A 55,801-nucleotide genomic window follows, 5' to 3' on the forward strand; every position below is an offset into this window, starting at 1 on the left:
TTGTACCCACCAAACGCCGCATGCGCCGGGTACAGGTGATAACAGTTGGTCCACACACGACCGGCTTTGATCGCTCGGCCCATGCGGTACGCGCGGTTGATGTCGCGGGTCCACAAACCGGCGCCCAGGCCGAACTCGCTGTCATTGGCTATCGCCAACGCTTCGGCCTCGTCCTTGAAGGTAGTCACACCGACTACCGGCCCGAAGATTTCCTCCTGGAACACGCGCATCTTGTTGTGCCCCTTGAGCAAGGTCGGCTGGATGTAATAGCCACTGGACAGGTCGCCTTCCAAACGTTCGGCCGCGCCGCCAGCCAGCAGTACCGCACCCTCTTCCTGAGCGATCTTCAGGTAGGAGAGGATCTTGTCGTATTGCTGCTCGGACGCCTGGGCGCCGACCATGGTTTCGGTGTCCAGCGGGTTGCCGCGCTTGATCTTGACGATCTTCTTCATCACCTCGGCCATGAATGCATCGTAGATCGACTCCTGCACCAGCGCCCGCGATGGGCAGGTGCACACTTCGCCCTGGTTGAAGAACGCCAGCACCAGGCCTTCAGCGGCTTTTTCGATAAATTGCGGCTCGGCCTGCATGATGTCTTCAAAGAAGATATTCGGCGACTTGCCGCCCAGCTCTACGGTGGACGGAATAATGTTCTCGGCCGCCGCGTGCATGATGTGCGCGCCCACCGGGGTGGAGCCGGTGAAGGCGATCTTGGCGATGCGCTTGCTGGTGGCCAACGCCTCCCCCGCTTCGCGGCCAAAGCCTTGCACGATGTTGAGCACGCCCGGCGGCAGCAGGTCATTGATCAGCTCGGCAAATACCATGATCGACAGCGGCGTCTGCTCAGCCGGCTTAAGCACAATGCAGTTACCGGCGGCCAACGCCGGCGCAAGTTTCCACGCAGCCATCAGCAGTGGGAAGTTCCACGGGATAATCTGCCCGACCACACCCAGCGGCTCGTGGAAGTGATAGGCGGTGGTCAGTTCGTTGATCTCGGCGGCACCGCCTTCCTGGGCGCGGATGCAACCGGCGAAGTAGCGGAAATGGTCAGCAGCCAGCGGCACGTCGGCGTTGAGGGTTTCGCGCACGGCCTTGCCGTTGTCCCAGGTCTCGGCCACGGCCAGCACTTCGAGGTGCTGCTCGATGCGGTCGGCAATGTTCAGCAACACCCGCGAGCGGTCCTGGGCCGACGTCTTGCCCCAGGCATCAGCGGCGGCGTGGGCGGCGTCGAGGGCCTTGTCGATATCGGCGGCGCTGGAGCGCGGGAATTCGGCGATGACGTCGCCGGTGACCGGCGACGTGTTGGTGAAGTACTCACCGTTGATCGGCGCGACAAACTCACCACCGATGTAATTGCCGTAGCGCGGCTTGAAGCTGACGATGGCGCCGGGCGTGCCAGGTTGTGCGTAGATCATGGTGAGGCCTCTGTCTGTTGTGGGTGTTGTCAGGGGTGCAGGCGTTGCATCTGCTCGCGTTCGTACTGCGGGTACAGGTGGGTCACGCTGCGGATCAGTTCGTAGCGGCTGAGGTTGATCGCCGCGAAACGTTCGGGGATCGGGCTGCGGATCAGCTCAGGCATATCGCGACCTTGGGCGGCGCCGTCGCGCAGGAGCTGGTCGAGCCAGGTGAGGTAGTCGCGCATCTGTTCGAAGGGTTTTGCATCCGCCGCGATCGGGCCGTGGCCGGGCACGATCAGCGTCCAGGGCAAGCCTTGCAGGGTGGCGATATCGGCCAGCCACAGTGCAAGGCCCGGTGAATTGGGAGTGGTGAGCGCGCGCTGGTAGAACACCAGGTCACCGGCAAACAGCACGCCGGTCTTGCGGTCGAATATCGCCAGGTCGGCACCGGTATGGCCGCGCAGGTGCAGCAGTTGCAGGTCGTGGCTGCCGAAGGTTTTTACGCCCGCTTGCAACACTTCACCCGGCAACACCACTTCAGTGCCGCGCATCCAGTCGCCAACCCTGCGGTACAGGTTCTCGGCCATGCTGTCGCCCTGCTCGTGCAGTAACTCGGCGGTGCCGGCCAGGGCGCCGATGGTCACCTCCCTGAACGCTTGGTTGCCGAGCGCATGGTCGGGGTGGTGGTGAGTCAGCAACACCTGGATCACCGGCTTATCGGTGACGCTGGCGATGGCCTGTCGCAGGGCTTCGCCGTAGCGCTTGGACGGCCCGGTGTCGATCACCACCACGCCGGGTTCGGTGACGATGAACCCGACATTGACGATGTTGCCGCCGTTGTCCTTGGCGAAATTATCGGTGCTGCCTTCCAGCAGCCAGGTGTTGTCGGCGATCAGGCGGGGTTTCAGGCCGTAATCCAGCTCGGCCAGCACCGGCTGGCTGAGCATGATCAGCCAGAGCAGAATCCAGCGCCGGGTCATGGGATGACCGCCTCGAATTGACTGCCGCTGGTGTCGCGCAAAGTCAAACGCGTGGGCTCGGCGCCTTCGATATCGAAGGCCAGGTTGGGGTTTTCGCTGACGGCGGGGAACAATTCCAGGCGTGCCAACAGCTCACCGTTGGCACCGTGAAGTTCGGCATTGTTAACGAAAAACTCGGGAATACCACTGACCATGCCGTTATCCATCGGATGGGCAACTTGCAGCTTCACCCGGCTGAACTCGGCGCGCGGGTAGCGCCCGCCGAGCACTTCGCCGAGGTGGTCTTCCCAGCCCGCTTGCGTGCGCACCACGCTGGGCGCCGTGCAACCGCCGCCGGCGGCATCGATCAGTGTCGAACCGACATGCCACATCCCGTCCCGGGTCAACACCGCCGCGCGCAACGGCGTGGCCTGTTCGATACGAATCCGGATCGACAGCCACGCCAGCACGCGCTCCACCGGCTGGAAGTCGACAATCTGTGGCAGCGGGTTGAGTTCGGCCCAGGCAAGGATCTTCACCACCTCGCCCTTGAACGCACGGGCATCAATCTCCAGCGGCACCTGGCGCGCGTCCTCGGCGAACGGCGGCGCCAAGAGCTTCACGCGCTCGTCGAATACGAACGGCGCATTGTCGAGAAAACGTTGGTGGTAGTAGGCCCACATCACCGAGGGCACCGGGTCGACGGGCGCGCCCCAGGCCAGCGCCGGCAAACAGCAGACCCACCACCCGCGCAGACGCATGGCTTACTCCTCGACGTGCACGCTGTCGAGGTAAGTGCGCACCGCCCACAGGGCTTCCTGGCTCAGGTAGTCAGCCATCTTCGGCATGTACACCCGGCCATCGCGCACGGCGCCGTGGCGGACCCGCTCGACAAACCACTCATCCCCGGGGTCGCCGGCATCCAGCATGCGCAGGTCGGGGGCGATCCCGCCGGACTTGGCTTCCAGGCCATGGCACGCCGCGCAGTTCTGGTTGTACGCCGAGGCACCGATTTCGACGGCCTTGTCATGCTCTGGGGAGGTGCGATACGGGTTGGTCGCGGCCCAGCCATCGGCGTCCAGCGGCACGCCGGCATCCTTGACCGGGGTGAGGCCTTTGGTTTCCACGGCAGTTGGGGTCACGTTGCCGTGGGCCCAGGCGGAACCGGCACCTATCGCAGCGGTAAGGAGGCAGGCGGTCAGCAAGGCGTTGCGTTTTGTTTTCATTATTTTTTCCCCTAAGGAGTGCACGCAAAACCTCTTGGCAGAGGCTATGGCAACCATCTTAGGAAGCGCCCGGCGGCACCCGTATGCTGCTTTGGTGGGCGGGTTCTCATCCGTTGGTAGCAGGCCTTGTGGGGCACTGCTAAATCAGAGGCGGTTCGGGAAATTGTCCCGGCAACACCGGGACTTTTTCCGTATTCGCCAACCCGTCCAGGCAGCAACCTGTGCAGGCCAAAACCTCCACTGGGAACTGCAACCATGACAATAAGATCGCTACCCGCCCGCTCACCCCTAAGCCTTGCCGTGCAAGCCTTTCTGCTGGTGGGCAGCCTGTCCCTCAGTGCTGCAAGCTCTGCTGCCGCCGAACCTGCGAAACCCACCCACAACGTCACCTGGGAAGACATCGCCAACGACCACCTGACGACCAAGGACGTGCTGCAATACGGCATGGGCACCAACGCCCAACGCTGGAGCCCCCTGGCCCAGGTCAACGACAAGAACGTGTTCAAGCTCACCCCGGCCTGGTCCTACTCGTTCGGCGACGAGAAGCAACGCGGCCAGGAATCCCAGGCCATCGTCAATGACGGCGTGGTCTACGTCACCGGCTCGTATTCCCGTGTGTTCGCCCTTGATGCAAAGACCGGCAAGCGCCTGTGGACCTACAACCACCGCCTGCCCGACAACATTCGCCCGTGCTGTGACGTGGTCAACCGTGGCGCGGCGATCTTTGGCGACAAGATCTACTTCGGCACCCTCGACGCGCGCCTGATCGCCCTCGACAAAAACACCGGCAAAGTGGTGTGGAACAAAAAATTCGGTGACCACGCCGCCGGCTACACCATGACCGGCGCCCCGGTGCTGGTCAAAGACAAGGTCAGCGGCAAGGTGCTGCTGATCCACGGCAGCTCCGGCGATGAATTCGGCGTGGTCGGCCAGCTGTTTGCGCGCGATCCGGACACCGGCGAAGAGGTCTGGATGCGTCCGTTCGTGGAAGGCCATATGGGCCGCCTGAACGGCAAGGACAGCACCCCGACCGGCGACGTCAAGGCGCCTTCGTGGCCAGATGACCCGACCACCGAAACCGGCAAAGTCGAGGCCTGGAGCCACGGCGGCGGCGCGCCTTGGCAGAGCGCGAGCTTCGATGCCGAGACCAACACCATCATCGTCGGTGCCGGCAACCCTGGCCCATGGAACACCTGGGCGCGCACGTCCAAAGACGGCAACCCCCACGACTTCGACAGCCTCTACACCTCGGGCCAGGTCGGCGTCGACCCAAGCACCGGCGAAGTGAAGTGGTTCTACCAGCACACGCCGAACGATGCCTGGGACTTCTCCGGCAACAACGAACTGGTGCTGTTCGACTACAAGGACAAGGACGGCAAGGTCATCAAGGCCACCGGCCACGCTGACCGCAACGGTTTCTTCTATGTGGTGGACCGCAACAACGGCAAGCTGCAGAACGCCTTCCCGTTCGTCGACAACATCACCTGGGCCAGCCACATCGACCTGAAGACCGGCCGCCCCGTGGAGAACGAAGGCCAGCGTCCGGCCAAGCCATTGCCCGGTGAAACCAAAGGCAAGCCAGTGGAAGTCTCGCCGCCGTTCCTCGGTGGCAAAAACTGGAATCCCATGGCCTACAGCCAGGACACCGGCCTGTTCTACATCCCGGGCAATCAGTGGAAAGAGGAATACTGGACCGAAGAGGTCAACTACAAGAAAGGCTCGGCTTACCTTGGGATGGGCTTTCGCATCAAGCGTATGTATGACGACCACGTTGGCACTCTGCGTGCGATGAACCCGACCACCGGCAAGGTGGTGTGGGAACACAAGGAAGCCATGCCGCTGTGGGCCGGCGTGCTGGCGACCAAGGGCAACCTGGTGTTCACCGGGACCGGCGACGGTTTCTTCAAGGCTTTCGACGCGAAAACCGGCAAGGAACTGTGGAAGTTTCAGACCGGCAGCGGCATCGTCTCGCCGCCGATCACCTGGGAACAGGATGGCGAGCAGTACGTCGGCGTGACAGTCGGCTATGGCGGCGCGGTGCCGCTGTGGGGCGGCGACATGGCCGAGCTGACCAAGCCGGTGGCACAGGGTGGGTCATTCTGGGTGTTCAAGATCCCGAGTTGGGATAACAAAACCACCCAGAAATAACCCCCCATCCCCGTCGTGGCAGCTGTCGAGCCCCAGCGAGGCTGCGTCCGCGGTGTGTCAGGCACGCCGCCAACGCAGCCTCGGCGGGGCTCGACAGCTGCTACGGCCGGGAGCCTGTTTGAAGAGGTCTCGTGATGAACTACCTGCCTTTATTACTGCTGCTGTCACTTCCCTTGGCTCACGCCGCCGACGACGGCGACGACGCCCCCCTGATCATCAACGGCTGCACCATCGCCGAACACAGCCAGTGCCCCGGCGCCAACCTCAAGGGCGCCAACCTGCGCAACCAGAACCTGAGCAAAATGAACCTGGCCGGTGCCGACTTGCGCGATGCGGATCTGCGCCACGCCAACCTGGACCTCGCCAACCTGGAGAAAGCCCAACTGCAAGGCGCCAACCTGACCCGCGCCAGCCTGCAGCAAGCCAATCTGCGCCTGGCCGACTTCACCGGTGCCACGTTGATGGCCGTGCAAGGCTGGGGGATGTTTGCCCAAGGCGCGCAATTCGAAAACGCCAACCTCAGCGCGGCCTACCTGCAATTTGCACGGTTGTCAGGGGCGAAGATGCACAAGGTCAACCTGCGTGCGGCTGACTTGGAAATGACGTGGTTGAGCAAGGCCGACCTGCAAGGGGCGGACCTCAGTGATGCCAATCTGCAAGAAGCCAAGTTCGGTGAAAGCAACCTGGAGAAAGCCACGCTCACGGGGAGTCGTCAGCATTATGCGAACTTTCAGGATGCGAATATGGAAGGTTGCAAAGATTGCCCCACTACGTGGGATCGATGAACCAATGCGGTTCACTGTGGGAGCTGGCTTGCCTGCTCCCACAGGGGGGGATTTGTGCGCATCAGGTTAACCGGCGATGCGCACCACCCCCATATCAATCCCCAAATGCACCAACTCGGCATGGGAACTCACCTGCAACTTGCTCTTGAGCAAGGTCAGGTAATTGGACACGGTCTTGCTGCTGATACTCAGCTGGGCCGCAATCGAGCGGGCCGGGGTACCTCTGGCGAGCATCAGGAAAATCTCCAGTTCGCGCTGGGTCATGCTCTGCAAACGGCGGTCTGTGGGGTGATAGGCCAGCTGGGTCGCCAGGTCCTGTTCGATATAGGTGTGACCGTCGAGGATGCGCTCCACCGCGTCCAGCATCACCGCAGGCGACGCGCTTTTGGTCAGGTAGCCCGATGCACCCGCCTCCAGAGCCTGGCGCACCAGGGGCAACTCGGCGTGCTGGCTGAAAAACAGCACGCGCAACTGCGGCAAGCGCTGGCGCAGGCGGCGGGTGGTTTCCAGGCCGCTGATACCCGGCAGGCCGAAGCCGATGATCACAAGGTTGGGCACCGCCTCATGCACGCGCGCCAGGGCTTCTTCGCCACTGGCCGCTTCACGCACCAACACACCCGGCAGGCCGCTGCGCAACAGCCCGGCATAGCCCAGGCGGACCACGGCGTGATCATCGACCAACAGGATATTCATAATGCCTCCAATGGCAGCGGCTCTCGTCCCATGCTAGAACCCCGCGCCGCGCCGCGACCTACTACTTTGGTACTGGTTTTGCTGTCTATCGTCGCATTCCCAAGGCAGCGGGACTGGCGTGTAATAGGTGCATAACGATAACGACTGGACCCGCCATGCTGCCCGTTCGACTGCCCCTAGCGGCCCTGTTGTGCCTGTTCATCACGCATGTACACGCCGACCCACCCCTGTTTTCCGCCGACGGCTACCGCATCAGCGTGTACCGCAGCCCTACGCCCGATCAACTGCCCGGGGCGACCATCGTCGACACCCCGGCCCTGCGAGCCCTGCTCAACCAGACGCCCGCGCCGGTCCTGATCGACGTGTACCGGCGCCAGTGGCTGCAAGGCCGTTTCATCGAAGACCAGCCTCACGCCAATCTGCCAGGAAGCCACTGGCTGGCCAACACCGGCGACGGTGACCTCTCACCTGAATGGCAAGGCTATCTCGTGCGACACCTGTACACGTTCACCGGCGGCAACCTGGCACGCCCGCTGGTGTTCTACTGCCGCTCCGATTGCTGGCTGAGTTGGAACGCGGTAAAACGAGCCGCCGAGCTGGGCTATACCTCTGTGTACTGGTATCGCGATGGCTTGGATGCATGGGAAGCGGCAAACCTGCCAGTGATGACTGCCACACCCGAACCCTTTGAATAAAAAACCACAACAAGAAGGTGAACGGCCATGTACAAAATTTTGATTGCCGACGATCACCCGCTGTTTCGCGAGGCGATCCATAACGTTATCAGCGACGGCTTTCCCGGCAGCGAGGTGATGGAAACCGCCGACCTGGACAGTGCCCTCGCCCTGACCCAGGAACACGACGACCTCGACCTGATCCTGCTGGATCTGAACATGCCCGGCATGCACGGCCTCAACGGTTTGATCAACCTGCGCAACGAGTCACCGACTATCCCGGTGGTGATTGTCTCGGCCGAACAGGACAAGCAAATCGTGCTGCAAGCCATCACGTATGGCGCCGTGGGGTTTATCACCAAGTCCTCGCCCCGCCTGCAAATGACCGAGGCGATCCAGCAGATTCTCAACGGCAACGTGTACCTGCCGCCGGACATCATCCGTTCCCAGAAAAACACCGGGCAACGGCGCATGAACGACAATCCCGGTTTCGCCCCGGAGCTGTTGCAGGCACTGACGCGCAAGCAATTGCTGGTGTTGGAACGGATGACCAAGGGCGAGTCGAACAAGCAGATTGCGTACACCCTGGAGATTGCCGAGACCACGGTGAAGGCGCATGTGTCGGCGATCTTGCGCAAGTTGAATGTGCATAATCGGGTGCAGGCGATACTCAGTGCCGGGGATATTGATTTCGGCTCCTACCTGCGGCGCTGATCCGCCAGACAGAACACAAGTTCCCACATTTTGATTGCCTTTTGTCAGGGCCGACTGAGCAGATGACTCATCGCAGTCTTCAGCTTCATCGGCCGCACCGGCTTATGCATCAACGTATGCCCCAGCTCACGAATCTGCTGTTTCAACTCATTGCTGTAATTGGCAGTAATCATCATCGCCGGTATCGCACGGCCCCGCCGCGCGTTGATGCGGGCCACTGCGTCAATGCCGTTCTGGTCGTTGTCGAGGTGGTAATCGGCAATCAGCAAGTCCGCCTCGGCATGGTAGTTGTCCACCTGTCGCGCCAAGTCCTGCTCCGACAGCGCGGTGACCACCCGGCAGCCCCAGCCTTCGAGCAACGTGCGCATGCCTGCACAAATCGCCGCGTCGTTATCCAGCACCCACACGCGCGCACCCTGCAAGCGTTCGAGCATCGGCTCGCTCATGCACGGCGCCGGCGAGGACTTGGGCGCGGTGGCGCTCAACGGCACTTCTACCGAAAACATCGAGCCTTTACCCGGCCAGGATTTGACGCTGATGCGATGGCCGAGCATCCCGGCGATCTTTTCCACGATGGCCAGGCCCAGGCCCAACCCGCGATCCTGATCCGGGCGCTGCACATCGCCGCGCTTGAACTCCTGGAAAATCTCCTCCAGACGCTCTTCGGCAATGCCCATGCCGCTGTCCCATACTTGAATCAACACGCGTTGATGCTGGCGCCGGCAACCCAGTACTAAGCGGCCCTTGTAGGTGTAGCGAATCGCATTGCTCAGCAGGTTGCGCAGGATCCGCGCCAGCAGCTGGATATCGCTGCGCACCAGCGCCGAGCAGTCGATAAAGTGCAGCGCCAGCCCCTCGGCGCGGGCCAGTTCGGTGTATTCGACGGCGAGGTTGTCCAGCAACTCACTGAGGGCAAACGGCGCGATATCGGCCTTGATCACCCCGGCATCCAGCTTGGAAATATCCACCAGGGTGCCGAGCAGGTTTTCCACGTCTTCCAGGGAATTGCTGACGTTGCGCACCAGGGTTTCACTGGGGCGTTCGAGCAATGCGCTGGTAAATAGGCGCGCGGCGTTCAGCGGTTGCAGCAGGTCATGGCTGACAGCGGCGAGGAACTTGGTTTTCGACAGGTTGGCCTGTTCGGCCTCCCGCTTGGCTTCACGCAGGCGGGTTTCCATGCGCCGGCGCTCGTCGATTTCCTTGAGCAACTGGTCGTTGAGCGAGGTGAGTTCCGACGTGCGCTGGGCCACGCGTTGCTCCAGGTGCTGGTAGGCCTGGTGCAAGGCCTCAGCGGTGCGCCGGCGTTCGGTGATGTCGCGGATCAATACGAAGATCCCCACCACTTCGCCACTGGCCAACAGGTTCGGCACATAAGAACGCAGCATGTAGCGCTCCTGATTGTTGATGTTGGTTTCGGCGAATTCAAACGTCACGCTTTCCCCCGCCAGGGCGCGGGCGACGTAGGCATCCAGGCGTTGGCAATGCTGCTCGCTGTGCACTTCGCGCAGGCTCTGGCCGAGCATCATGCCGCGCGGCCAGCAGTACCATTCCTCATAGACTTTATTGGTGAATTCGTAGACCAGCTCAGCATTCAGGTAGCCGATCAGCGCCGGCACGTTGTCGGTGATCAGGCGGATCCAGCGTTCGCTTTCCTGGGCCTTTTGCGCCGCTGCCTGTTCGCCGCGCAGGGCTTCGGCGCGCAGCCGGGCGTTGATCAGCAGGTGGTTGCTGGCCTTGAGTTCAGCCATCGCCTGGTTCAGCGCATCAGTGCGTTCGCGTACTTGCTCGGCCAATACCACCGAATGCTGGAAGGTGGTGTAGGGGTTGTTGCCCTGGGTCATGCCGGACTCGATGCGCTCGATCAGCGCCGCATTGATCCGCGCCAGCTTGTGGTTGTCCTGTTGCAGTCGCGCCACCAGGGCGGGCAGGTCAGCGTCGGCCTCGGGCAATGGCGACACCGGTGAAAGTCTGGTTGATGTGCATGCCATTGAACTGTTCTCCGTAGGTGTTGAAGCCCATCACCCGCTGGTCGCGCAGATAGCTGCCGATCTGCTCGAGGGTGCCGTTGTCTTCCAGTTCCAGGCGCCGCAGGAAACAGTCGCAGCCAATGGTCAGCAGCAGGTCGCCAAGGCGCGACTGCAGGCCGTCGAACAGGGTTTGCAGGTTCGGCAGAATCGGGCCGGGCTTCATCGCGGTCAGGACGATGCCGTTTTCCACCGCGCAGTAGAAACTCAGGCTGAGGTCTTCGTGCACCTGCTGGATCGCGCGCACGTAGTACTGGTCGTGGATGCGCACCGCCAGCGGGTGCGCGGCGAAGGTGCGGTGGTCGAGGTTGGCCACGGCCACACCGATATGCCGCGCGTATTCTTCGGCGGCAGGCTCGGCGTTGAGTTCAAAGACCCGTCGCGACGGGCTGTCTGCGCCGGTGACCACCAGCTTTTCCGAGCGCGGCAGGATGTGGTGGGTGGTGAACACCTCGAAATCCAGCCAGGTATTGACCAGTACCACCACCGCTGCGCCGCTGTGGAACACGCCGTTGAAGTAGACGTGGGTGTGCGTGAGGAAATTGTCGTCACCCGCCGAACCGCCAAAGTGCGGGATATCGCCCAACGCGGCGCTGAGGGCCGCGAGCACCATTTCTTCTCGGCTGGACAGGCCATCGAGCAGGGTCAGGGCGAAGGTGTTGCCCTTGATCGGCGCCAGCGTATTGCTGCGGCAACCGCCGACCAGGCGTTCGACCATGTCCTGGGCGTTGATCAGGCTGAAGTGTTCCACCTGGTCGATCAGCTCAGTGGCGATGGAAAAGTGAGCGTGGTTGAAGCCCACCGCCGTGATGCAGTTGCGGCCATAGCCTTGGGACGTGATCTCGCCGGCGCTGGTACAGCCGACCACGCGCACGCTGCCGAAGCATTGTTGCAGCGCGTGGCCCAGAGCCTGCAAATCATAGGAGGCCGAGCAGAAAAACAGCACGAAACCCAGGTACGGATGCAACAGTTGCCGCGCCAGCTCTTCGGCGGCCTGCCCGGCATCGGTGGCCTGGGACATGGCACTGACTACGCCTTCACTGTTGTGCATCGTTGGCTCCCCCTCTGAGGCACAAGTGTACGAAGGGCCAGGGGGGAGACCTATGCTACTTGGGTACTGGGTGGGGGATGCGATGGGATGAGGTTTCAGGCACGCGCAAATGCCACGGCTTTCTCGAATTGCTCAGGGGTCGGACGCACACCGGTATAGAGCACAAATTGCTCCAACGCCTGGATCGCGATTACTTCCAACCCAGTAATCACCCGTTTGCCTTTGGCACGGCCCCGCACGATCAATGGGGTTTCAGAGGGGATCGCCACCACATCGAACACCGTTTCGGCAGCCTCCACGGCTTCGGCATCAAACGCCAGGGCGTGCGCGTCAGGCCCGCCGGTCATGCCGATAGGTGTCACGTTGATCAGCATCTGTGGGCGCAATTCACCCAAGTCGGGCAACCATTCATAGCCCAGGTTCTGCGCCAAGGCGCGGCCTGCGGCTTGATTACGCGCCACTATTACGCCGCTAGCGTAGCCGCCATCGCGCAAGGCACTGGCCACGGCCTTGGCCATGCCGCCGCTGCCACGCAGGGCGAATGTCGATGACTGCGGCACGGCGTGCTTTTTCAGCAGTTGCTCAATGGCGATGTAATCAGTGTTGTAGGCCTTGAGATGCCCATCGGTGTTGACGATGGTGTTTAGCGAGTCGATGGCTTGAACTGAATCGTCGAGTTCGTCCACTAAGGCAATGGCGGCCTCCTTGAACGGCATGGAAACCCCGCAACCACGGACGTTCAGCGCGCGGATACCACCGATCGCGCCGGGCAAATCCTGGCTGCTGAAGGCTTTATAGTAGAAGTTCAGACCCAACTGTTCGTACAGGTGGTTATGAAAACGCAGGCCAAAATTCCCGGGGCGCGCCGACAGCGACATGCACAGCCGCGTGTCCTTGTTGGGGTGCATCTGCATGGGTAACTCCTTGAGTAAGCGATTCGATACAGACCTTACACAACATTTACCTAGCGGCTGTGCTGTTTTTCAGAAATACGTTGTCTTAAAAGTATCCCCGCGACATTACTTGAGTCCATTGATTGCAGACCACAAGCGCAGGGGCTAACCGAGGAATGACCATGATTCGTACAATCCCCAAGATCGCCTTGCTTGTTGGCGCACTCGCGATGGCAGGCCAAGCCTCCGCCCACGGTGGTGGTTGGGGTGGCCCGGCCGTATTGGGTGCCCTGGTCGGCGCAGCAGTCGTGGGCTCCGTGGTTGCCAGCCAGCCACGTGAGGTCTATGTGCAGCAGCCGGTGTATGTGCAACCGCAACCGGTGTACGCCGCGCCGCCGCCGGTCTATTACGCACCGCCGCCACCGGTGTATGTGCAACAACAGGTCTACTACCGCCCGGCGCCGGTGTATTACGGTCCACCGCGTGGTTATTACGGCCCACCGCGCGGCGGCTACGGCCCCCACCACGGCTACTACGGCCGCGGCTGGTAATCGATCCCGCTGAAACGGGCCTCGCAGGTTGCGAGGCCTTTTTTTGTCTGAAAAGTCCGGATTCATCCTGCAAAGGTCGTTCCGAGGACAATGCCCGCCGCGTATTCGCACATCATCAACACCAATGTCTACTTGCTCGACCGGGCCTCACGCTGTCATGTTTGTGCCACGACACACTGCACTATCGAGCCTGTCCACCCAATAACAACAAGGACGACTGACCATGCCCACGCAAAACCCACACCGCACCGCTGGCCTCTGCACGTCCAGCAAGGTGTACAGCGCCCTCACCGAGCTCAAGCACCTGGAAGGCCACCGCAGCGCCAAATTCCTCGCACTGCTGGCAGAAAACCTGGTGCGCAAGGGTTTGCTCAGTGAGCAGGAAGTGGTGAACATGCTTGATCAGGTCGTGGACTGACGCATCGCGTTGATGTCGACTATCGAGACGGTTGATTTTTCCTACGCCGCCCAGCCCCGTAAGGTGACCTCCATAGCGATTGGAGGTCCTTATGCCTACTGTTCAGATCATGTCCGTCATCGGCAGCGCCGTCCCCGCCCCTCTTCGGGAGCTGGGCTTGCTCGCCTGCTGGTACGTAGTACGCGATGGCGAAGCCATCAGGGGGCCTTTCAGGAGCAGTGGAGAAGCAGTTGCAAGCCTCAAGCTGCAAGCTTGAGGCTAAAAGCTTGAAACTTACAGCTGCCCCTAAGGCAAAGGCAACTTGACCCGCGGCTTGCTTTCCACAAACAACGCCCAACTGGACATGAACAGCGCCGCCACCAGCGGCCCGATCACAAAGCCGTTCAAGCCAAACACCGACAGCCCGCCCAGGGTGGAGATCAGGATCAGGTAGTCCGGCATTTTGGTGTCCTTGCCCACCAGGATCGGACGCAGCACGTTGTCCACCAAACCAATCACAAACACGCCAAACAGCGCCAGCACCACGCCCTGCCAGATCGAGCCGCTCAACAGGAAGTAAGCGGCCACCGGCCCCCACACAATCCCCGCGCCCACCGCCGGCAACAACGACAGAAACGCCATCAATACCGCCCAGAGCAACGCACTCGGGATATCGAGGAACCAGAAGATCAACCCGCCCAGCGCACCCTGGGTCACGGCCACCAGCACATTGCCCTTGACCGTGGCACGCACCACCCGATTGAACTTGAGCTGCAACCGGCGCTTCTGCGGTTCGGCCAGCGGCACCGCCGTGCGCACCTTGCGCACCAGGTCCGGGCCGTCGCGCAGCAGGAAATACAGCAAATACAGCATGGTGAAAAAACTCACCAGGAAATCAAACGTGCCCTGGCCGAAGCTGAACGCCTGGGTCGCAAAGAACTGGCTGCCCTGCATCGCGCTCTTGACGATCTTCTCGCGCAAGCCTTCCAGGTTGCCCATGCCAAAACGGTCGAGCAGGTGCTGGAAATACGGTGGCAGCACGTTTTTGAACTGCTCGATATACGCCGCCACGTCCAACTTACCACTTTCAACATTTTTATAGAGCGTCGCGCCCTCTTGCACCAGCAAGGAGCTGGTGATGATCACCGGCAGGATCGCAACTATCAAGCAGGCACTCAAGGTGGCCAGGGACGTAAGGTTGCGGTTCCAGCCAAAGCGCTGCTGCAGGCGGCGCTGCATCGGGGCAAAGATAATGCCAAGGATCACCGCCCAGAATACCGCGCCGTAAAACGGCAGCAATATCCAGATAAAGGCAATGGTCACCAGGACCAGCAACAACAGCAGGGTTTTGAATTGCAGGTTGGTTTGATTCATATCCGGTCCATGTCAGAAAAGCAGTGGCCTCGTGTAGGCCCTGTTGCTTAGTCCGCAGCGAAACCTGGGAGTGCCCTGGGTTATCGAACAAGCATAGGCCTCACTCAACGGCTTTGGCCTCCTTCAACAGCGCCTGTCGATACACAGCGATACAAAAAGCCCAAACAACGACCTGGATCAATAAACCGTCGTGGCCGCTCGGATACCTTCGCGACCTTTTGCGACCCGTGCCCATGCCTCCCATCCTCGCCCCCGAACTGCTCGCCCCTGCCGGCACCCTGAAAAACATGCGCTACGCCTTCGCCTACGGCGCCGATGCGGTCTACGCCGGCCAGCCGCGCTACAGCCTGCGAGTGCGCAACAACGAGTTCGACCACGCCAACCTGGCCCTCGGCATCAAGGAAGCCCACGCGCTGGGCAAACGTTTCTATGTGGTGGTGAACATCGCGCCGCACAACGCCAAGTTGAAGACCTTCCTCAAGGACCTGGCCCCGGTGATCGCCATGGACCCGGATGCGCTGATCATGTCCGACCCCGGGTTGATCATGCTGGTGCGCCGGCACTTCCCGTCGATGCCGATCCATCTGTCTGTGCAGGCCAACACCGTGAACTGGGCCAGCGTGGAGTTCTGGCAGCAGCAAGGGATCTGCCGGGTGATCCTGTCGCGGGAACTGTCCCTGGAAGAGATCGGCGAGATCCGCCAGCAAGTACCGGCCATGGAACTGGAAGTGTTCGTGCACGGTGCCTTGTGCATGGCCTATTCCGGACGCTGCCTGCTCTCGGGTTATATGAACAAGCGTGATGCTAACCAGGGCTCCTGCACCAACGCGTGCCGCTGGAAATACCAGGCCACGCCAGCAGTGGAAAACGCCACGGGCGATATCGTCCAGGTGTTTCAACCGGAACCGACCCTGGGCATTGGCACACCGACCGACCAGGTGTTCCTGCTGCAAGAGGCCAACCGCCCCGATGAGCAAATGCCCGCCTTTGAAGACGAGCACGGCACCTACATCATGAACGCCAAGGACCTGCGCGCGGTGCAGCACGTGGAGCGCCTGACGCACATGGGCGTGCATTCGCTGAAGATCGAAGGCCGCACCAAATCCCATTTCTACTGCGCGCGCACCACACAGGTGTATCGCCGCGCAATCGATGATGCGGTGGCCGGTCGCGCCTTCGACCGCAGCCTGATGACCGACCTCGAATCCCTGGCCCAGCGCGGCTACACCGAGGGTTTCCTGCGCCGCCATGTGCACGATGAGTACCAGAACTACCAGAGCGGCAGCTCGGTGTCGCAGCGTCAGCAATTCGTCGGAGAGCTGACCGGCGAGCGTCGGGGCGAGTTGGCCGAGGTCAAGGTGAAGAACCGCTTTGCGGTGGGCAATCACCTGGAATTAATGACACCGGCCGGCAATTTTCACTTTGATCTGGAGAGGATGCACAACAGCCGGGGCGAGGCTGTCGAGGTCGCGCCGGGAGATGGGCACACGGTGTATGTACCGGTCCCGGCGGAGATGGATGTGCGCTTTGGCTTGCTGATGCGTGATGTCTTGTAGCCGCTGGATCGCTTCTTAACACCGCCGAGCATGGGTGGTTTCAGCTTGCTATGGCGGCTTCAGATCCTGAACTGACCGACCAATTGCCCCAACCGTTGACCCAGCTCCGCCAGGCTACGTGAGGTCTGCGCGCCCAGCTGGGTCTCGTCGGCCACGCTGTCCACCGCCACGGCAATCTGATGCACGCTGCGGTTGATCTCTTCGGCGACCGCGGTCTGCTCTTCGGCGGCGCTGGCGATCTGGGCGTTCATCGAATTGATGGTGCCGATCAACTGGGCAATGGTGTCCAGCGACGCGCCAGCTTCGTTGGCCTGGGCCGAGGTGCCATCCCCGGCATCGCTGGAACGGCGCATGGCCTCCACGGCGGCTTCGGTGCCTTTTTGCAGACGATCGATCATGCCCTGGATTTCCTGGGTGCTGGTCTGGGTGCGGCTGGCCAGGGCACGCACTTCATCGGCGACCACGGCAAAACCACGCCCGGCCTCCCCTGCCCGCGCCGCTTCGATCGCCGCGTTGAGCGCCAGCAGGTTGGTCTGTTCGGCGATGGAGCGGATCACGCTGAGGACACTGACGATAGAGGACACGTCTTGCTGCAAGCTGTCGAGGGACACACCGCTGCTACGGATGTCATTCACCAGCGCATGGATCTGCGCGATGCTGCCGTCCACCACGCGCTTGGCGGCCTGGCCTTCGGCGTCGGTTTGCTGGGCAGCCACCGAGGCGCCCTGGGCACTGCGCGCCACTTCTTGCGCAGCGGACGACATCTGGTTGATCGCAGTCGCCACCTGGTCGGTCTCGTGGCGCTGGCGCTCCATGGCCTGTTCGGAGCGCTGGGCCTGGTCGGAGACCTGGCTGACCAGGCCAGTGAGTTGGGTGGTCATCTCGGTAATCTGGCGCACCAGGCCGTGGATCTTGTCGACAAAGCGGTTGAACGCGCCGGCAAGATCGCCCAGCTCGTCCTGGCTGGTGATGGCCAGGCGGCGGGTCAAGTCGCCTTCGCCGGCAGCGATATCGTCGAGGTTGGCTTTCATCAAGGTCAGCGGACGCAGGATGGTATTGGCCAGCACCATGCCGACGGCAGCGATCACCAGCAGCACCACCACGGCCACGCCGAGGATGCTCAGCAACACGCCTTCCATGCGTTTCTGCACCTTGGCCTCGACCACCGCGACCTGGGCTTCGATGCCGTCCAAGTTGACGGAGGTACCGATGACCATGTCCCATTTAGGCAGGTATTCGGTGTAGCCCATTTTGGGCACGAGTTCGGTCTGCCCCGGTTGGGTCGAGCTGTATTGCAGGTAGTGGGTGCCGTCCTTGCCGACCTTGACCAGGTCGCGGTTGACGTAGACGCCGTTGGGGTCGCGGTTGTCCTTGAAGCTCTTGCCCACGCCGTCTGGGCTGTTGCCCTTGAACAGGCGGATGGTCTCGGAGTCATAGCCGAAGAAGTAGCCGTCCTTGCCGTAGCTGGTGTTGGACAGCAACTTGACCACCTCTGCGCGCGCGGCGGTATCGCCGGGGGCGGCGGCGTCGTAGAGCGGCTTGACGGTGCTCATGGCCACTTCTACATAACTTTGCAGGGTAGCCTTGGCTTCGTTGAGCAGGCGCTGGCGGGTTTCATCCACCTCGTTGCGCGCCTGTCCTTGCAGGATCCACACGGTGGTCAGGCTGATGACCACCGCAAACAGCAACACCGGCACTACGGCGAGGGACAGAACTTTGGCCTTGAGGCTCAGACGCATGGCTTTTCTCTCTTATTAGTCACGACTTGAGAGGCTATCGGCCAATTGCGCGGATTCTGTAGCGGGCCGTCAGAGGATCATCGCCGCCAGCCAGCCAAACGCCAGCAATGGCAGGTTGTAGTGCAGGAACGTCGGCACCACAGTGTCCCAGATATGGTGGTGCTGGCCGTCGATATTCAGGCCGGAGGTCGGGCCGAGGGTGGAGTCAGAAGCCGGTGAGCCGGCGTCACCCAAGGCACCCGCCGTGCCGACGATGCACACGATGGCGACCGGGCTGAAGCCCAGTTGCACACACAGCGGCACAAAGATCGCGGCCAGGATCGGCACGGTGGAGAACGACGAACCGATGCCCATGGTCACCAGCAGCCCGACCAGCAACATCAGCAATGCCCCCACGCCACGGCTATGGCCGATGAACGCCGCCGACGTCTCCACCAGCGAGCGCACATCGCCGGTGGCTTTGAGCACTTCGGCAAACCCCGACGCGGCAATCATGATGAAGCCGATCATCGCCATCATCTTCATGCCTTCGGTGAACAGGTCATCGGTATCGCGCCAGCGCACGATGCCCGACACCGAGAAGATCAGGAACCCGGCCAGCGCGCCGATGATCATCGAGTCCAGCCACAATTGAATGATGAACGCCGAAGCAATCGCCACCCCGGCCACCAGCAGGGTCAACGGGTTGTACTGCACCGCCACCTGCTCGACGCGCTCGATTTTTTCCAGGTTGTACACACGCTTTTTGCGGTAGCTGATAAACACTGCCACCAGCAGGCCGACCACCATGCCCAGGGCCGGCAAGCTCATGGCGTGGGTGACGCTGACCTGGCTGATGTCCACGCCGCTCTTGGCCACGTTGGCCAGCAGGATCTGGTTGAGGAAGATATTGCCAAAGCCCACCGGCAGGAACATGTAGGGCGTGATCAGGCCGAAGGTCATCACGCAGGCGATCAGGCGGCGGTCCAGTTGCAGCTTGGTCAGCACATACAACAGCGGCGGCACCAGCAACGGGATAAACGCAATGTGGATCGGCAGGATGTTCTGCGAGGCAATCGCCACCCCCCACAGCAGGCCGATCAATAGCCATTTGACGTGACTGCCACCGCTGGCTTCCTGGCGGTCCACCCGCAGCAGCGCCTTGTCGGCCAGGGCATGAGCCAGGCCAGACTTGGCAATCGCCACCGCGAAAGCGCCGAGCAAGGCGTAGGACAAAGCCACGGTGGCACCACCGCCCAAACCGCCATTGAAGGCCGTGAGCGTGGCGTCGATGCCCAGCCCACCGGTAAGGCCGCCCACCAGTGCGCCAACGATGATGGCGATGACCACATGCACGCGGGACAGGCTGAGCACCAGCATGGTGCCGACCGCGGCAATAACTGCGTTAATCATGGTTACCTCAAGCAAAAAACGTAAACAACAGGCATGCCTGCGCCCGGGCGGCCATCGGGCGGCAGCCGACGTACAGGCTTGAAGGAGGTCTTATTAGAGGGCGCGCACTTTGCCGCAGGTGGGCGCGCATGTCAAAAAGCGGCGCCGCTTTCAGGTTTAAATTGATCGTTTGAATTAAGAAAATTTGAACTCGGCCGATAACCGGGCTCATGTGTTTTCAGGTAAGGATGTACCGATGTCGCTTAGGCAGCTCTCCATTCAATGGAAAATCACCCTGCTCGCCGGCCTGTGCCTGCTGGGAATCGTGACCCTGCTGGTGGGTCTGTCGCTGTATCGCATGGAGCAGAGTTCGCAGCAGGTCAAGGCGTCCAGCATGCAGATGCTGGATGAAGCCGCCCAGGCGCGCATCGAAGCCCAAGGCGAAGTGCAGGCGCTGGGTATTCGGCAGCAGTTCATGGACGCCTATCAGTACGGCCATGGTTTTTCTCGTCAGGTGCTGTTCTTGCGCGAACAGGCGGAAAAACGCTTTCTCGACGCCTTCGACACCCGCGAAGACCTGACCCGCCAGGTCAAGGCCGCGTTGCAGGCCAACCCGGACTTGCTCGGTTTGTCCCTGGTGTTCGAAGCCAATGCCCTGGATGGCAAGGATGAGTTGTTCGCAGGCCAAGCCGAACTGGGCAGTAACGACAAAGGCCGCTTCGCCCTGTACTGGTCGCAGCCGACACCCGGCAAGCTGACCTCAATGGCCTTGCCGGAAAGCGACATGTCCGACGCCAGCGTCGGCCCCAGCGGTGAAAAGGCCAACGCCTGGTTCACCTGCCCGCGCACCACCCTCAAGCCGTGCGTGATCGAACCCTACTTTTATGTGATCGACGGGCAAAACGTGCTGATGACCAGCATCGTTTTTCCGTTGATGGTCAATGGCAAAGTCATCGCCTCGTTATCGGTCGACATCAACCTCAACAGCCTGCAGGCCGTGAGCCAACAGGCCAGCCACAAGCTGTATGACGGCCAGACCCACGTCAGCATCCTCAGCCCTACAGGTTTGCTCGCCGGCCACAGCCAGGACGCCAGCAAGCTCAGTCAGCGCCTGGACCAGGTCGACAGCGCCAACGGCGCACAATTGATCAGCGCACTGTCTGGCAGCACCCACATCCGCAGCCTGCGTAGCGACCACCAACTCAAGGTGCTGGCGCCGTTCGCGCCGATCCCGGATGGCAAGCCGTGGGGCGTGTTGCTGGATGTGCCGGAGAAAGTCCTGGTAGGCCCGGCCGAAGCGCTCAAGGCGCAACTGGACGCCGACAACACGCGCGGCACCCTGCTTGAACTGGGCCTGGGCCTGCTGGCGGCAGTGGTCGGCCTGATCCTGGTGTGGCTGATGGCACGCAGCGTGACCCGGCCGATCCTCGGCGTAGCGCAGATGCTCGAAGACATTGCCAGCGGCGAAGGCGACCTGACCCGACGCCTGGCCTACGACAAGCAGGACGAGTTGGGCCAACTGGCCGGCTGGTTCAACCGTTTCCTGGACAAGCTGCAACCGATCATCGCCGAGGTGAAGCGTTCGGTGCAGGACGCCCGTGGCACCGCCGACCAGTCCGCCGCAATTGCCACGCAAACCAGCGCCGGCATGGAACAGCAGTATCGTCAGGTCGACCAAGTGGCCACTGCTTCCCACGAAATGAGCGCCACCGCCCAGGATGTGGCACGCAGCGCTGCGCAGGCGGCTCAAGCTGCACGCGATGCCGACCAGGCGACCCGCGACGGCCTCACAGTAATCGACCGCACGACCCGCAATATCGGGGAGTTGGCGGCGGATATGAGCACGGCCATGAACCAGGTCGAAGGCTTGGCTGCCAATAGCGAAAAAATCGGTTCGGTGCTGGAAGTGATTCGTGGTATTGCCGAACAGACTAACCTGTTGGCGCTCAACGCCGCCATCGAAGCGGCCCGCGCCGGTGAGGCTGGACGTGGCTTTGCGGTGGTGGCTGATGAAGTGCGCAACCTGGCGCGGCGCACCCAGGAGTCCGTCGAGGAAACCCGCCTCGTCATCGAGCAGTTGCAAGGCGGCACAGAAGAGGTCGTCAGCGCCATGGACAACAGCTATCGCCAGGCCCAGGGCAGCGTCGAACAAGTTGGCGAGGCGGTGACCGCCCTTCGCCAGATCGGCGAGGCCGTCACGGTGATCAGCGACATGAACCTGCAAATCGCCAGCGCTGCCGAAGAGCAAAGCGCGGTGGCCGAGGAAATCAACAGCAATGTGGCGACGATTCGCGATGTGACCGAATCGCTGTCGGAACAGGCGAATGAATCGGCGCGGGTGAGCCAGGCGTTGAATAGCCTGGCGAATCAGCAGCAGGGGTTGATGGATCAGTTCCGGGTCTGACGGTGTAATAGATCCAATGTGGGGCTTGCTCGCGAATCCGGTACATCAGTCGACATATTCAGAGACTGACACACTGCATTCGCGAGCAAGTCGAATCGTCGCACCGCCGCTCCCACATTTTGATTGTGGTGTGTCAGGACTAACGCTTGGGCAACTCAATCAGTACTTTCAAACCGCCCAACGCACTTTCCTGCAACTGCAACACCCCGCCCCACACCTCGACGATATCCCGCACGATGCCCAACCCCAGGCCATGCCCATCAATCTGTTCATCCAGCCGTGCGCCGCGGCTGAAGACTTGATCGCGCAGGGTTTCGGGTATACCGGGACCGTCGTCCTCCACCGCCAGCACGTAGCTGTGCACAGTCTCTGTGACGGCCAGGCGCACCTCGGCATCCGCCCATTTGCAGGCGTTATCCAACAGATTGCCCAGCAGCTCCAGCAGGTCTTCACGGTCCCAGGGCAGTTGCAGCCCGGGCGCGGCGTGATAGCTCAGGTCCAGGTGCTCACCGTGGATCATGTTCAAGGTGGCGAGCAGGCCCGGCAATTCTTTGTCACAGTCGAACAACGCTCCCGGCAAGGTTTCACCGGCCAGGCGCGCACGGTTGAGTTCACGGTTGAGGCGTTGCTGCACGTGTTCCAAGTGATCACGCAGCAGCTTGCTCAGTTCAGGGTGATCCTTCAGCGCTTCGCTTGACGCCGCGCTCAAGAGTACCGCCAGCGGGGTCTTGAGGGCGTGTCCGAGGTTGCCCAAGGCATTGCGCGAACGCTTGAGGCTGTCTTCGGTGTGGGCCAGCAAGTGGTTGATCTGCGCCACCAGCGGCTCCAGCTCCAGCGGCACCTGGGTGTCGAGTTGCGAACGCTGGCCCTGTTGCAGTTGAGCAATCTGGTTACGTGCGGTTTCCAAGGGCCTCAAGGCGCGGCGCACGGTGAGCCGTTGCAGGACCAACACCAGCAGCAGCGCCGCCAGCCCCAGCACCAGACCGATCTGACGCATCAGGCGAAAGCTTTCCCGCACCGGCGTGTAGTCCTGGGCCACGCTGATGGAAATCGACTGCCCGAAGCGTTTGTAGTCCTCGCGCAACACCAACAGTTGCTGACCTTCCGGCCCCAGTTGCAGGTTGCCCTTGAGGCCGGCCTCGGACAGTTGCGGCAGCTCCTGGTCCCACAGCGAGCGGGAGCGCCAGTGCGTATCGGCGAAATCAATGCGGAAATAGTGCCCGGAAAACGGTCGTTGGTACGCTGGCGACAAGCGTTTCTCATGCAGTTGCAAGCCATCTGGGCCGCGTACCAGCGCCACCAGCAGGCTCTCACTGTCGTTGCGCAGACCCGCTTCCAGGTAGCGCTGCAAGCCCGTTTCAAACAACCAAAGACTGGTTTGCGCCAACGCAACGCCGACAATCACCATCACGCTGACCAGGCCCAGGCTCAGGCGCCGCTGGATCGACCTCATTCGGCGCTGGCGCCAAACCGGTAACCCTGGCCGCGCCGGGTTTCGATCACGCTGCGCCCCAACTTGCGGCGTAGGTGGTTAACGTGGACTTCCAGCACATTGGAGTCGCGCTCGGTTTCGCCATCATACAAATGCTCGGCCAAGTGGCTTTTCGACAGGATTTGCTCGGGATGCAGCATGAAGTAGCGCAACAGGCGGAATTCGGCGGCGGTCAGCTGGATCTCTGCACCATCGCGCAGCACGCACTGACGCCCTTCATCCAAGTGCAGGCCAGCCGCTTGCAGGGTGGGCTGATTGGCCTGCCCATGGGAGCGGCGCAGCAGCGCCTGGATGCGCAGGTGCAGTTCCTCGGGATGGAACGGTTTACTCAGGTAATCGTCGGCGCCAGCCTTGAGCCCTTCGATGCGCTCGGCCCAGGAGTCACGCGCCGTGAGAATCAGTACCGGGATGGCCAGCGCGGCGGCCCGCCATTGCGCCAGTACTTCAAGCCCAGGCAAACCGGGCAGGCCAAGGTCGAGGATGATCAGGTCATAGGGTTCGCTGCGTCCCTGGTACACCGCATCGCGGCCATCAGCCAGCCAATCGACGGCATAGCCCTGGCGTTGCAAGCCGGCCAACAGTTCATCGGCCAGAGGTACGTTGTCTTCCACCAAAAGCAGGCGCATCAGTCTTCCTCGTCTTTGATCAGCGCACCCGTGGATGCATCCAACTTGATCTCACGCACCACGCCGTCGGCGGTGACCAGTTCCACTTCATAGGCATATTTACCGTGCTTTTTCTCAAGTTCGGCCTCCAGCAGACGCGACCCCGGATGACGCGCCATGGCCTGGTCCAGCAACTGCTCCAGCGACAGGATCACGCCGTTCTGGCGCAGGACCAAGGCCTCGTCCTGATCAAGATCGCGGGCCGCCAGGCTTGAGCAAAAAACCAGGAGCAGCAACGCCATTCGACTGCCGGCGTATAAATTTACCTTCATTACGTTTCCTGATGATTCTTGAGAACCTGCCCGGTGAGCGCGTCCAATTCAACCTCCCACTCGATGCCGTCGGTATCCTCCAGTTCAACTTGGTAAAGATACTTGCCGTACTCCTCGTCCAGGTCGGTATCCAGCAGTGTTGAACCCGGGTGCAAGGCCAGGGCCGTGGCTTCCAACTGATCAAAGGCGATAATTGTAACAGTGGCTGGCACTTTCAGTGGTTTGTCGGGGTCCACGGCTTGGGCCTGGATCGCCGTGAAGGCGATGATACCGGCGGCGACCAGCCCTGTAAGGCGCTTCATGGGGAGTCTCCGTTTCAAGATTTTTCCTGCGTCGGCCACCGTACCTGTAGCAACTTAATTGAAACTGAATTGCCATCATGGCAATTTCCGACATCCCCCTTCCCCAATTATTTGTGCGAGATTTTCTATACAACCCTGCTCACTTCCACAGAGACCGGTATGACAGCGATTCACATCAAGTTTCCAGCCCTGACCCTAAAAGCCGGTAAACGCGCATTCGCGCGCATTCGCGAACAGGGCCTGGCGCCTGCCGACGTCGGCATCCTGCCTGGCGCGGCCGGCGGCCCCAAGGCGCTGGGTATCCAAGGCCTGGACCTGGCGCTGTTTGGCGATTGGTTGCCGCGTGCACCACGGGAACGCGCGCTGATCGGCGCGTCCATCGGCTCCTGGCGGTTTGCCAGTGCGTGCCTGCCGGACCCGGTGCAAGGTCTGCTGGACCTCGGGCGCCTGTATAACGAACAACGCTTTGCCAAAGGCGTGAGCATGGCCACAGTCAGCCAGAGCTGCCAGCGCATGCTCGACGACCTGCTGGCCGGCCGCGATGCGCAGGTGTTGGAAACACCCCACTATCGCCTCAACATCATGGTGGTCAAGAGCCACGGCCTGCTTGCCGATGATCACCGTGGGCGCCTCGGGCTGGGCTTGTCGTCGGTGATTGCCGATAATTTGCGTGGCCGCGCACGGCTGTCGCGGCACTTCGAACGGCTGATCATCCACGACCCGCGCCAGGCGCCGCCGGTGCATCCTTTGAAGGATTTTCCGTCACGCTTCCTCGACCTGGAAGTGGGCAACCTGCGCCAGGCGCTGCTGGCGTCGGGCTCGATCCCCATGGTGATGCAAGGCGTACGCGACCTGCCCGGCGCGGGCGCCGGCACCTACCGCGACGGCGGCCTGCTCGACTACCACCTCGACCTGCCTTATCACGGCGATGACATTGTGCTGTACCCGCACTTTACTGACCGGGTCATTCCCGGCTGGTTCGACAAAGGCCTGCCGTGGCGGCGCGCCAATCCGCAGGGTTTGCAGGATGTATTGCTTCTGGCGCCGTCCAAGGACTACCTCGCCCGCCTGCCCCACGGCAAACTGCCGGACCGCAGCGACTTCAAGCGCTTTATGGGCGACGATCCGAGCCGCAACACATATTGGCAGACCGCGATGAGCGAAAGCCGGCGGTTGGGGGATGAGTTTCTTGAGCTGGCGGATAACGGAAAATTGGGCGAGCACTTACTGGCGCTATGACCAAGCGGTATGCGCGACAAGGGATCAAGCTGTTAAACTCGCCGCCTGCCAGACATCGACCGAGCTGAAAACACTGTGGAAATCTTCAAGGAATTTACATTCGAATCCGCCCACCGCCTGCCCCACGTACCGGAAGGCCATAAATGCGGGCGCCTGCATGGGCATTCGTTCAAGGTGGCGATCCACCTGAGCGGCGACCTGGATCCCCATACCGGCTGGATTCGCGACTTCTCGGAGATCAAGGCGATTTTCAAGCCGCTCTACGAACGCCTCGACCACAACTACCTGAATGACATCCCAGGCCTGGAAAACCCGACCAGCGAAGTGCTCGCCAGGTGGATCTGGAATGAGCTGAAACCCTTGCTGCCTGAGCTCAGTGCGATTCGCATCCACGAGACCTGCACCAGCGGCTGCATTTATCACGGCGAGTAAGCCTGCGATATGAAAAAACCACCCACGCGGTGGTTTTTTTGTGCCTGCCCCCCTTACAGTCGTGGCTACGCTGCCACTAGGAGCACGCGGCTATGATGCGCCCCGCCACTGTCCATGATGTTGTAGCCATCGAGGCCATCGTCCAGGCAGCTTACTCGCCGTATATCGCACGAATCGGCCGTAAACCCGGGCCGATGCTCGAGGATTATCGCCAACGGGTGGAAGCCGGCGGCGTGCACGTGCTGGAAAACGCACGGCGAGTCCAGGGCTTTATTGTCCTGCTGGAGGCCGACGGCGCGCTGTTGCTGGATAACCTGGCCGTCGCCCCTGAGGCACAGGGCCTGGGTTTCGGGCGGTTGCTGTTGGACTTTGCCGAACAGCAGGCGATCGACGCAGGTTTCGCTGTGGTCCGCCTTTATACCAATGAAGCCATGACCGAGAACATCGCGCTCTACCATCGCCGCGGCTATGTTGAAACCCATCGCGCCGAGGAACACGGCCTGCGGCGCATATACATGACCAAGCATCTCCAGGAGTAACCCATGGAAAACATTTGGCTGGCCCAAGCCAAACGCTTACAGGCGCTGGCGTCCACGGGGCTGCACTTTTGCACTGATGATTTCGAGCGCGAGCGCCTGGAAGAAATTGCCGAGATTGCCCACAGCATGCTGGCGCAATTGGGCAATGTCCCGTTGGAACGTATCTGCGGACTGGTCACAGATTTTGCCCAGCGTTATTCGACGCCAATGATTGACGTGCGCGGTGCGGTTATCGAAGGCGACCGGATTTTGTTGGTGCGGGAGTTGACCGATGGTTGCTGGGCGTTGCCGGGTGGGTATGCGGATATCGGCTTGTCGGCAGCCGAAAACATCGTCAAAGAGATTCGCGAGGAAGCGGGGCTTACGGTAACCGCCAGGGCGCTGTACAGCGTGACGCACAAGGCCAAAGGCTTGTATCGACCGGATGTGCGGGACTTCTACAAGCTGTACTTCCTGTGTGAATCGCTGGATCAGTCGGCACCGATGGCCGGATTCGAAACCACTGATGTGGGCTTTTTCCGCCTTGATGCACTACCGCCGCTGTCCCGTGGGCGCACCATCGAAAGTGATCTGGAGGCCGCCTTTGCCTTCCATCGCGGCGACACGACCCAGACGCTGTTTGACTGATACACTTTGTATCACTGCTGCACCGCTTTCGTGCCCGACTGGGCACTGCGACCATTCATTGCTGTGCTTGCCCCCTCTTTCGCTATAAAAACTGTGCGCAGTGCACAGCACCTACCGTGCGCTCGTCACTGTTGCCGGATTGGCACGCACGGTGCAACAGCGCTGCGTCACTCACTCAGGGAGCAAGGCACATGACGCAGCAAGAACCGGGCAACGACTACCCCCTCAGCGAAGTCCCCATGCATGCTCGCAAGGGCCTGGCATCGACCGCCATGGTGCTGCTGGGCTTTACCCTTTTTACCGCAACCATGTTTGCCGGCGGCAAGCTGGGGGTGGCGTTCAGTTTCGTCGACATGCTCGGCGTGGTGGCCCTGGGTAACCTTTTGTTGGGTATGTACGCCGCAGGCCTGGGTTACATCGCCTTCAAGAGCGGGCTGAATTCAGTGTTGATGGGGCGCTTCTGCTTTGGCGAAGTGGGCAGCAAACTCAGCGACTTGATCCTCGGCTTCACTCAAATCGGCTGGTATGCCTGGGGTACTGCCACTGCTGCCGTAGTGCTTGGCAAGTATTTCGAACTGAGCCAGGGCAGTGTGCTTGCGTTGATGGTGTTGTTTGGTCTGGTGTTCTGCGCCACGGCCTACATTGGTTATCGTGGGCTGGAAATTCTGTCCTACATCGCGGTGCCAGCCATGGGCATTCTGCTGTTTCTGTCGATGTGGGTAGCGACAGTGAAAGTCGGTGGACTGGACGGACTGCTGGCAGTGGTACCGACCGCTGAGCTGGACTTGTCCACGGCGATTACCCTGGTGTTCGGCACCTTTGTCAGCGGCGCGACCCAGGCCACCAATTGGACGCGGTTTTCGCGTTCGGCCAAGGTGGCCGTGCTGGCGAGCCTGATCGGTTTCTTTATCGGCAACGGCTTGATGGTGCTGATCGGCGCCTACGGTGCCATCGTCTACCAGCAACCGGACGTAATCGAAGTGTTGTTGCTGCAAGGCTTTGCCATGGCGGCGATGGTCATGTTGCTACTCAATATCTGGAGTACCCAGGACAACACCATCTACAACTTCGCCGTGGCCGGCTGCAACTTGCTGCGCACCAAGCGGCGCAAGACCGTGACCCTGGCCGGTGCGGTGATCGGCACCCTGCTGGCGTTACTCGGCATGTACGACCTGCTGGTGCCCTACTTGATTGTGCTGGGTACGGTGATCCCGCCGATTGGTGGGGTGATCATGGCGGACTTTTTCTATCGCTATCGCGGCCACTATCCACGCCTGGCCGATGCCCGCCTGCCGGCGTTCAACTGGCCAGGACTGGTCGCCTATGCCGTGGGCACAGTGCTGGCATTCAGTTCGCCCTGGGTCGCGCCATTGGTGGGCATCGTCGCCGCGTCGTTGACCTACATCGCGCTCACCGCCGTACTACGGGTGCGAGCGCCGTTGGCTGACGCTCAAGCATGAGCTTGACCATTGCCGATGTGCTCGCCCTGCCAGGTTTGGAATCCATGCGCCTGCGCGCGGGCGAGGCGGGTCTGGATAACGGCGTGCGCTGGCCTTATGTGGCGGAAAACAGCGGGATCGCCGAATGGGTGCTGGGCGGCGAACTGGTATTCGTCACCGGGATCAATCACCCGCGTGACGAAGCCAACCTGCTGCAATTGCTGGAGGAAGCCTGCGAGCGTCAAGTGGCTGGGCTGGTGGTTCTGACCGGGCCGTCCTATATCCAGGCGATCCCCCAGCGCTTACTCGACGCTGCCGAAGCCGCCGGCATGCCGCTGGTCGAACAGCCCTACTCGCTGAAAATGGTATTGGTGACCCAAGCCATCGGTTCGGCGCTGATCCAGTCCGAGCAGTTGGGGCGCTCACGGCATGACGTACTGGAACGCTTGCTGACCGGCGACTACCAATCCCTGGATCTCTTGCTGCACCGGGCCACGCAGTTGGGCATGCCGCTGGCCGGGCATTGGCAGGTGGTGCAACTGCAACTGGAAGGCAGTGAATCGCTGTTTGCCCAGGGTGATGCGGCTTCTGTGGAGGCGCAACTGGCCCGACAACACGACGCCATCAGCCGCCGCTTGCGTCAGTTCTCGGCCGGGTTGCCGGTGCAGGGTCGAGCCGGGCAATGGACGTTGCTGCTGCCGGCACAGGACGCTGCCGCAGCCTTGGCCAACCGCCAACAATTGGCCAACTGGCTCAACCCACTGAATCTGCGCCTGTCGCCGCTTAAATTGTTTATTGGCCTCAGCGCCGCCGCTCACCCACCCGCACGCCTGGCCCAGGCGCAGGAGGAAGCGCGCCAGGCACTCGCGGCTGCGCGGCGTTTCAGCGAACGCGCCGGGCTGTGCGTGTACGACGAACTGGGCGTGCTCAAGCTGCTAAGCGGCGTGCGTGATCGCGCCCTGCTCGACCAATTCCTGAATGAACGCCTCGGCCCCTTGCTGCGCCACGACCTGCACCATGGCCCCAGCCTCATGCCCACTCTGGAAGCCTGGTTTCACGAGAATGGTAACCTTGTGGCCGCTGCCCAGCGCCTGGCCGTGCACCGCAACACCCTGACACACCGCGTCCAGCGCATCGAAGCCCTGTGCGGGCTGACGCTGGATAATGCTTATGATCGCCTGGACATCGGCATTTCGCTGATGATCTGGCGGCTGTCTGCCTGACTGTTTTTAGCCAAGAGGAACTTGCCCATGCACATCATCAACGCCCGCCTGCGCGACCGTGAAGGCCTGCATGATCTGCACCTGGAACATGGCCGGATCGCCAGCATCACCCCACAATCGGGAGCACCAAGTGCAGCGGCCGACGCCCTGGACGCCGCCGGCAATCTGGTGATTCCACCCTTTGTCGAACCGCATATCCATCTCGACGCCACCCTGACTGCCGGCGAACCGCGTTGGAACATGAGCGGCACCTTGTTCGAAGGCATCGAATGCTGGGGCGAACGCAAAGCCACCATCACCCAGGAAGACACCAAGACCCGCGCCAAAAAGACTCTCCAGACCCTCGCCGCCCACGGTATCCAGCATGTGCGCACCCACGTCGACGTCACCGACCCGGACCTCACAGCACTCAAGGCCATGCTGCAAGTGCGTGAAGAAAGCACGCACCTGATCGACCTGCAGATCGTCGCGTTCCCCCAGGAAGGCATCGAGTCGTACCGCAACGGCCGCGAGCTGATGGAAGAAGCCATTCGCCTGGGCGCCGACGTGATCGGCGGTATCCCGCACTTTGAATACACCCGCGACCAAGGCGTGAGTTCGGTGAAGTTCCTGATGGACCTGGCCGAACGTACCGGCTGCCTGGTGGACGTGCACTGCGACGAAACCGACGACCCGCACTCGCGCTTTCTCGAAGTGCTGGCCGAAGAAGCCCGCAGCCGCGACATGGGGGCCCGCGTCACCGCCAGCCACACCACGGCCATGGGCTCCTACGACAATGCCTATTGCGCCAAACTCTTTCGCTTGCTCGGGCACTCGGGTATCAGTTTCGTCTCCTGCCCCACCGAAAGCATTCACCTGCAAGGCCGCTTCGATACCTTCCCGAAACGCCGCGGCGTCACCCGGGTCAACGAACTGCTGGAAGCCGGCATGAACGTGTGCTTCGGCCAGGACTCCATCGTCGACCCCTGGTACCCCCTGGGCAACGGCAACATCCTGCGGGTGCTCGAAGCCGGTTTGCACATCTGCCACATGCTCGGCTACCGCAACCTGCAAAACGCCCTCGACCTGGTCACTGACAACAGCGCCAAGGCCATGGCCCTGGGTGACCGCTACGGCCTGGAGCCTGGGCGGCCAGCCAACCTGTTAATCCTTTCGGCGGACAGCGACTACGAGGTCATCCGCAGCCAGGGCTTGCCGCTGTACTCGATCCGCAATGGCAAAGTGTTGATGAAGCGTCAGCCAGCGCAGGTTGAGTTTATGTAAACGTCTCGGTCATACGATCGAGTCGATATCCAGCGTTTGCGCCCTCCCCCACTCGGTTTGCGTGGCGGGAGGGATACTGGCGACCTGGGCCGGTTCACGGTTTTCACGGTGGCTGAACCAGCGCTTGAGGCTGGGTTGCAAATGGGCACTGTGGGCGTGAATGCCGTAGACATCACGGGCGTCCAGACGGCGCCAGCGCAGGGTGGCAAGGCGCTCGCGGCTGGTGTGCAAGCGATCGATCTCGGCGTTCAAGGCTTCGTTGTGTTCATAGCCACGGTCGTTGGCAGGTCTTAGCCGGGCCAGTTCCCTGCGTTTGTTTCGCAACTGCTGGCGCATGCCTTCGAGTGCATGATCAAGTAATTCAAACTCTCTTGGCGTGACCAATGGGCCGTCGCTTTCCTGGGTTTGTTGCCAGCGACGTAGCGTCGCCCAGGCAGCCGGGATGTAGCTGGCGGTCATGAAGTGTTGGTTGGCTTGGAGCAGCTGTTTCAGCAGGTTATCGCGGTCGGGCATGTCGCCATGCAGTTGCAACGCTCGGTTGCAACCGGCCTCTTGAATGGATTCACAACCGGGCTTCCAAAGCACTGAAGAACGCGTGCCATCCGCGAGCATGATCGGCATGAAGTGTTGTTGTTCGCCATGGTGCTGATAAGGGTTCCCACCGAAACGAACCAGACCGGCGGCGAACAGCAGGCCGCCAGGTGCAGGGGCACTGAAGAGAGTGACGGCGCCAGGGACCCAGAGTTTGGCGATGGTATTCATCCACGGAGCTGGGACACTGGGGACGGGGTCGTTGTGGTTGACGATACGGTGGTGGACCAGGGTGGAGGCGCCCGCGGTGAATTCGGCATCGGCGGCGCGGGGGGCGCCGTAGGTGTAGAGGAGGATGTTGTAGTTGGCATCCGGTGCTCGCCGCAGGCCTTCTGCCAAAAGCAAAGCGATCGCGCCGCCCAGGCTGTGGCCGCAGATGATTATTCGTTGGTTGGTGTGGAACCGACCAAGGTATCGCAATACAAAATCGCGCATCGCCTGGTAAGCCTGGTAAAAACCTTCGTGTGCCTTACCAGCACCGTCAACGAAAGCTACCTGATGGGCGTTTGCATCCCGTAGCCCATCAGCAGCACTGGCGGTACCACGCACCGCGATCAGGATCACCTCTTCGTGGTGGCTGATAAATGCTTGCGTGTCGGTACCCAACTCTTCGTCATCAAAAAAATGCAAACTCGCAGGGTGCTCTTGCTTCTCCTCCAGTTCTGGTCGGTTCTGGGGATACAACACAGGATCGAAGGGTAGAATCTCGAAACGTCGAGAGTACGGGACCTCTTCGTAGAGCGGGTAAAAACGCTGGTCCTGCTCTGCATCGACGCGCCAGGCTTCGTGATAACTCGAGAGTTTCTCAGCGAAAAAATGACCGACGCTGGGATCAAAAGGGAAGCGAACTTCGTCTTGAGGCTTTTGAGGTGGCTCTTGGCCGAATTTGCAATAACTCAAGGTAGCCATCAACGCTAACTGATACAGGTTCAAGGCGCAGAAGCTGTCATCGGTTGAAAGCATCGGACGGAATGCACGCAGTGGTCGAACCTCAAGAACGGTGTGGTTATTGGGAAATAACACGACTCCCGCCAAAGTCGATTGAGACGGCCCAAACCCCAGATCCGCCATCATTTTCAGTGCGTGTCGTTGGGGCTGATGAGTTCGCGGAGCAATCGGCGGCAAGTGGGCGACATGGCGAACCAAATCGCGGACCTCAACTTGATAGAACCGGTTGGCCGTTTGTCTAGCAGGGTTACCTTCAGTACGCTGACCGTCAGAGACTGCAAATCGAGTCTGTTCAGCGCGAATTTGGAGTTCGGTGATAGGGAGCTTGTAAGTAGGGCGTAACATCAGCCATTTATACGGCTGCTCTGTTCCGGAATACAGGTCGTCAAAAACAAGCACCACAGGTCCACAGTAAATATCTTGTAATTTGGCAAACCCTTCTCCATTCAGCCTGCCTTTGTACTGCTGCCCTGCACTATCGTGGACGGTGTAAGGCAAACCACCGTATGCCGCTCCAACGCCCAGTTCATCGACCAGGCAAAAGCTCACCCAATGCCCTCGCAATGAACAGGCCGGTTTGCTATCACTGAAAAAAGATCGCTTCCGTGCATCTAGCTTCATGAACTTGTCCCTTATTACTTACACGATGGATAGACGTCACATACGCGACCATCCGGCATTTTTACAGGCTTAAAATCGGTGATATTGCCATTACAAAACGCAAACAAATCTTCAAAGCTCTCACCTTTACAACGCTTCCAGCCGGCTGGAACGGCTAACCAGTTATCACCCACTGCGGGGGCTTCCTCATCAGTAACGCTCAGTACCACCCTGAGTGTTTTTCCCGGCAATTGATCCCGTTCAACAAGAACTCCTGCACGCTGTTCTTGCGGCTGACTCGCCAGCCCGAAGGGCTTACATACAAGCACCTTGATGATCGCGTGCTGCGGCCCCACCGTCCGAAATAACCACTGACATTGCTTATGCAGTTCCTGAATCCCTGTTTCTGGCATACCAGGTAAATCGGCGTTCGACGGATCTCTAATTGAGAAACCTGCAATATCGCCACTTACGTCCGTATCACGCTTTCCCCACTTCGCATAAATATCAAAATTCACACTACGCAAAACCGTAGGACAACCTTCAATCACCTCAGCCAATGGCAGTTTAAAACTCACCCGTTCAGCCACAGGCTTGTAACGCGCAATAAAGATCTTCCTCTCGGGTCTTTTGCCTCGACGCCTCGGCAACGTGCAGACCTCCCCGGTCGCTGGCCCATAGTTGGCGCCGCCGATGAAGCGGAATTCCGCAGGTAAATCCACCTCCAACGTCACGCTATCAACCGGCTCTCCCGCACAGCCCATTAGCCCTAACGCGACCAACACGCCAACACTTCGCCTACCCATCCTTTTCCCCCATCAATTTCCACTGCTCCACCATCCGTTGAAAATGATCCTGCGGTGTTTCACCCACCTTCGGTTGCCACCGGATGAAGCTGTTCCTTGTGGCCTCCTCCAACCTGCGCACCACCAAAAATTCCAGCTGCTCCGGCCCCCGCCATTGCCAGGCCCGCGCCTGTTCCAGCACCTGTGACAGCCAGATTCTCGGGTCCTGGAATTCCACCAGTGAGACCAAGTTTTCGCTGTACTCGGTCAACAGGTAACGCAGGATATTGGCGTGCAGGATGGCTTCGGCGTTTGGGTTGGGCGTGTTCAGCCAAGGGATCGGGTCAGGCAGCGAATGCTCACCGGGGGCCGGGTTGTCAGCCGTGCGCCAGCGGTCTTCGTGCCAGTAGCACACGCTGATCAACGGGCCGAGGAATACCGGCCAGTGCTCCAGGCACAGATAGGCCAATGCACGCGCCAGAGTGCGGTTGTCGTGAAAACGGTACATCGATTGCTCGCCTTCCTGCCCCACCAGCAAACGGTCGCGCCAGTGTTGAGCCACGCCTGTCAGGTCCTCGCTTGGCAAAGCGCCCAGCCAGCCCCAGTTCGTTTCGGGCTGTTGCAAGAGGTTGAGCAGCACGGGCTCGCTTATCTGTTTCAACAGAAGGATCACCGGGCCTTCCACCGCCAGTTCCGCCAGCGCGGTCTCGCCATAGAGGCTGCGATACTCTGACAAACTGCGCGCCGCCAGCAGCGGCTGTCGCGCGTTACTCTGCCCCTCAAGGATCAAACACAGCTGTCGCCCAGCCTGCTGCTGTTGAGCCATCCAATGGCCTGGCAGGTTCTGCATCAGGCAGCCCTCCCCGGCAGCTCACACAGGCCTTCACGACAGCGCTCGCACACCGGGCAGTAATCCGCCCCCAGGTGCCTGGACAGGTTCATGATGCTGCCTTGTACATTGGAGACCCGTGGCACATCGGACACCGTCAAGGTGTTCGCCAGTAGGCCTCCTGACGGTGAACCACCCTGGGTGATAGGGCGACTGCTGAAGATGCCGCCCGCCTGGATGACCAGATGCTCTCCTCCCGCCCGGAGGCTCAGTTGCGCACCGGCATCGATCACCAGGCTGGCGCCGGACTTGAGGTGAAGTTGCTGCCCCGCCTCAATGACCAAGTTCTGAGTCACGTGGGTCCGGCTATCGCCTTGCACATCAAGGTAGTCGCTCGCCTTGAGCACGACTTTACGATCGCCGGTGACATGACGATGCTCTTCACTTTCAACGTGAATCGTGCTTAAACCATGGATAACTTCTCGCCGCTCCCCCGCGACCTCCAACCGACTGTCATGACCGACCCGTTGCTCCAAGTCGCGCTGCGCACGCAGGTAAACAAGCTCTTCGCCACGACGGTCTTCCAGGTACATTTCGTTGGAGCCCTCGCCGCCAAGGGAACTGCGGCTGCGCAAAACACTACGGGTCTTGTGCTGCGGCAAAGGATAGGTCGGCCGGTGCAGCGCGTTCGGCAGGCAACCGTTGATCAGCGGCCGGTCCGGGTCCCCTTCCAGGAAGGTCACCAGCACTTCCATGCCCACGCGCGGGATCATCGTTGCGCCGAACCCGTCTCCGGCCCACCCGGACGCAACCCGAACCCAACAACTGCTTTTATCATCCGCCTTGTCCAGGCGGTCCCAGTTAAAGCGCACTTTCACCCGGCCATAGGCGTCGCAATGCACGTCCTCACCGTCTGGCCCCGTCACGGTTGCGGTCTGGCTGCCATTGATGGTCGGTTTGGGGTGCTTGAGGGGCGGCCGATGCACAGCTTGCCAGGGTGTCGCGATAAAGCGATTGCGATACCCCCGGAACACGTCAGCCGCAGGTGTAGCCTCCTCCAGCACCTGTGGTTGATAACCCTCGTGACGCACCGAAGTGATCAGCCAAAGGTCGTTGCAGGAGGGGTCGGGATGATCACGTAGTTCAAGGAAATGCCCACTGCGCAGTAAGGGTTGATCACTCTTGCCCAATGCTTGATGCCGGTCGCGTTGGTGACGCTCCAGCCCTCGACGCGCCAATTGCTTGCCACGGGCATGGCCGGCAAATCCAGCGGGGTACCGATAGTCCTCAAGCGGGAGTATCGAAGCAGAACCCGCGCTGTCCTGCAGGTGCAACGAGGGATGTTCAAAGTCGTGATCCCGGCGCACCGTCTTTTGGCTACGGGTGGCCAAGCGCTGGTCGAAACGCTGGATCACTTTTGTATCCGCTTGCAGCCCGCTGTCGGGGCAGTAGCGCTGCACGGGCAAGCGGCGAAACACGGTCTGGTCATCACCAAAGACCAACAGGTGAGCGTCCGCACTGTGACGAAAATGGTAGTGAATACCCTCCTCTTCACACAGCCGCTGGATGAAGTGCAAGTCACTTTCCGCGTACTGCACACAGAACGTGCGCGGCGGATAAACCACAGGGCCTAGCTCGAATGCATAGGCGTCCGCCAGGATGCCATGCTGCTCCAGGACCGCCGCGATGATCTGCGGCACGCTGCGCTGCTGGAAAATCCGCTGGTCATGCCGGTGTGCAAGGTAAGCCAGGCGGGGCGCCAGGGTCAGGTGATAACGAGTGATGCGCCGGCCCGGGTCATCCCGGCCCACGGCGTAAACCTGACCATGCAGGCCTTCGTTGATTTCGCCAAAGTCCAGGTAGGCGGGTTGGTGAAGCAACGCCTGTAGATCAAGGGAAGGGTTTTCACTGACCACCTGCACGTGGATAAAGAACGGTTTATCAAGGACCTCACTGCCTTTGAAGGCCAGTACTTGTAAGTCGATATTTATGCGTGGAAGAATCAGATTGAAACGTGACAAAACAAACGCGTTAACCATCCGTTGTTACCCGCCGTTAATGAATGAACGCCCTGAGATACTTCCTCTCTCCAAACATGTAATACGTTGCTGAGAAAAGTCCTTGAACGCCTCGAAGCTTAGCGATTCCAGGCAGAAATCGGCCGTTTTAAAATAAAAAAGAAGTTTCGTACGACGAAGTTGGAAGTGTCTTTTACAAAATAAGAAAATGAGTCAATGAGCCACTTCCTAGCAATAAGAAATGTCCTACGCAAACTTTCGCTGGAACGACTAACAGATAGAGAAACAGCTGACACCGGATCGAAGCATCAGCGGTTGAACAACCTCACGCCTGCCGCTTTGCAGCCCCGAAGAGACTGACACTCAGCAACGTCTCGCCCTGAGCGTGCAAACGCACCGGCGCAATGCCACCCGGCATCACCACGGCAACCTCACCGCTCTCAACCCATCCAGCACGCCATGCCGCGCAAGCCACAGCGCTGGCGCTGGTTCCGGAAGACGCAGTGGGCCCTTCCCCGCGCTCAAACACCCGTGCGATGACTCGGTTGCCGGGCTGGCGCGCCGCCCATTGCAAATTGATACCGGCCACACAGGGTTCACCGCCACCCGCTGGGGGCGAGAAGGCAATCGCTTTCAAGGGTTCGAACAGGGCTGGCTGCTGCATCTGTGCGTTATCCGGCAATGCCGAAACGTGCTCGACCAGCGTCACACAATGAGGGTTGCCCACCCGCACAAACTGACTGGTTGCCCACTGTGGGTTGATCACCGCCAACGCGCTCACGTGGCTCAGTTCAATTGCGCCAAGCATCGTCCGACCAACGGCCTGCGCCCCCACCGCCATGGGCCCGAAAGCTGGAAAACCTAGCTCAAGCCAGAACCCGGCAACCTGTTCATGGACTGCCGGCTCAACCCGTGTCGGTACCGGTGTCAACGCATCCGACTTGTCGTGATGCACCCGCAACTCACTGGCTCCAGTCATCAGGCCCTGGTCAGTGAGCGCCTGTGCGAAAATCGTCAAGCCATTGCCACTGCGCTCGGCCAAAGAGCCGTCGGTGTTAACGATCAGCAGGTCAAACGGCGGCTCGGCCTGGAACGGGCCGACCAGCAGGCCGTCACTGCGGTGGGCCTTTGTGCCGGCCAGGCGCGGTGTCGAGCCCCAATCGCATTCGCAGGCGATGGCGGATGTTGTCCAACGGTCACGAGTCTGCGCGGCCAAGGCAGCGCTTTCGGGCATATCAATACCTTTGCCTCTTAATGAGGCCGGGCTGACCACGCCGTAGATATTGCCGCGGGCGTCATAGAACAGGGTCATGACGTTGTTTGCCTGAAGTGTTTCATCAATGATGTCCGTCCGCTTGCCTACCTATTGAGACAACAGCGTATTACACAACCTACCGATGATGGGAGGCGGCCTGGAAGGTGGGAATCCACCGTGAGCATCCAGGGGTTCAAAAGCCCCCACAGGGATTACGCACCTTCCAGACCGCCTCCTACACACTCGATACTGCACACGTGGCTGCAAACTGCCCCTACGTTCCAGGTTTTAAAAACCAAGTCCACGACCAGTAGAATCCCAGGAGAGCCCGGCTCGCCTGCCACGGCCTGATATGCAACGATGTGGCGCCGGACATCGTTCGTTGAACGCAAGACCAAGGATTTTTCATGACTGCCATCCCTACCTCAGCGCCCGTGGCTCCCGGGCGGCTGGAGCAAATGTCGACCCGTATCGCTTTCTTTATCGCCGGTTTCGGCATAGCGGCCTGGGCGCCGCTGGTGCCGTATGCCAAGGCCCGCGCCGGACTGAGCGAAGGTACGCTGGGCCTGCTGTTGTTGTGCCTGGGTGTCGGCTCGATCATCGCCATGCCCGCGGCGGGTGCGCTGGCTTCGCGCTATGGCTGCCGAAAGGTGTTGAGCGCCGGGACAATCATGATTTGCCTGGCGTTGCCGATGCTGGCGACGGTCAGTTCAATTCCGTTACTGATAGCGGGCTTGTTTCTGTTTGGTGCTGGCTTGGGCGCGGTGGATTCCACCGTCAACCTGCAGGCGGTGATCGTCGAGCGGGCCAGCGGCAAAACCATGATGTCTGGCTTTCACGGGCTGTTCAGCCTGGGAGGGATCGTCGGCGCGGCGGGGGTTTCGGCATTACTGGGGCTGGGCCTGTCGCCGCTACAGGCAACCCTCGGGGTGATCGTCATTACGCTGGCGGCGCTGCTCAAGGCCGCACCGCATCTGTTGCCTTATGGCAGTGAGAGTTCGGGCCCGGCTTTTGCCGTGCCCCACGGCGTGGTGCTGTTCATCGGTTGTCTGTGCTTTATCGTGTTTCTCGCCGAAGGTGCGGTGCTCGACTGGAGCGCAGTGTTCCTCAGTGACGAGCGCGGCCTGGACGAAGCCTATGCTGGCCTGGGTTACGCGGCATTTGCCTTGACCATGACTGCCGGGCGGTTGACCGGTGACGCAATCGTGCGCCGGCTGGGCGCGACCTGGGTCATCGTGGTCGGTGGCGCCCTCGCCGCCGCCGGCACATTCCTCGCCACATTATCCCCAGCCTGGGAAGTGGCATTGTTGGGTTATGCACTCGTAGGCGCCGGGTGCTCCAATATTGTTCCAGTGCTCTATTCCGCGGTCGGCAAACAAAATGTCATGCCAGAACACATTGCCGTGCCAGCCATTACAACCTTGGGCTACGCGGGGATATTAGCCGGGCCTGCCGTGATTGGATTTATCGCCCATGGCAGCAGCCTGGCAACCGCCTTCCTGTTGATAGGCGTGTTGCTGGCAGCGGTGGCGGTCAGTGGGAAAATACTGCGGGTATGACCGCATAACGGCATGAGCAGCGTCTTTCAAGATGCTCATGCACGCGTGTGCCCTTACTGTCCCCTCTGTGCCTTATCGTTCTCCAGCCAGCGGTCAATGCTGTAGTTCTTCAACCACCCATCGTCATTCAGGCTACCGAACGGGCTGTAACCATTGGCTTTGTAGCTATCCAGAGAAGCCATCAACCCGGGTCGCTCCATTAGATTCTTGGCCAGGTAAACTTGTTGTTCGCTGTATTTTTTCAAAGGAAACCCGGTGCGTACATCCCGCAGAGGCTCACCGTTGTTGCCCGTCTGATTGGGGTCCTTGCTGATTTCGATAATCGTGTCTTTTTTCACGTAACGATGTCTTTGTGTACCGAAAAGGAAAGTGCGGTCTTCCGACGTGTCCCGCAAATCATCGAACATACCCTTGAATGCCTGGACGACCTGCGCGTCAGTTTTCGCATGGAACGGATCCGCGCTCTGCGTGTTGGGGTTGGTATTACCGATCTGTGAGGCGGCCGCTGAGGTAAGGCTTTCATGCGTGATTTCACCGCCCTTTGCAATAATGGCTTCGTTTAGCCGGGGGCGGTTGAGTATCTCTCGCGCCAACATAATCGTGCGCTCTGAGACCTTGCTGCTGTTGGGTTCCTCTTTGGCAATCTCCTGCAAAGAGCTTTGGGTCAGTCGTCCCTCTTTCTTGAAGGCGTCCAGCAATGGCAGGTTGTTCTTCAGGTCAGTCGCCAGCAGATGGTCGTCTGAGCTGACAAAGGGGTTGCCAACCTTCGTCATGCCTCCGTACAGATTCTGACCGTCAAAGTGCCGGTCGGCGCCATTCGCGAATCGGGAGTTGATTGGCTGCGCCGCTGGCAGCGGTTTACCTAATGCGCGAGCATCGACCTCAAAACGAGACTGACCGTTTCCCGTCGGCCCTGATGTCGCTGGCGCCGCCGTTTGCGTAAAGCCCGGATTATTGACACTACCAATCATGATTCACCTCCACCCTATCTAGATTCCGTAGCCTGGGCCTGATTGCCTGATCCTCGAAAACGCCTCGAAATCAAGATGGCACAAGCACCGACTGAGTGGTTCTCAGAAAACAATGGTTCCGCAGACGGTCGTCCAAGACGCCCGATATGACCCGGTGAATCTTGAGCGTTTGTAACCGCCTCAGTTTTGCGGGCCATCCATGGCCTGGAATGGCCTGCTGCTAGCGGCGGGACAACTTGCTCCACAAGCTGGCAAACACTGAAAGCACAGGGCTGGGCGCCGACTCCTCCATGAACACCCGAGAGCCTTTGTCAAAATCTTCGGCGGTGGGCGCCTTGAAGCTGAACTTGGGCGAGGATGTGAGGTTGAGCCCCTGCAGCTGGGACGCTCTTGGGCTTTCTGCCTCCTGCGTAAGCCCGGCCAGGGTCGAGGCGTTGTACTGGGAATGACGGGATTCAAATGATGTCGAATTCATGGTCCAGACCTAATCCGGTAGATGAAGGCCCCCACCGGTAATCAATGACCGGTGGATATTTTCTTGGTGGTGCATTTGCGTAAACGGTTCCTGCACGCCAGGGTTGTATTTACTGCATCAAACGCCTGTGAACTTCTGCCGCGTGTGCACGGCAGAAGACAGCCCAGGTCTAACGAAGCAGTGCGTACAATTCCTGTCGAGAGATCTTGCCATCGCGTTGCCAGCTGACGATATTGTCCATCGCCGACCTCAGATCTGAACGGGACATGATTTCCCTCGACAGCTGGGTGAGATGGTCGGTGTAAGGGTTGCCCGTCAACGGCTGCATAGCGCGTGCCTTGAGCTCCCTGAGCTTTATCGTGCTGCTGAAGTAGCCACCCTTCAATGCGTTGAAATTATTCAGTACGTCTTGGACGATCTGTTTGTCGTCATTCAATTTCAAGGGGTTATCTGAACGAACAAAGCTCCGGATATCGTTCTTGGACAAACGGCCATCCAATGCACCGGTGCAGCCATTTCGGTCAAGCGATTGCAGCAACCCGGGACGCCGCAGCACCTCGTTCGCCAGTCGGATGTTCGGGTCTTTATAGGGGTTGCCCGTTAACGGTTGATTGGCCATTTTCTGCAAGCTCTGGCGCGTGATCTCACGCGAAGGCCAGCGGCCCTTGAGCGCGTCATAATTATTCAAAAGCCCCTGGGCCAGTTGCTCGTTGCTTTGCTTGGAGTAATAAGGGTCTGGCAACGTGGGGGTCGGGCGCGGAGGTGGGCCGGGATTAGGGCGCACGTTTTCTGGGACTGGCCGCGGCGGCGGGCCGGGATTGGGGCGCACGTTTTCCGGGACTGGCCGCGGAGGTGGGCCGGGATTGGGGCGCACGTTTTCTGGGACTGGCCGCGGCGGCGGGCCACCGAAAACTGGGCCGCATTGACCAGGATGAGAGGTGAAATTGACGCCTATCGTGAGCTGGGCACTGGACGCGGTAGCAGACCGCTCGGTGCTGGGCTTTGCATCTGCGAGAGAGGCGTTATCGAGGGAAGGAGCGATGCTCTGATTGTATGCTGATACCGACATTCTAGTTCTCCAGTTCGGTGTATTCAGGTGCCTGACCTCACTGTTCCAGCTACCCCGGCGCTTAATGAGTCGTCAAGGAAACCCGTGGAGGCAGGCATATCCTGTGTGGCAGAACTGTGGGAGCCGGTTCCTGAGGCCGCTGATAGTTTCCAGAATCGAGGTAGGAAGAACGTCTGAAGGCGTGAGAGACAAACCACACCATCGGCATGGTCGCCGCCCAACTTGGCCAGGATGAGCGGACATATCGAGTCAATGCTATCGAGGTTACCCAGCGAAATCGGCGCCATCGACAGCTGTGGCTGGCCGTACGGCGCGAATGCAGCCGATACACCATCGATCAGCACGGTGGAGCGTGGTGACAGGTGCGACGTCAGGCCACGTACACCGACGTTGAGGGAGGGAGGGATCGTTGCGGGTGCACGGGTGAGGCGGGGCGTGAGTAGTAATGCTTCCTATTAAGTGGAGAAATTGCTACCCGCCATATGACTTCGAAACTATTGCGCGCCGCCAACCTGCTTGAGTCGGCTGAGTTTTTCGCGGCTGCCGCACACGCTCATCTGACACCATTTGCGCTGTTTGTTCTTGGAGACGTCCAGAAACACCCAATCGCAGTCAGTCGAGGTACAACTGCGCAACGCCTGCAAATCACCCGATACCAGCAATTGCGTGGCGTCTATCGCCAGGCGCCCCAGCACCGTGGCCGTCAGTTCCTGTGCCGTACTGCAAGGCTTCCACTCCCAGGCAGGCTTACCGTCGACAGAACGCAGCACGCGCCGTGCGACGCCGTGCTGGAACGTTTGGTTAATCTGCTGCAACGCCTCATCGGGTGCAGCGCCGCGCAACGACAACGGATAGAACACCTCGTACAGGCACTCCCTGAATGCAATAACGGCGTCCAGGTCCGGTTGGTAGGCGATCGATGACTCAAGCACCATCGGCTTGTAGTCAGCAAACTCCTGGGCCGAGATCAACGACGCATGGAATGCCCATTCAAAGAAGAACTGAAAGCTGGTGAGTCGCTCTTCCAGGACCTTGAGTGCGGTGCCGGGACGACGACCATTGGTGGTATTGATAAAGTCCAATACCCGAGCCCCACCAATCAGACGGATCGATTTTGCAGTGCCCGTAAAATGTGTCATGCCTGCTCCTGAAAAAACGCATTCTCCTTGCGATGGCGCAGATTACCTTGTTTTTTCGAATGGCAGACATTGCGATCCCGGCGCAAACCTGACGCAAAGACAGACGGCTAGGTGCGCTCGTCGTTATGCGCCACCCAATCAAGGATAGCCGCCACAGACTGCGCCACGGAAAGCGCCTGGGTGTTCAAGTGCACTTCCGGAAACACCGGCACGTCATAATTGGAGTCAATACCGGTGAAGTTCTTGATCAACCCCGCGCGAGCCTTTTTATACAGGCCTTTAGGATCACGCTGTTCGGCGGTTTCCAGCGGCGCGTCCACATGCACTTCCACGAAGTATTCATTGCCGATAATCGAGCGCGCATAGTGCCGGCTGGCCGATGAGGGTGAAATCAGCGCGACAATCACCATCAGCCCCGCGTCGAGCATCAGCCGCGCGACCTCGGCGACCCGGCGGATATTTTCATCGCGGTCGCTGTCGGTAAAACCCAAGTCCCGGCACAGCCCACCACGTACCGAGTCGCCGTCAATAATGGCCGTGATCCGCCCTTGTTCCTGCAGGGCAATGTCCAGTGCATCAGCGATGGTCGACTTACCGGACGCAGAGATACCGGTCATCCAGATAACGGCAGGCTTGTGATTCATCCGCCTGTGTTCGGCGCGCCGGTGGCTGAATGCGAACGCATGCAGATTCTGGTTTTGACTGTCTGGAAAATAACTCATGACTGCTCGCCCTCCTCGACCGAAACAGGCTGTTTACCCAACATGAACACCATCACGCATTGCACGAACAACAACAGCGCAACCCCCCAGTAGACCGTCGAGAACGACCCGGTCAGGTCCTTGGAAAAGCCGCCCAGGAAGTTGCCGCACACCCCACCCAAGCCGATCAGAACGTTGGCGATGCCAAATGCCTGGATCAACCGGTTGACCGGCACGATTTGCCCGATGTAACTGGGGACCAGCCCAAAGATGGGGTAAAACGCCAGTGCAAAGAGAAACGCCGCCAGGTAGAACAGCGGGAGGCTGTTGAAACTGAACACCAGGGTGGCGGCCAGCCCGGCACTGAAAAAACACATCGCCAGCGACGCCCGCACACCGACCTTGTCGGCAATCCACCCCACCAGAAAACCCGACGCCATGCCCACAGCACCGATGGTGGTCCAGATAAACCCGGCGTCTTGTACCGACACGCCCAACTCATCACGCAGGAACGGCGCGAGGTACGTCTGGAACGGCAGCAGCGCCATGCCATTGAGAAAGGCGATGGCCCACGTCAGGTACAACGAACGGCTGAGCCAGGGTCGTTGACTGTCAAATGCAGCGGCGCGCTCCCCGGAAAACTCGGTATCCCGGCTCGTGGCCAGGGTGCGCAACAGAAACCACGCCACCACGCACAGCACAAGCGATATCAGGCCAGCGGTAAGCCAGATCGAGCGCCAGCCGCCATTCAATGTCAGGAACGACACCAGCAAGCCATTGATGAACACGCCGTAGCTGGTGCCACTGGAAATCAGCCCCATGACCCGGGAGCGATTACCCGGGCTGAAACCCTTGGTGACGATTTCCACCAACGGGATGTACACCGAGGCGGAACAGCCACCGAGCAGGATCAAAAGAGCGCCCGACAGCCAGATACTGTCACTGATACTCAGGCCCAGCAGCGCCAGGGAGGTCATCATCGTGGACACCAGGCTGATTTTCCAGCCCTCGAAAAACCGGCTGATATAGCTGGTCACTGACGAGAACAACAGGAATCCGATCTGCGCGCCGCCGGTGATCAAGCCCACTGTGGTGTAGTCGAAGCCGATGTCGCGGCGCATGTCCACCACGAGGTTGGCGAACAGGTACACGCCAAACCCGTAGGTGCTGGCCACGAAGCCAGTGAGGACGACCGCCAATACGACGCTGTCCAAGGGGCGGGTATTGCTCTGAACAAGTGTGCTCATCATCGACCTCTCATTCAGCGCGCGCGGTGTGGATGACGAAATCACAATTCATCATGTCGTAGACAGACTTGAAATCACCGTAGCTCTCATGGGCGCGAAACCCGGAAGCGAGCATTTCAGTGGCCAACTCACCCGGCAACAACGGGTAAACCTTCAGCGTGTACCGTTCTTCGTTATCAAAGTTGTAGATGAACTCACACAGGTGCTCATCGACCTGCCCCAAGCTCACGGATGCGTGTGTACCGCAATAATAATAATTCCCGCTGGCTTTGAAGTTACCCGCGCGAATGGCCAGGAAATTACGCTGATCCACAATCAACAAGCCACCCGGCTTGAGCAATGCCCTGAACTTCGCCAACACGCTCAATCGGTCATGAGCGGCGAACACATGGCACAGCGAACTGCCCAGGCACACCACGGCGTCGAATTGGCCCAGCTCCTGCGGGTCCAGTGAGTGCCAGTCGCGGTAATGGGACTCGATGTCCAGCCCGTGTTTGCGAAAATTCGCCCGCGCCTTGGTCAACATCGTGCTGCTGCCATCCGTGGCGACCACATCAAAGCCCGCCTGCTTGAGTTGCACCGCATGAAAACCACTGCCCGTCGATACGTCGATGACCGAGCGCACGCCGTGCTTGTGCAGCAGGTTTTCAAAGAACCCGCCCTCCCCTGCCTTGCGTTTTTCCCAGTCGATCAACTCATCCCAACGCTCGACGAAATCCGCCGAGTACTGCGTGGAATAACTGGCAACTTCGTTGTGCTTGCGCTCGGAAATCTGACTCATCACACACCTACCAGGTTGAGTTCTTGAAGGACAGGTACTTGCTCGCCAACTCGAGGGCGAACTCGGCGGACTGCTCGATAGACATGGTGTTCTTGGAATACCCCAGCATCGATTGCATGACGGCCATGCACTGCGGGTTGTAGCTGACTGATCCATCACAATGGATTTCGTCAATGCCATCCTGGCCCTGGCAAATGGTGTTGATGCGCACCGCTTCGTCCTTTGGGCAAGCCTCGGAGAACTGCACCTCGATCCGCCCCTCGTGCAGCAACACCGGGTAACCGCCCGGAAGCCCGAGCGGGCCTGGCGCATGCACCAACACTGGCGTGGGTGAAAACAGCCCTTCGATGACCGTGACGGCGGAACATGCCGTGAGGAACTGCCCATCCACCCCGCCCAGGCGACGGAATACGGATTTCACCGTAGAGAAAATCGCCTCGGCCGACGGACCAGCCAGCTCCGGCCGGTCGCGCACCTCATACAACAACCGGTAACTGGCACGCGGGGGCAAGCCACCACGCGGCACGTAGTGGCTGAAGTAATGCTGGGCATACAGCTGCACTTGCACATCAGCGGGCGCGCATTCGAGCAAGCGGGCGATGGAAAACCGCACGGCGGGAACCAGGTTGGCCACATTGCCCACGCCGATATCCGGCGCCAGGCCAATGCGCGCCAGAATCGGATTGACCGCATCGGGGAACGCCGCATTAATGGTTTTAGTGGTGATGCCCGAGGCTTTTACCGCTCGCATCAGGCAATGCATCAGCGTCAGGTGCATAGGCAGCCAGGGACCGAACTGGGCTTGGTCAAGCTTCTCGAACGACAGCTTGGGCAACCCGGTAATAACCCGCCAGGACTGCAGCGACGCGCAGTTCACCAGCATATCCGGCGCTTCTTCACGCAGCAGTTGCGCGACTTTCGCGATATCTGTCAGGTCGGCGACCACCGGCTTGATGGCAATGAATTGCCCCAATTGCGCACACGACAGTGCTACCAGGTTACACAGCCGAATCGTCGCCTCTTCATTGCGGCCCAATACTACAAAGTCGAAAGCGTTTTTGGGGCCGAGAATCTTGAGGATCTGCAGGCACAGGTTGCCGGCGCCGACCACCAGCAGTTTTTTCCTGGGCATCGACTGGCTCATCGTGGGTAGGCTCCGTTGTCGACCGGAATGACCCTGCCGGTGATGTGGCGCATCGCATCGCCGACCAGCAGCATGATGACCTCGGCAACGCCGCTCGGCAGGATGGGGTCCTTGAGGACTTCCTGGCGTGCGTACTCAGCACGCCGGTATTCGGGGATGGTGTCGTAGATGGCGGTTTCGTGGATCAGCGCCGGGGACACCGCGTTCACCCGCACAAACGGTGCGAAATTCCAGGCGTTGGCCTTGGTCAGGCCGATCACCGCCGCCTTGGTGGCACCGTAGAGGGCGTCGCAGCTGCCGACTTCACCCGCCACCGAAGCGATATTGACGATACTGCGCGGGGCCTCGTGCTTCATTTCCCGTTCGGCGAAGTCTTTGGAGAGATACACCAGCGCCTTGAGGTTGACGTTGAGGATCTCGTCTATTTGTTCATCGGAATAGGCGTAGACACTTTTGCCGTGGTAAATACCGGCGTTATTGACGAGTCCATAAATAGTCGCGTGGCGCTCATACAGGGTTGGAATAAAACGTTTGATAACGGCCATATCAGAAAAGTCGACAACCTGTGCGTCGAACACGTCCGCGCTGTAGAGGTCCTGCAATACTTTCAGGCCTTCAGCATCTTTGTCGGCGGCGATAACAAAGTAACCCTGTTGAATAGCCACCTCGACAGTCGCTCGACCAATTCCGTTGGCCGCTCCGGTGACAATCAGCTTTCTCATACAAATGTCCTTATTGACAAAACTCATTCATGCGCGCGTAAAACGTCCGATGGTATTCATACATCTCTTTTAACTTCGGATATTGTTCGAACGCCTCGACATCGATAGTTTGATGATCCGGCAAAACAATGCGCTCGCTGTTTTCCGCCGCCACATGCCAACTCCGCCAGGTTTTCCATTGTTGTGGACACTCGCGCTTCCACGTCATGGCGTGCGGCAGAAACTCAATACCCAAGTGGTCACACAGTTTGCGAATCACCCGCTCCGGTTCGGTGGCCAAATCATCTGCATTGATCACGTAAGGCACGTTGCCGGTGAGTTTAGTGACCACGCAGAATATGTCGTAAAGCGCTTTATGCCCGATGGCCTGCAACGGCATATCGGGGTGGACTCGATGATGAGAAATAATACTGCTGGCAGGTTCGCGAATAAGAAAGATATTGTCCTGTTGCGCCAGAAAGCCGACATCAACTTTCAAATCATCCAAACAGTGGTAACACATATCTTTATGAAAAACGTTAGTGCGTTCGCGCGCAGTGACCAAGTGTTCTTTTATACCCTGGTAAGTGGTGGGTAAACTGTGATCCCACTCATCCGAAGGGATCGCCGAGTCCTCTGAAAACGCCATATGCGCAAAGGGCTCGTGAAAGACCTCGAAATCCCCCCGCTCGATAAACACGCGCTCCAATACGGTGGAGCGCGAACGTGGGTGGGCCCACAACCCGATCATCCGGTTCATGCGATCACCCCGAATTCGGCGGCCAGCAGCGCGTTGAGCGCGCGTTTGAAGGGTTTGGTCACCGGGCACAACCGAACGCAGTAGTCCGCCAGGCGCCGGTGCGCGCTGTTGGCTTCATTGCAGGCGTTGATAAACGCCTCGTGGTTGCCAAAGTCGTACGGCTCGATGCTGTCGATGAAATAGGCTTCGTAGAAATACGGGATGCGGATCAGCTTGGCGAAGGTCGACGCAGGCGGCTTCTGGGGGCCCACCGCAGGCATCACCGGCTTGCCGTGGCTCTCGCGCTCGATCAGAAACTCCACCACCTCCGGCGTCAGCGTGTAGCACGTCGCCGTCTGCCCGGTTTTTTCCAAGTGCCAGCAGTGTTTGTTGCCACGCTCGTCCACGTCGACTTTTATGCTGGAGAGCAAGGTTTTGACCGGCACGGCCGAGGCCGCGACCAGCGCCTGCACCTGCTCGTAGATCATCAATTCGGCCCAGCGCAGTTCCTCGGCACTCAAGACCAGGCCACGCTCCGCCGCCTGCAAGGTGAATTCGGGCTGGCAGGCGAAACGCCCAATCATGAAAGTGATGACGTACTTGCAGCGACGGGTGTCGAGGCCGTTGCTGCGTGCAGTCGCCATGCCGCGCTCGATGGCTTGGATACCGGCCTGGAACTGCGCCACCGTGAAGCAGAAGGTGATATTCACCGACGCGCCCAGGGCTACCAGCTGTTCGACAGTCGCCAGCCCCTCCAGGCTGCCAGGCACCTTGACCATCACGTTCGGTGCAAGGCGATGCAGTTCCAGGCCCCTGGCGGTCATGCGCTCGGTGCAGCGCACATCCACCGGGTCTACCTGGGCGGAAATCCAGCCCTCGACCTGCGCCGACTGAACCCACAGCGGCGTGAGCGTCGCGGCGCCTTCGAGGATGACTTCGTTGTACAACTGCTTGCGCAACTCCCTGGCAGACAGGCTCGCGAGATTGAAACGCGATGACCAATACTCGCGCTTTTCGAGGATAACGGCCGTCACCAACCGCGGGTTGGTGGTCACGCTGCACACGCCCCTGGGCTGGGAGATATCATCCGGCATCAACGCATCTATATAAGGCGTCGCCGCCGGGTATTTCTCCAGCAGGTGCAGTTTATAAGGCAGGTACACGGCAGGCGATGAATCCCACCACACTTCTGAAGTGTGATCGTTGCGTTTAAGCCGTTCTACGTAACCACGTGTATTCACGACGCCTCCTCCCTGAGTAATAAGATCAATTAAAAACGGCCAACATTTCACGTATATCGGCAATCGGCAGTGCGCCAGCAGCCACTAACTGCGGATGCCGATGCGCAGGGCCAAAACCCAGGACACGTAGATGGGCGGCAACAGCAGCCTGAATACCGGTAACACTGTCTTCAACAACCAATGCATCACTCACGTCAATACCGTAAGTGTCACACGCTGTCAGAAACACCAAGGGGTCAGGTTTCCAACGGCCCAACTCATAGCAGCTGAATATTCGCCCTTCGAAATAAGAGAACAGCCCGGTGAGGCGCAGACAGTGTTCTATTTTGTCACGTGGGGCACTGGACGCCACGCAAAAGGGAACCGTCAGCGCTTGCAGTACTTCAATCACTCCCTCAGTGGCTTTTAAACTTTCTGTCAGTGCGTCCAATGCCTGCTTGCGAAAGTACTGTTCAAACTCACTGTCTAGACGAATATTTAAAAGCTGTTCCGCTTCGCGTAAACATTCAACGATCTTGCGCCCACGGAAGTGCTCGATAAAACGTGTGACATCAAGCATCGCGTCGTCCGGCACTAATGCATTTAGCAGGGTAATCAACACCGACAGAGTTATTTCTTCGCTTTGGACAAGCACACCGTCGCAATCAAAGATAACTAACTTAGGTACACCCACTAAGGCAGCGGCTGTTTCCTGAACGGGCAGTTCCCCTGTATCGGCCAAGAGGCACATAGATATCTCTTATAGCTGGCCCCGCGATGACTTCCGAACTACCAACGGAGCGGGTTGAGGTGTGCCTATAAGACACGGGGCGAAAAATCCTGTCAAACGCTTTTGAATGGTTTTTTAGTATCTTATGGTTATTTTTTATAGTTCTGTTATTCCATTTTTCACCATGGTTGTAGTCGCTCATTTCACACGGGTGAACTTCCCTTGCGCGCTATCAGTCAGCTACTTGAACTCACGAATTTAAGGCTGGGTGAGCAATGCGTATTTCGTTGGAACAACAAGTGGCACTGGTGACTGGCGCCAGTTCGGGCATCGGTGCCGGGGCGGCCAAGGCTCTGGCACAGGCCGGAGCGGCCGTGGTGCTGAATTACAACACCCAGGCGGCGCCCGCCGAAGCCCTCGCCGCACAGATCAATGCCAGCGGCGGCCGGGCGATTGCGATCGGCGCCGACGTGTCTAAAGAAGCGGACGTGGAGCGGCTGTTTGCCCAGGCGCTGGATGCCTTCGGCCACCTGGACATCCTGGTAGCCAATTCCGGCATGCAAAAGGACGCCAACCTGGTCGACATGAGCCTCGACGACTGGAATGCAGTGATCGGCGTCAACCTCACCGGCCAGTTTCTGTGTGCGCGTGCGGCTGTGCGGACCTTCAATCGCCAGGGCGTGCGCGAGGGTGTGTCGCGGGCGGCAGGCAAAATCATCCACATGAGCTCGGTGCACCAGTTGATCCCCTGGGCCGGGCATGTGAATTACGCGGCGTCCAAAGGTGGCGTGGAAATGCTGATGCGCACACTCGCCCAGGAAGTCAGCGAACAGCGCATCCGCATCAATGGCATTGCGCCCGGCGCGATTCGTACGGCGATCAACCGTGCGACCACTGAAGGCGCCGCAGAGAAGGAACTGCTGAAGCTGATTCCCTATGGCCGCGTCGGCGATGTAGAAGATGTAGCCAACGCCGTGGTGTGGCTGGCCAGTGATGCTTCCGACTACGTCGTGGGCAGCACGCTCTTTATCGATGGCGGCATGAGCCTTTATCCGGAGTTTCGTGGCAATGGTTGATTTGAACGAGCAACAAAGCGCCATCGATGCCCACGGCATCATCGGCGATATGCGCAGTGCGGCCCTGGTAAACGATAAAGGCAGCATCGACTTCTTTTGCTGGCCGGAATTCGACAGCCCGTCGATCTTCTGCTCGCTGCTGGACACCCCCGACGCCGGCATTTTCCAACTCGCGCCGGACCTGCCCAACGCGCGGCGCGAACAAATTTACCTGCCCGACACCAACGTGCTGCAAACCCGCTGGCTCAGCGACGAAGCCGTGGTGGAGATCACTGATCTGCTGGTCATCAGCGAAGAAATCGAAGACCTGCCGCTGCTGATCCGCCGAGTGCGCGTGGTCAGTGGCAAGGCCACCCTTCATCTGCGTTGCGCGGTGCGCCACGACTACGCGCGCACGCCTACCCATGCCACCCTCGACAACGGCAAGGTGTGCTTCAGCGCCGACGGCCAACCTGGCCTGCGCCTGGCCAGCAACCAGCCGTTGCAGATCAAGGACGGCGAAGCCGTGGCCAGTTTTACCCTGGACCAGGAAGAAGGTGCCGAGTTCGTCTTGGGCGGCCAGGAGGATGAACGCGTCGACGGTGGCTGCACCGACCTGGCGCTGGCCCACACCTTGAAGTTCTGGCGCGGCTGGATCGCGCAGTCGAACTACCGTGGCCGCTGGCGCGAAATGGTCAACCGCTCGGCCCTGGCGCTCAAGCTTTTGACCTCGCGCAAACACGGCGCAATCATCGCCGCTGCCACCTTCGGCCTGCCGGAAGCGCCGGGTGGCGAACGTAACTGGGACTACCGCTACACCTGGATCCGCGACGCCTCGTTCACCGTCTACGCTTTTATGCGCCTGGGGTTTGTCGAAGAAGCCAACGCTTACATGAGCTGGCTTAAAGGACGCGTCAGTGACTGCTGCGGCCAGCCGACCAAAATCAATATTCTCTACGGCATCGATGGTCGTCAGGAGCTGCCGGAAGCCCAACTGGACCACTTCAGCGGCCACGGCGGCGCCAAGCCGGTGCGCATTGGCAACGAGGCGTTCGACCAGATTCAGCTCGACATCTACGGCGAACTGATGGACGCGGTGTACCTGGTCAACAAGTACGGCGAAGCCATCTCTCATGAGGGCTGGAAACATACGGTAGAAGTCACCGATCAGGTCTGCGAGATCTGGAACACCAAAGACGTAGGCATCTGGGAAATGCGCGGCGAGCAGCATCACTTCCTGCACTCGCGACTGATGTGCTGGGTCGCGCTGGACCGCGCCATCCGCCTGGCGTCCAAGCGTTCGCTGCCGGCGCCTTTTGCACGTTGGGACCAGACCCGCCAAGCGATCTATGCCGACATCTGGAGCAACTTCTGGAACGAGGAACGCGGACATTTTGTGCAGCATATCGGCAGCACCGCGCTCGACGGTTCGATGCTACTGATGCCGTTGGTGCGCTTCGTCGCGGCGACCGATCCACGCTGGCTCTCAACGCTGGAAGCCATCCAGAAAAGCCTGGTGCGCGACGGCATGGTCTACCGCTATCGCAACGACGACAGCCAGATCGACGGCCTGCAAGGCACCGAAGGCGCATTTGCGGCCTGCTCGTTCTGGTACGTCGAATGCCTGGCCCGCGCCGGGCAAGTGGAAAAGGCCCACCTGGAATTCGAACAACTGCTGCGCTACGCCAACCCGCTGGGGCTGTACGCAGAAGAGTTCGACAGCCAGGCCCGCCACTTGGGCAATACGCCGCAGGCCTTGAGCCACTTGGCGTTGATCAGCGCAGCGACGTTCCTGGACCGTAAGCTCAGCGGGGAAAAAACCACCTGGCAACCCTGAGGTCGCCGAGCGGCGCTGACCTCGGGCTACACACGTCAGCCCATTGCCTTAAATTCCACCCCTTCCGTTCACGGCTTTCGGCTAGAGTTCCAGCACCTCTGGCCAGCCGATGAACGCTCACCATGACCACCAATGCCCCGCTGCTTTACATCCGTACTTCCATGCTCGATGTGGCGTATGAAGCCCACGGCCCCGCTGACGGAAAACCTGTAATCCTGCTGCACGGTTTCCCCTACGACCCTCGCGCCTATGACGCGATAGCGCCGGTACTGGCCGGGCATGGCTTGCGAGTGCTGGTGCCGTACCTGCGCGGTTACGGCCCGACGCGTTTTATCAACGAACACGTCATGCGCTCCGGACAGCAGGCGGCATTGGCCAAGGACCTGCTGGACTTCATGGATGCGCTGGGCATCCCACAGGCGACCCTCGCCGGCTACGACTGGGGTGGACGTGCCGCGTGTATCGTCGCGGCGCTGTGGCCCGAGCGCGTCAGTGGATTGGTGACCGGTGACGGCTACAACATCCAGGACATCGCCAAGTCGCTGGCGCCACAGGCACCCGAGACGGAACATCGCTTGTGGTACCAGTACTACTTTCATACCCAGCGCGGTGTCGACGGCTTGACCGCCAACCGCCGCGAACTCTGCGAACTGCTGTGGTCACTGTGGTCGCCGTCCTGGACCGAAGGACCGGGGCTGTATGAGCAGACGGCGCCGTCGTTTGATAACCCGGACTTTGTCGAGTTGGTGATCCATTCCTATCGCCACCGTTTCATGTATGCGCCTGGCGACCCCGCACTCGAAGCCATCGAGCAGGCCCTGATGTTGCAGCCGGCGATTTCGGTGCCGAGCATTTCGTTGTGCGGTGCCGATGACGGGGTGGGCCCGCCCCCCGAAGAGGATGATGACGTGGCGCATTTCAGTGGGTTTTACCGGCGCCAGGTGTTGCCCGGCGTGGGCCACAACATCCCTCAGGAAGCGCCGCAAGCCACGCTTGATGCGCTGCTGGAATTGCTCGCCTAAGTCACCGGCGCGAAGCGTTCACGATAAGCCTGGGGCGTTACCGACAAGGCACGAAGAAAGCTGCGGCGCAGGGTTTCCTCGCAGCCAAACCCGCACTGCACGGCGATGCGTTTGATCGACGCCGTGCTGTCGGCCAGTTGCCGGCGCGCGGTTTCGACGCGGATCAATTCGACGGCACGCGCCGGGGTCTGACCCGTCTCGGCGCGATAGTGGCGTACAAAGCTGCGTTCACTCATGCCGGCCTGGGCGGCCAGTGTCGGGATGTTCAAATCCAGGGTAAGGTTTTCGGCCATCCAGGCGTGGAGGTCCGCGAAACGGCTGCCCTCTTTTTGCAGGGAGAGGGTTACGCTGAATTGCGACTGGCCACCGGGGCGCTTAAGGAATACCACCAGGTGCCGCGCCACTTCCAGGGCCACGGCGCGGCCCAGGTCTTGTTCCACCAACGCCAGGCACAGGTCAATGCCAGCGGTGACGCCGGCAGAGGTCCAGACGGCGCCCTGCTGGATAAAGATCGGGTTGGACTCCACCGTCAACGAGGGGAACTGGCGCGCCAGCTCTTCGCAACGCGTCCAGTGGGTAGCCACGCGGCAGCCGTCGAGCATGCCGCTGGCGGCCAGCAGGAACGCACCGGTACACACCGAAGTCATGCGTCGGGTGTGCTTGGCTTTCTCACGCACCCAACCCACCAGGGCCGGGTCTTCGGCAGCGCCGTACACGCCCCAACCGCCTGCGATCACCAGTGTGTCGCACGGTGCATCGACGGTAGGCAGCGGCTCGGCCACCAATGCCAGGCCAGCGGAGGTCATCACCGGCGGCGTTTGCGCGGCGATCACCGAGACGGCGTAAGGCAAGGGTTCGCCACGCTGGCGCGCCAGGTCATTGGTAGAGGCAAATACCTGCAACGGCCCGGTCACATCAAGCACCTGGGCATTATCA

General features: G+C 60.2%; 53 protein-coding genes and 2 pseudogenes (2 of these 55 cut by a window edge). 19 read left to right on the plus strand and 36 right to left on the minus strand.

The genetic code is table 11. From position 1 onward, the window contains the following. The 4 genes in view from exaC to pedF are tightly spaced (at most 29 nt apart) and all read right to left on the minus strand, a layout consistent with a single transcriptional unit that may run on beyond the window. Nucleotides 1-1,415, minus strand: the 5' portion of a protein-coding gene (gene exaC, locus AACY08_RS08055) for an acetaldehyde dehydrogenase ExaC (RefSeq protein ID WP_339468937.1). 106 nt of this gene lie to the left of the window's left edge; only the first 1,415 of its 1,521 coding nucleotides appear in the window; it begins with the start codon at nt 1,413-1,415; the stop codon falls past the left edge of the window. Between the two features lie 29 nt (nt 1,416-1,444). Next, nucleotides 1,445-2,377 carry a quinoprotein relay system zinc metallohydrolase 1 gene (locus AACY08_RS08060; protein ID WP_339468938.1) on the minus strand — a complete coding sequence of 311 codons (933 nt, stop codon included), beginning with the start codon at nt 2,375-2,377 and terminating at the stop codon, nt 1,445-1,447. Next, nucleotides 2,374-3,117, minus strand: coding sequence for a quinoprotein dehydrogenase-associated SoxYZ-like carrier (locus AACY08_RS08065; protein ID WP_339468939.1), 744 nt, complete (start codon nt 3,115-3,117; stop codon nt 2,374-2,376). Before AACY08_RS08065 ends, AACY08_RS08060 begins: the two co-directional genes overlap by 4 nt. Nucleotides 3,118-3,120: 3 nt before the next feature. After that, nucleotides 3,121-3,582 (minus strand): cytochrome c-550 PedF, encoded by a 462-nt coding sequence (pedF, locus tag AACY08_RS08070; protein WP_339420036.1) that lies wholly within the window; start codon nt 3,580-3,582, stop codon nt 3,121-3,123. A gap of 255 nt (nt 3,583-3,837) precedes the next feature. Here pedF and exaA point away from each other — a divergent pair, with 255 nt between their 5' ends. Both exaA and AACY08_RS08080 read left to right on the plus strand, forming a co-directional pair. Further along, on the plus strand, nt 3,838-5,730 hold the full coding sequence (gene exaA / locus AACY08_RS08075) for a quinoprotein ethanol dehydrogenase (RefSeq protein WP_339468941.1): 1,893 nt from the start codon (nt 3,838-3,840) through the stop codon (nt 5,728-5,730). A 134-nt stretch (nt 5,731-5,864) separates the two neighbouring features. Continuing rightward, nucleotides 5,865-6,515: a pentapeptide repeat-containing protein gene (locus AACY08_RS08080; RefSeq protein WP_339468943.1), complete on the plus strand. Its 651-nt coding sequence runs from the start codon at nt 5,865-5,867 to the stop codon at nt 6,513-6,515. 66 nt (nt 6,516-6,581) lie between these two features. Here AACY08_RS08080 and AACY08_RS08085 read toward each other — a convergent pair whose 3' ends face one another. After that, entirely contained in the window at nt 6,582-7,208 is a 627-nt protein-coding gene (locus AACY08_RS08085) for a response regulator transcription factor (protein ID WP_339468945.1), read from the minus strand. Nucleotides 7,209-7,363: 155 nt separating this feature from the next. Here AACY08_RS08085 and AACY08_RS08090 point away from each other — a divergent pair, with 155 nt between their 5' ends. Then, on the plus strand, nt 7,364-7,903 hold the full coding sequence (locus AACY08_RS08090; RefSeq protein ID WP_339428152.1) for a PQQ-dependent catabolism-associated CXXCW motif protein: 540 nt from the start codon (nt 7,364-7,366) through the stop codon (nt 7,901-7,903). 27 nt (nt 7,904-7,930) lie between these two features. Then, the gene (locus AACY08_RS08095; RefSeq protein WP_049709073.1) at nt 7,931-8,596 is read left to right on the plus strand and encodes a response regulator transcription factor; all 666 of its coding nucleotides are present in this window, start codon (nt 7,931-7,933) and stop codon (nt 8,594-8,596) included. Between the two features lie 44 nt (nt 8,597-8,640). Here AACY08_RS08095 and AACY08_RS08100 read toward each other — a convergent pair whose 3' ends face one another. From AACY08_RS08100 to AACY08_RS08110, 3 genes are all read right to left on the minus strand, one after another. Further along, complete coding sequence (locus AACY08_RS08100; RefSeq protein ID WP_445262022.1) at nt 8,641-10,584, minus strand: PAS domain-containing hybrid sensor histidine kinase/response regulator; 1,944 nt, start codon at nt 10,582-10,584, stop codon at nt 8,641-8,643. Continuing rightward, nucleotides 10,526-11,671, minus strand: a complete 1,146-nt coding sequence (gene nosP / locus AACY08_RS08105) for a nitric oxide-sensing protein NosP (RefSeq protein WP_339468947.1) — start codon at nt 11,669-11,671, stop codon at nt 10,526-10,528. Before nosP ends, AACY08_RS08100 begins: the two co-directional genes overlap by 59 nt. Before the next feature lie 95 nt (nt 11,672-11,766). After that, nucleotides 11,767-12,585, minus strand: a complete 819-nt coding sequence (locus AACY08_RS08110; protein WP_339468949.1) for a shikimate 5-dehydrogenase — start codon at nt 12,583-12,585, stop codon at nt 11,767-11,769. Nucleotides 12,586-12,740: 155 nt separating this feature from the next. Here AACY08_RS08110 and AACY08_RS08115 point away from each other — a divergent pair, with 155 nt between their 5' ends. Together AACY08_RS08115 and AACY08_RS08120 are read left to right on the plus strand one after the other, a co-directional pair. Further along, nucleotides 12,741-13,115, plus strand: a complete 375-nt coding sequence (locus AACY08_RS08115; RefSeq protein ID WP_339468951.1) for a hypothetical protein — start codon at nt 12,741-12,743, stop codon at nt 13,113-13,115. A gap of 223 nt (nt 13,116-13,338) precedes the next feature. Next, nucleotides 13,339-13,533, plus strand: a complete 195-nt coding sequence (locus AACY08_RS08120) for a hypothetical protein (RefSeq protein WP_010211349.1) — start codon at nt 13,339-13,341, stop codon at nt 13,531-13,533. 285 nt (nt 13,534-13,818) lie between these two features. Here the strand turns inward: AACY08_RS08120 and AACY08_RS08125 are convergent, their stop codons facing one another. Next, entirely contained in the window at nt 13,819-14,886 is a 1,068-nt protein-coding gene (locus AACY08_RS08125) for an AI-2E family transporter (protein ID WP_339468953.1), read from the minus strand. Between the two features lie 233 nt (nt 14,887-15,119). Between AACY08_RS08125 and trhP the strand changes: the two genes are divergently transcribed. Then, complete coding sequence (gene trhP / locus AACY08_RS08130) at nt 15,120-16,442, plus strand: prephenate-dependent tRNA uridine(34) hydroxylase TrhP (RefSeq protein WP_339468955.1); 1,323 nt, start codon at nt 15,120-15,122, stop codon at nt 16,440-16,442. A 59-nt stretch (nt 16,443-16,501) separates the two neighbouring features. Here the strand turns inward: trhP and AACY08_RS30405 are convergent, their stop codons facing one another. The 4 genes and pseudogenes from AACY08_RS30405 to AACY08_RS08145 all read right to left on the minus strand — a co-directional run bounded on the left by AACY08_RS30405 (nt 16,502) and on the right by AACY08_RS08145 (nt 19,784). Continuing rightward, nucleotides 16,502-17,323, minus strand: coding sequence for a methyl-accepting chemotaxis protein (locus AACY08_RS30405; protein WP_445261119.1), 822 nt, complete (start codon nt 17,321-17,323; stop codon nt 16,502-16,504). Between the two features lie 36 nt (nt 17,324-17,359). Beyond that, nucleotides 17,360-18,181, minus strand: a pseudogene (locus AACY08_RS30410) (cache domain-containing protein); the annotation flags it as partial. A gap of 69 nt (nt 18,182-18,250) precedes the next feature. Further along, nucleotides 18,251-19,570, minus strand: coding sequence for a Na+/H+ antiporter family protein (locus tag AACY08_RS08140; protein ID WP_339469034.1), 1,320 nt, complete (start codon nt 19,568-19,570; stop codon nt 18,251-18,253). Nucleotides 19,571-19,580: 10 nt separating this feature from the next. Beyond that, nucleotides 19,581-19,784: a hypothetical protein gene (locus AACY08_RS08145; RefSeq protein ID WP_339468957.1), complete on the minus strand. Its 204-nt coding sequence runs from the start codon at nt 19,782-19,784 to the stop codon at nt 19,581-19,583. A 24-nt stretch (nt 19,785-19,808) separates the two neighbouring features. Between AACY08_RS08145 and AACY08_RS08150 the strand changes: the two genes are divergently transcribed. After that, entirely contained in the window at nt 19,809-21,956 is a 2,148-nt protein-coding gene (locus AACY08_RS08150) for a methyl-accepting chemotaxis protein (RefSeq protein ID WP_339468958.1), read from the plus strand. A gap of 139 nt (nt 21,957-22,095) precedes the next feature. Here AACY08_RS08150 and AACY08_RS08155 read toward each other — a convergent pair whose 3' ends face one another. From AACY08_RS08155 to AACY08_RS08170, 4 genes are read right to left on the minus strand one after another with little or no spacing between them, the layout of a single operon-like run. Further along, nucleotides 22,096-23,409, minus strand: coding sequence for a sensor histidine kinase (locus AACY08_RS08155; protein WP_339468959.1), 1,314 nt, complete (start codon nt 23,407-23,409; stop codon nt 22,096-22,098). Next, the gene (locus AACY08_RS08160; protein ID WP_049709086.1) at nt 23,406-24,074 is read right to left on the minus strand and encodes a response regulator transcription factor; all 669 of its coding nucleotides are present in this window, start codon (nt 24,072-24,074) and stop codon (nt 23,406-23,408) included. Before AACY08_RS08160 ends, AACY08_RS08155 begins: the two co-directional genes overlap by 4 nt. Next, a complete protein-coding gene (locus AACY08_RS08165) occupies nt 24,074-24,385 on the minus strand; it encodes a PepSY domain-containing protein (RefSeq protein WP_339468960.1) in 312 nt (103 codons plus the stop codon). Before AACY08_RS08165 ends, AACY08_RS08160 begins: the two co-directional genes overlap by 1 nt. Next, a complete protein-coding gene (locus tag AACY08_RS08170) occupies nt 24,385-24,687 on the minus strand; it encodes a PepSY domain-containing protein (RefSeq protein ID WP_065874640.1) in 303 nt (100 codons plus the stop codon). The genes AACY08_RS08165 and AACY08_RS08170 overlap by 1 nt, the downstream gene beginning before the upstream one ends. Nucleotides 24,688-24,846: 159 nt before the next feature. Between AACY08_RS08170 and AACY08_RS08175 the strand changes: the two genes are divergently transcribed. The 7 genes from AACY08_RS08175 (at nt 24,847) to codA (ending at nt 31,449) form a co-directional block, all read left to right on the plus strand. Next, nucleotides 24,847-25,926: a patatin-like phospholipase family protein gene (locus AACY08_RS08175; protein WP_339468962.1), complete on the plus strand. Its 1,080-nt coding sequence runs from the start codon at nt 24,847-24,849 to the stop codon at nt 25,924-25,926. 75 nt (nt 25,927-26,001) lie between these two features. Then, complete coding sequence (gene queD / locus AACY08_RS08180) at nt 26,002-26,358, plus strand: 6-carboxytetrahydropterin synthase QueD (protein ID WP_339468964.1); 357 nt, start codon at nt 26,002-26,004, stop codon at nt 26,356-26,358. A 92-nt stretch (nt 26,359-26,450) separates the two neighbouring features. Next, nucleotides 26,451-26,897, plus strand: a complete 447-nt coding sequence (locus AACY08_RS08185; RefSeq protein ID WP_339468966.1) for a GNAT family N-acetyltransferase — start codon at nt 26,451-26,453, stop codon at nt 26,895-26,897. Between the two features lie 3 nt (nt 26,898-26,900). Further along, nucleotides 26,901-27,524, plus strand: a complete 624-nt coding sequence (locus AACY08_RS08190) for an NUDIX hydrolase (RefSeq protein ID WP_339468967.1) — start codon at nt 26,901-26,903, stop codon at nt 27,522-27,524. A 191-nt stretch (nt 27,525-27,715) separates the two neighbouring features. Beyond that, the gene (gene codB / locus AACY08_RS08195; RefSeq protein WP_339468968.1) at nt 27,716-28,984 is read left to right on the plus strand and encodes a cytosine permease; all 1,269 of its coding nucleotides are present in this window, start codon (nt 27,716-27,718) and stop codon (nt 28,982-28,984) included. After that, nucleotides 28,981-30,186, plus strand: coding sequence for a PucR family transcriptional regulator (locus tag AACY08_RS08200; RefSeq protein ID WP_339468970.1), 1,206 nt, complete (start codon nt 28,981-28,983; stop codon nt 30,184-30,186). The genes codB and AACY08_RS08200 overlap by 4 nt, the downstream gene beginning before the upstream one ends. A gap of 27 nt (nt 30,187-30,213) precedes the next feature. Next, nucleotides 30,214-31,449: a cytosine deaminase gene (codA, locus tag AACY08_RS08205; RefSeq protein ID WP_339468972.1), complete on the plus strand. Its 1,236-nt coding sequence runs from the start codon at nt 30,214-30,216 to the stop codon at nt 31,447-31,449. A 9-nt stretch (nt 31,450-31,458) separates the two neighbouring features. On the opposite strand, the gene AACY08_RS08210 is transcribed toward codA, so the two are convergent. The 5 genes from AACY08_RS08210 to AACY08_RS08230 all read right to left on the minus strand — a co-directional run bounded on the left by AACY08_RS08210 (nt 31,459) and on the right by AACY08_RS08230 (nt 38,532). Then, nucleotides 31,459-33,609 (minus strand): lipase family protein, encoded by a 2,151-nt coding sequence (locus tag AACY08_RS08210; protein ID WP_339468973.1) that lies wholly within the window; start codon nt 33,607-33,609, stop codon nt 31,459-31,461. Between the two features lie 14 nt (nt 33,610-33,623). Beyond that, the gene (locus AACY08_RS08215; RefSeq protein ID WP_339468974.1) at nt 33,624-34,394 is read right to left on the minus strand and encodes a hypothetical protein; all 771 of its coding nucleotides are present in this window, start codon (nt 34,392-34,394) and stop codon (nt 33,624-33,626) included. Continuing rightward, nucleotides 34,387-35,223 carry a DUF4123 domain-containing protein gene (locus AACY08_RS08220; RefSeq protein ID WP_339468975.1) on the minus strand — a complete coding sequence of 279 codons (837 nt, stop codon included), beginning with the start codon at nt 35,221-35,223 and terminating at the stop codon, nt 34,387-34,389. The genes AACY08_RS08215 and AACY08_RS08220 overlap by 8 nt, the downstream gene beginning before the upstream one ends. After that, the gene (gene tssI, locus AACY08_RS08225) at nt 35,223-37,241 is read right to left on the minus strand and encodes a type VI secretion system tip protein TssI/VgrG (protein ID WP_339468976.1); all 2,019 of its coding nucleotides are present in this window, start codon (nt 37,239-37,241) and stop codon (nt 35,223-35,225) included. Before tssI ends, AACY08_RS08220 begins: the two co-directional genes overlap by 1 nt. Before the next feature lie 304 nt (nt 37,242-37,545). Then, nucleotides 37,546-38,532, minus strand: a complete 987-nt coding sequence (locus tag AACY08_RS08230; RefSeq protein ID WP_339468978.1) for a diaminopimelate epimerase — start codon at nt 38,530-38,532, stop codon at nt 37,546-37,548. A 350-nt stretch (nt 38,533-38,882) separates the two neighbouring features. Between AACY08_RS08230 and AACY08_RS08235 the strand changes: the two genes are divergently transcribed. After that, entirely contained in the window at nt 38,883-40,034 is a 1,152-nt protein-coding gene (locus tag AACY08_RS08235) for an MFS transporter (RefSeq protein ID WP_339468979.1), read from the plus strand. A gap of 53 nt (nt 40,035-40,087) precedes the next feature. On the opposite strand, the gene AACY08_RS08240 is transcribed toward AACY08_RS08235, so the two are convergent. The 13 genes and pseudogenes from AACY08_RS08240 to AACY08_RS08295 form a co-directional block, all read right to left on the minus strand. Next, nucleotides 40,088-41,005 carry a hypothetical protein gene (locus tag AACY08_RS08240; protein WP_339468980.1) on the minus strand — a complete coding sequence of 306 codons (918 nt, stop codon included), beginning with the start codon at nt 41,003-41,005 and terminating at the stop codon, nt 40,088-40,090. Between the two features lie 220 nt (nt 41,006-41,225). Continuing rightward, nucleotides 41,226-41,480, minus strand: coding sequence for a hypothetical protein (locus tag AACY08_RS08245; RefSeq protein ID WP_339468981.1), 255 nt, complete (start codon nt 41,478-41,480; stop codon nt 41,226-41,228). 169 nt (nt 41,481-41,649) lie between these two features. Continuing rightward, nucleotides 41,650-42,222 (minus strand): hypothetical protein, encoded by a 573-nt coding sequence (locus tag AACY08_RS08250; RefSeq protein ID WP_339468982.1) that lies wholly within the window; start codon nt 42,220-42,222, stop codon nt 41,650-41,652. 518 nt (nt 42,223-42,740) lie between these two features. Continuing rightward, nucleotides 42,741-42,947: pseudogene (locus tag AACY08_RS30415) on the minus strand (hypothetical protein); the annotation flags it as partial. A 96-nt stretch (nt 42,948-43,043) separates the two neighbouring features. After that, nucleotides 43,044-43,688 carry a CGNR zinc finger domain-containing protein gene (locus AACY08_RS08255; protein WP_339468983.1) on the minus strand — a complete coding sequence of 215 codons (645 nt, stop codon included), beginning with the start codon at nt 43,686-43,688 and terminating at the stop codon, nt 43,044-43,046. Nucleotides 43,689-43,795: 107 nt separating this feature from the next. Beyond that, a complete protein-coding gene (gene cysC / locus AACY08_RS08260) occupies nt 43,796-44,410 on the minus strand; it encodes an adenylyl-sulfate kinase (protein ID WP_339468985.1) in 615 nt (204 codons plus the stop codon). Next, the gene (locus tag AACY08_RS08265) at nt 44,407-45,636 is read right to left on the minus strand and encodes an MFS transporter (RefSeq protein ID WP_339468987.1); all 1,230 of its coding nucleotides are present in this window, start codon (nt 45,634-45,636) and stop codon (nt 44,407-44,409) included. The genes cysC and AACY08_RS08265 overlap by 4 nt, the downstream gene beginning before the upstream one ends. Nucleotides 45,637-45,646: 10 nt before the next feature. Then, nucleotides 45,647-46,417 carry a class I SAM-dependent methyltransferase gene (locus AACY08_RS08270; protein WP_339468988.1) on the minus strand — a complete coding sequence of 257 codons (771 nt, stop codon included), beginning with the start codon at nt 46,415-46,417 and terminating at the stop codon, nt 45,647-45,649. A 7-nt stretch (nt 46,418-46,424) separates the two neighbouring features. Beyond that, the gene (locus AACY08_RS08275; RefSeq protein WP_339468990.1) at nt 46,425-47,561 is read right to left on the minus strand and encodes a hypothetical protein; all 1,137 of its coding nucleotides are present in this window, start codon (nt 47,559-47,561) and stop codon (nt 46,425-46,427) included. Continuing rightward, nucleotides 47,558-48,283 carry an SDR family NAD(P)-dependent oxidoreductase gene (locus AACY08_RS08280; protein WP_339468992.1) on the minus strand — a complete coding sequence of 242 codons (726 nt, stop codon included), beginning with the start codon at nt 48,281-48,283 and terminating at the stop codon, nt 47,558-47,560. The genes AACY08_RS08275 and AACY08_RS08280 overlap by 4 nt, the downstream gene beginning before the upstream one ends. 10 nt (nt 48,284-48,293) lie before the next feature. Then, a complete protein-coding gene (locus AACY08_RS08285) occupies nt 48,294-49,022 on the minus strand; it encodes a sulfotransferase-like domain-containing protein (protein WP_339468994.1) in 729 nt (242 codons plus the stop codon). Continuing rightward, on the minus strand, nt 49,019-50,242 hold the full coding sequence (locus tag AACY08_RS08290; protein ID WP_339468996.1) for a transaldolase family protein: 1,224 nt from the start codon (nt 50,240-50,242) through the stop codon (nt 49,019-49,021). The genes AACY08_RS08285 and AACY08_RS08290 overlap by 4 nt, the downstream gene beginning before the upstream one ends. Nucleotides 50,243-50,267: 25 nt before the next feature. After that, nucleotides 50,268-50,972 carry an HAD family hydrolase gene (locus AACY08_RS08295; protein ID WP_339468997.1) on the minus strand — a complete coding sequence of 235 codons (705 nt, stop codon included), beginning with the start codon at nt 50,970-50,972 and terminating at the stop codon, nt 50,268-50,270. Nucleotides 50,973-51,226: 254 nt separating this feature from the next. Here AACY08_RS08295 and AACY08_RS08300 point away from each other — a divergent pair, with 254 nt between their 5' ends. The 3 genes from AACY08_RS08300 (at nt 51,227) to AACY08_RS08310 (ending at nt 54,865) form a co-directional block, all read left to right on the plus strand. After that, nucleotides 51,227-52,027 carry a glucose 1-dehydrogenase gene (locus AACY08_RS08300; RefSeq protein WP_339468998.1) on the plus strand — a complete coding sequence of 267 codons (801 nt, stop codon included), beginning with the start codon at nt 51,227-51,229 and terminating at the stop codon, nt 52,025-52,027. Next, nucleotides 52,020-53,843 carry a glycoside hydrolase family 15 protein gene (locus AACY08_RS08305; protein WP_339468999.1) on the plus strand — a complete coding sequence of 608 codons (1,824 nt, stop codon included), beginning with the start codon at nt 52,020-52,022 and terminating at the stop codon, nt 53,841-53,843. The genes AACY08_RS08300 and AACY08_RS08305 overlap by 8 nt, the downstream gene beginning before the upstream one ends. Before the next feature lie 122 nt (nt 53,844-53,965). Continuing rightward, nucleotides 53,966-54,865 (plus strand): alpha/beta fold hydrolase, encoded by a 900-nt coding sequence (locus AACY08_RS08310; protein WP_339469001.1) that lies wholly within the window; start codon nt 53,966-53,968, stop codon nt 54,863-54,865. Here AACY08_RS08310 and AACY08_RS08315 read toward each other — a convergent pair. Next, nucleotides 54,862-55,801: the 3' portion of a GlxA family transcriptional regulator gene (locus AACY08_RS08315; RefSeq protein WP_339421106.1), read on the minus strand. It continues 29 nt past the right edge of the window; only the last 940 of its 969 coding nucleotides appear in the window; its start codon lies off the right edge, out of view; its stop codon occupies nt 54,862-54,864. The two genes, AACY08_RS08310 and AACY08_RS08315, sit on opposite strands and share 4 nt — an antisense overlap.

This window comes from Pseudomonas sp. EL_65y_Pfl1_R83, assembly GCF_963970695.1.
GTDB classification, from domain to species: domain Bacteria; phylum Pseudomonadota; class Gammaproteobacteria; order Pseudomonadales; family Pseudomonadaceae; genus Aquipseudomonas; species Aquipseudomonas tritici.

What these genes read in the sequence shown, in the direction of transcription:
- AACY08_RS08060 (WP_339468938.1), bottom strand. Translation starts at nt 2,377, where the DNA reads ATGACCCGGCGCTGGATTCTGCTCTGGCTGATCATGCTCAGCCAGCCG.
- AACY08_RS08065 (WP_339468939.1), bottom strand. Translation starts at nt 3,117, where the DNA reads ATGCGTCTGCGCGGGTGGTGGGTCTGCTGTTTGCCGGCGCTGGCCTGG.
- pedF (WP_339420036.1), bottom strand. Translation starts at nt 3,582, where the DNA reads ATGAAAACAAAACGCAACGCCTTGCTGACCGCCTGCCTCCTTACCGCT.
- exaA (WP_339468941.1), top strand. Translation starts at nt 3,838, where the DNA reads ATGACAATAAGATCGCTACCCGCCCGCTCACCCCTAAGCCTTGCCGTG.
- AACY08_RS08080 (WP_339468943.1), top strand. Translation starts at nt 5,865, where the DNA reads ATGAACTACCTGCCTTTATTACTGCTGCTGTCACTTCCCTTGGCTCAC.
- AACY08_RS08085 (WP_339468945.1), bottom strand. Translation starts at nt 7,208, where the DNA reads ATGAATATCCTGTTGGTCGATGATCACGCCGTGGTCCGCCTGGGCTAT.
- AACY08_RS08090 (WP_339428152.1), top strand. Translation starts at nt 7,364, where the DNA reads ATGCTGCCCGTTCGACTGCCCCTAGCGGCCCTGTTGTGCCTGTTCATC.
- AACY08_RS08095 (WP_049709073.1), top strand. Translation starts at nt 7,931, where the DNA reads ATGTACAAAATTTTGATTGCCGACGATCACCCGCTGTTTCGCGAGGCG.
- AACY08_RS08100 (WP_445262022.1), bottom strand. Translation starts at nt 10,584, where the DNA reads ATGGCATGCACATCAACCAGACTTTCACCGGTGTCGCCATTGCCCGAG.
- nosP (WP_339468947.1), bottom strand. Translation starts at nt 11,671, where the DNA reads ATGCACAACAGTGAAGGCGTAGTCAGTGCCATGTCCCAGGCCACCGAT.
- AACY08_RS08110 (WP_339468949.1), bottom strand. Translation starts at nt 12,585, where the DNA reads ATGCAGATGCACCCCAACAAGGACACGCGGCTGTGCATGTCGCTGTCG.
- AACY08_RS08115 (WP_339468951.1), top strand. Translation starts at nt 12,741, where the DNA reads ATGACCATGATTCGTACAATCCCCAAGATCGCCTTGCTTGTTGGCGCA.
- AACY08_RS08120 (WP_010211349.1), top strand. Translation starts at nt 13,339, where the DNA reads ATGCCCACGCAAAACCCACACCGCACCGCTGGCCTCTGCACGTCCAGC.
- AACY08_RS08125 (WP_339468953.1), bottom strand. Translation starts at nt 14,886, where the DNA reads ATGAATCAAACCAACCTGCAATTCAAAACCCTGCTGTTGTTGCTGGTC.
- trhP (WP_339468955.1), top strand. Translation starts at nt 15,120, where the DNA reads ATGCCTCCCATCCTCGCCCCCGAACTGCTCGCCCCTGCCGGCACCCTG.
- AACY08_RS30405 (WP_445261119.1), bottom strand. Translation starts at nt 17,323, where the DNA reads ATGACCACCCAACTCACTGGCCTGGTCAGCCAGGTCTCCGACCAGGCC.
- AACY08_RS08145 (WP_339468957.1), bottom strand. Translation starts at nt 19,784, where the DNA reads ATGAGCCCGGTTATCGGCCGAGTTCAAATTTTCTTAATTCAAACGATC.
- AACY08_RS08150 (WP_339468958.1), top strand. Translation starts at nt 19,809, where the DNA reads ATGTCGCTTAGGCAGCTCTCCATTCAATGGAAAATCACCCTGCTCGCC.
- AACY08_RS08155 (WP_339468959.1), bottom strand. Translation starts at nt 23,409, where the DNA reads ATGAGGTCGATCCAGCGGCGCCTGAGCCTGGGCCTGGTCAGCGTGATG.
- AACY08_RS08160 (WP_049709086.1), bottom strand. Translation starts at nt 24,074, where the DNA reads ATGCGCCTGCTTTTGGTGGAAGACAACGTACCTCTGGCCGATGAACTG.
- AACY08_RS08165 (WP_339468960.1), bottom strand. Translation starts at nt 24,385, where the DNA reads ATGAAGGTAAATTTATACGCCGGCAGTCGAATGGCGTTGCTGCTCCTG.
- AACY08_RS08170 (WP_065874640.1), bottom strand. Translation starts at nt 24,687, where the DNA reads ATGAAGCGCCTTACAGGGCTGGTCGCCGCCGGTATCATCGCCTTCACG.
- AACY08_RS08175 (WP_339468962.1), top strand. Translation starts at nt 24,847, where the DNA reads ATGACAGCGATTCACATCAAGTTTCCAGCCCTGACCCTAAAAGCCGGT.
- AACY08_RS08185 (WP_339468966.1), top strand. Translation starts at nt 26,451, where the DNA reads ATGATGCGCCCCGCCACTGTCCATGATGTTGTAGCCATCGAGGCCATC.
- AACY08_RS08190 (WP_339468967.1), top strand. Translation starts at nt 26,901, where the DNA reads ATGGAAAACATTTGGCTGGCCCAAGCCAAACGCTTACAGGCGCTGGCG.
- codB (WP_339468968.1), top strand. Translation starts at nt 27,716, where the DNA reads ATGACGCAGCAAGAACCGGGCAACGACTACCCCCTCAGCGAAGTCCCC.
- AACY08_RS08200 (WP_339468970.1), top strand. Translation starts at nt 28,981, where the DNA reads ATGAGCTTGACCATTGCCGATGTGCTCGCCCTGCCAGGTTTGGAATCC.
- codA (WP_339468972.1), top strand. Translation starts at nt 30,214, where the DNA reads ATGCACATCATCAACGCCCGCCTGCGCGACCGTGAAGGCCTGCATGAT.
- AACY08_RS08210 (WP_339468973.1), bottom strand. Translation starts at nt 33,609, where the DNA reads ATGAAGCTAGATGCACGGAAGCGATCTTTTTTCAGTGATAGCAAACCG.
- AACY08_RS08215 (WP_339468974.1), bottom strand. Translation starts at nt 34,394, where the DNA reads ATGGGTAGGCGAAGTGTTGGCGTGTTGGTCGCGTTAGGGCTAATGGGC.
- AACY08_RS08220 (WP_339468975.1), bottom strand. Translation starts at nt 35,223, where the DNA reads ATGCAGAACCTGCCAGGCCATTGGATGGCTCAACAGCAGCAGGCTGGG.
- tssI (WP_339468976.1), bottom strand. Translation starts at nt 37,241, where the DNA reads ATGGTTAACGCGTTTGTTTTGTCACGTTTCAATCTGATTCTTCCACGC.
- AACY08_RS08230 (WP_339468978.1), bottom strand. Translation starts at nt 38,532, where the DNA reads ATGACCCTGTTCTATGACGCCCGCGGCAATATCTACGGCGTGGTCAGC.
- AACY08_RS08235 (WP_339468979.1), top strand. Translation starts at nt 38,883, where the DNA reads ATGACTGCCATCCCTACCTCAGCGCCCGTGGCTCCCGGGCGGCTGGAG.
- AACY08_RS08240 (WP_339468980.1), bottom strand. Translation starts at nt 41,005, where the DNA reads ATGATTGGTAGTGTCAATAATCCGGGCTTTACGCAAACGGCGGCGCCA.
- AACY08_RS08245 (WP_339468981.1), bottom strand. Translation starts at nt 41,480, where the DNA reads ATGAATTCGACATCATTTGAATCCCGTCATTCCCAGTACAACGCCTCG.
- AACY08_RS08255 (WP_339468983.1), bottom strand. Translation starts at nt 43,688, where the DNA reads ATGACACATTTTACGGGCACTGCAAAATCGATCCGTCTGATTGGTGGG.
- cysC (WP_339468985.1), bottom strand. Translation starts at nt 44,410, where the DNA reads ATGAGTTATTTTCCAGACAGTCAAAACCAGAATCTGCATGCGTTCGCA.
- AACY08_RS08265 (WP_339468987.1), bottom strand. Translation starts at nt 45,636, where the DNA reads ATGAGCACACTTGTTCAGAGCAATACCCGCCCCTTGGACAGCGTCGTA.
- AACY08_RS08270 (WP_339468988.1), bottom strand. Translation starts at nt 46,417, where the DNA reads ATGAGTCAGATTTCCGAGCGCAAGCACAACGAAGTTGCCAGTTATTCC.
- AACY08_RS08275 (WP_339468990.1), bottom strand. Translation starts at nt 47,561, where the DNA reads ATGAGCCAGTCGATGCCCAGGAAAAAACTGCTGGTGGTCGGCGCCGGC.
- AACY08_RS08280 (WP_339468992.1), bottom strand. Translation starts at nt 48,283, where the DNA reads ATGAGAAAGCTGATTGTCACCGGAGCGGCCAACGGAATTGGTCGAGCG.
- AACY08_RS08285 (WP_339468994.1), bottom strand. Translation starts at nt 49,022, where the DNA reads ATGAACCGGATGATCGGGTTGTGGGCCCACCCACGTTCGCGCTCCACC.
- AACY08_RS08295 (WP_339468997.1), bottom strand. Translation starts at nt 50,972, where the DNA reads ATGTGCCTCTTGGCCGATACAGGGGAACTGCCCGTTCAGGAAACAGCC.
- AACY08_RS08300 (WP_339468998.1), top strand. Translation starts at nt 51,227, where the DNA reads ATGCGTATTTCGTTGGAACAACAAGTGGCACTGGTGACTGGCGCCAGT.
- AACY08_RS08305 (WP_339468999.1), top strand. Translation starts at nt 52,020, where the DNA reads ATGGTTGATTTGAACGAGCAACAAAGCGCCATCGATGCCCACGGCATC.
- AACY08_RS08310 (WP_339469001.1), top strand. Translation starts at nt 53,966, where the DNA reads ATGACCACCAATGCCCCGCTGCTTTACATCCGTACTTCCATGCTCGAT.